The sequence below is a fragment of the Arthrobacter sp. FW306-07-I genome (assembly GCF_021800405.1).
Classification (GTDB): domain Bacteria; phylum Actinomycetota; class Actinomycetes; order Actinomycetales; family Micrococcaceae; genus Arthrobacter.
The window spans coordinates 561,890-618,031 of record NZ_CP084550.1 but is presented as its reverse complement, the minus strand read 5'-3'; the positions used below and the strand labels follow the sequence as shown (position 1 = coordinate 618,031).

The following is a 56,142-nucleotide window of genomic DNA, read 5'->3' as shown; positions in this document are numbered from 1 at the left end:
TTGTCACAGCTGACGACGGCGATCGGTCCCGCCCCGCTGTCCCGGCGCCTGGCGAGGGCCAGCACCAGGCGTCCCAAGGGTGTGCCGGGCACTCCCGCTTCCCCGGACGCCGCCGCCGACAGCGCGCGGAGGTCATCCGCCACACCGGGAGCGTCGCCGTCGAACGTTCCATCTGCCGCAAGCCCGTACGCGGCCTCGGTGATGGTCAGCGTGACCACCGCCGTCTCCTCCGCCGCGACAAGCTCACAAAGCCGGGCGATGTTGGCTCCGTCCACCGCTTCCACGATGCTGCCGATCACTTCGAAACTGTCCCCGTCTGCCGAACGTTCCACCAGCGTGTAAAGGCAGTCCTGGGCCGACAGCGCTTCTGCGGCGGCCGGGCGCCGGCCGGTAAACGCCGCGATCCCCCACTCCGCGGCGTCAGGGGCGTGCTGTGTGTACCAGGCCTGGTGGGAGCGGTGGAATGCCCCCAGGCCGAGGTGCACGATGCGCACCGGAGGTTGGGGCATGGGCTTCAGGCTGCGGTCCAGGACAGGAAGTGAGCCCGGTGCAGGCGGGGCGGCGTTCACAGCTTGAACACCCGCCGTGGTGATGCGTCGATGATGTCCACGATGAGTTCGTGTGCCCGTTCCTCGGTGATTCGATGTTCTGCCACCAGCCGGGCCAGGAAGGATGCCTCGATCCGCCGGGCCGTGTCATGGCGGGCGGGGATGGAGCAGAACGCCCTGGTGTCGTCGATGAAGCCCGAGGACCGGGAGAACCCTGCCGTCTCCGTGACCGCCGAACGGAAGCGGAGCATGGCGTCCGGCGCGTCCAGGAACCACCACGGAGCGCCAAGGTAAACCGAAGGGTAGAACCCGGCCAACGGAGCCAGTTCGCGTGAAAAAACCGTCTCATCGAGGGTGAACAGGACCAAGTGGAAGTCCTTCGCCGTCCCGAAATCCTGCAGCAGCGGGCGCACGGCCTCGGTGTAGTTCACGGCAACCGGTATGTCGTGGCCGGTGTCCGCGCCGAAGGCCTCGAACGTGGGCGTGTGGTGGTTGCGGAACGAACCCGGGTGGATGGTCATGACCAGACCGTCCTCCACCGACATCCGCGCCATCTGGTAGATCATGTGCGCCTCGAAGGCGTCCCGGTCCGCAGCACTCGCCTGGCCCGTCCGGCCGCACTCGAAAAGCCGCTCCGCTTCGCCGTCGTCCAGTTTCAGCGTGGTGGGCGTGAAGACGCCGTGGTCCGCGGACACCGCGCCGCGCTCCACGAAGTGGCGCCGGCGAGCCTCGAGGGCCTTGATGTAGCCGGCGTAGCCCGAGGCGCCGTCCCCGGCAGCTCCGATGAGGCGCTCCACGTTGTCCTGCCAGGCCGGGTGCGCCATGTTCAGGTACTGGTCCGGCCGGAACGTGGGCAGCACGCGGGCGGCGAACGAAGGGTCCGCCTGCAGCGCGGCATGGCTGTCAAGCGAGTCAAGGGGGTCATCGGTGGTGGCGAGCACCTCGATGTTGAATTCCTTGAACAGCTCCCGCGGCCGGAAACCCGGCTCGGAGAGTTTGGCCTGGAGTGCATCGTAAAGCCGGTCGGCGTTGTCCTTGGACGGCTCCTCCGCCAGGCCAAAGACGTGGGCAAACTCCTGCCGGATCCAGTAGCCGGACGCCGTTCCTTCAAAGTTGGGCCACGCCTCGCAGAAGTGGCGCCAGACCTCCCGTGAATCAGCAGGCTGATTGCCGAGCCCCAACTGGTCCATGGGCACCCCGCCGGCGTGGATCAGCCTGGTGACGTAATGGTCCGGGGTGACCAGGAGCGCGGCGGGATCGGGAAAGGGCGTGTTCTGCTCGATGACTGCCGCATCCACATGCCCATGCGGGGAGATGATGGGCAGCCCTTCCACTTTCTTGAAGAGCGACCGCGCGATGTCCCGGACCCCGGGATCGGCCGGCAGCAGCCGGTCCGGGTGGTCCGCTATTGGCTGTGCCATGGTCAACGCCTTCCTGCCGCGACGGAGAGCCCTGCCAGGGCCGCCGTGGAACGCAGGTAATCGAGGTTGTCCGCGGTCCGTTCGGCCAGCGGGAGTTCGGTGGAGAAGTCCTCCACAGTCACCCACCCGTCATAGCCAAAGGCCGCGAGCGCCTTGAAGTACTGGAGGACACTGCCCTGCCCTGACCGGAGCGGAGCCCACTCGTTGCGGTAGACAGCCGCGCCGGACTCGTCGATTTCTCCGCTGTTGACCCACAGCGCGTTCTTGACGTGGACGTGCGCCAGGTAGTCGCCCAGGAGTTCGAAGGCGGGGAGGTAGTCCTCCTGGCCTTCGATAAGCAGGTTGCCCAGGTCATGGATGACGCCCACGTGCTGCGGATCCAGTCCGTCCAGCAGCCGCAGGGCGGAGGATGCCGAAGCGGTGATGGTCCGGTGGTGGAGTTCCACCAGCGCCTTCACTCCATGGTGTGCTGCCCGCTCGGCGATCCATTCAAAGTCACGCCGGGCTGCCGCGAAGAGCTCCGGGTAGGGCGTGCCGCTGGCCGGTTCGTTGCCCCAGGCTGCCGTCCCGAGCGGAAGCGTGGTGACACGAACCTTTTCCGCGCCCAGCTTGGCCGTGGCTGCCAGCATCCGGTCCACGTCAGCGTGGTTGTCACACCGGGCGTACCCTCCGATGCCGGAGAACTCCAGGCCGGCCCCGCTGGTGAGGGTGGCGAGCCGGTCCAGGTGGTCCTCCATGCCGGTGAGCGGGATGGTGGCCCTGTTGCCGGCCCAGAAGCCTGGCGCATCTGCTTCTGCCTGGTCGGTGATGCGCCATTCGACGCCGTCCCAGCCCTGGTCGGCGAGGTGCTTCACTGCCTCTTCGGGAGCCCATTCGGGGGTTGATGCCGTAAATACTGAAAACTTCATGGTGTCAGGCGCTTTCTGCCGCACTGCCGGTGCGGACTTCAAGGTCGTTGTACTTGCCTGCAAGGACGTCGTCGAAGAGGACGGGCTGGCCGAGGGTGGCCGAAACGTAGACGGAGCGCACGGCCGCGAGCGCGTTGACCGCGTCACTGACGGTGACGCCCGGCTGCCGGCCGCCGGCGATGGCGGCAAGAATGTCCCGGTACTGGCGGACGTGCCCGGCGGGGTACGTGGTGGGGTCCGCGGCTTTGTAGTCCTCCACCGGGTACTTGGCCAGTTCCTGTTCGGCCTGGTTGCCGCCGCCCTGGAGGCCCATGTCCGCGGACTCGCCGCCGGCGTCCTTGCTGTGGAAGTACTGCAGCCGGTCGTTGTCCACCACGGCGGATCCTTCGGATCCCATGAGCTGGACGCGGACAGTCAGCCCGGGGTAGGCGGCCGTGGTGGCGTGCAGGACTGCCAGTCCGCCGTTTTCGAAGGTGACGGTGGCTACGGCGGTGTCCTCCACTTCGATCCGTTCATGGGCCAGCAGGGCGGTGTGCGCGTGGATCTCCACGGGGCGCCCCATGAACCAGAGGAGCAGGTCAACGGTGTGCACGCCCTGGTTCATCAACGCACCGCCGCCGTCCATGGCCCACGTGCCGCGCCAGTCGCCGGAGTCGTAGTAGCCCTGGCTGCGCCACCATGCCACCGATGCGATGGCTGAGGTGAGCCGGCCGAAACGTCCCTTGGCGATAGCGTCCGCCACAGCCACGCTTGACTGGTCGAACCGGTGCTGGCTGATGACCGAGGCAACGACTCCCTTTTCCGCGGCTTCCTTTGCGGCGGCCTCGATTTCCTGGGCCCGGGTGAGGTCCACGTCGAGGGGCTTTTCGATCACCACGTGCTTGCCGGCGGCCAGGACCTCCAGTCCCTGCTGGATGTGAAGGCCGCTGGGCGTTGCCAATGCGACAAGGTCAATGTCCTGCGCAGCAAAGGCCTCCGCCTGCGAGGTGTACAGCGCGGGCCGTTCCCCGCCCTGCTTCTCGATGAAATCGGCAAGCGCTTCGGCTGCCGCCGGAATGGCGTCGACGAGGGCGACGATCCGGGCCTCCGGGAAGGACTGGAGGGCTACGGCGTGGGTGCGGCCGATGACGCCGCATCCAGTAATGGCTACGTTCAAGGTGCTCATGCGGTCTGGACTCCTGCGTCTGCGGTGACTTTTGCGAAGGCTCGGGCTGCGATGCCGAAGGCGGTGGGGCCGGAGAACCCGCCCAGCCCATGGGCGCCCGCAAGGTGCGGTTCAAGGGAGGCGAAGCCCTGGTACCCGTCGGCTTTGAGTGCTTCCACGGTCCTGAGCAGGTCACCGTCTCCCTCGCCGGCCGGCGTGACGTGGCCGTTCTCGAACAGTGCATCCTTGACCTGCAGGTATTCCAGGTACGGGCGCAGTTTCGTGTATGCCTCGTCGAAGGGCTTGACCCCCACCTGGACGAAGTTTGCCGCGTCCCAGGCAACCTTCAGGGCGGGCGAGTTGACGGTCTCGATGATGTCCAGGACCCGGTCCGGAACATCCCCGAAGATGTCCTTCTCGTTCTCGTGCAGGAGGATCACACCCGCTTCCTCCGCCACATCGGCGAGGGCCCGCATGCGCTCCATGACAGCGTCGCGGATGCTTTCCACCTGCACGGACTCGCCGTAGTAGAAGGAGAAGATGCGGATGTACCTGGCGTCCAGGACCTTGGCCGCATTCACGGCACGGCGCAGCCGCTCCACTTCGTGCTCCACCGGGAGGCTGACGTCCACCTTGCCAATCGGGGAAGCGATGGCCGAAACCTTCATGCCCTTCTCCGACAGCAGGGACGCGAGGGCCTGGAGCTGATCGTCGCTGAGGTCCACGATGTTGGTGCCCCACGCGCTGCGGACCTCGATGTGGTTGGCGCCGAGGGCCTGCAGCACTGCGATCTGGACTGCGGGGTCGTCGTCGATCTCGTCGCCGAAGCCTGACAGCTGCCAGGTGACCTGGGTGGTCGAAACCATGGTTATTTAACTCCTCCGGCGGTCAGCCCGCCTACTAGGTAACGCTGGAAAATCAGGTAGAGAATGACCACCGGTGCGGCGCACACCAGGGCTGCCGCCATCATCTGGCCGTAGAAGGGAATGGCGCCGCCTTCCTGGGAAGCACCAAAGATTTGAAGTGCGACGGCGGCCGTCTGGCTTTCGGGGCGCGTCATCACCGAGGCGAACAGCACGTCGTTCCAGCCGAGCAGGAACGCGAAGATGCCGGAGACAACGATGCCGGGCCAGCTGAGCGGCAGGATGATGCGGAAAAGGACTCCGACGTTGGACGCGCCGTCGATCCTTGCTGCTTCTTCGAGTTCCTTGGGGAGCCCGCGGAGATAGGTGACCATCACCCAGGTGGAGAACGGCATGGCGAACGTCAGGTAGGTGACGAAGAGGCCCCACTGGGTTCCGATGACCTGGATCCCCAGATAGGTGGCGGCCGAGGAAAACAGGACGAAGACCGGCAGCACCATCAGGGTGCCGGGCACGGACTGCAGGGCCAGCAGGCCACGGAGGATGGTCAGCCGACCGCGGAAGGTGTAGCGGACCAGTACGAAAGCGGTGGAGATGGACATCGCGGCGGAAACCACAGCGGTTGCGCCCGCCACCAACACACTGTTGGTAAGGCCGGTGGCCAGGCCCACGCTGGTCCAGATCTTTGAGTAGTTCTCGAATGTGACTGTCGATGGCCAGAACTCGCCGTTGGCCACGCCGATGTCCGAGTTCACCGAGGCCAGGAAGATGTACAGCACCGGGATCAGGACCAGGGCGCCCAGGAACACCAGGACGAAAATCAGCAGCGGGGTCGGGAGCAGCCGCAGCACCTCGTGCTGCCGGTGCGAGCCCGGACGGTCGATGTCAGAGGCTGGGGCACTCCGCCGGGTGGCTGTCGTGGTGCTCATTTCTTTGCTCCAGGTGTTTCGGCGTCGTCAAGCTTGACGGCACGGAGGTAGACGAACAGCGGAATGGCGATGAGCACCAGGGAGATGAAGGCCATGGCGGCGCTCAGGCCAAAGCGGAAGCTCTGGAAGCTGGTGACGTAGGTCAGGATGGGCAGGACTTCGACGTCGGCCGGGGCCGGAACGCCGAACAGCACGAACGGAAGGGTGAAGTTGTTGATGTGGTGCAGCATCCCGATCAGGAAGGCCAGCGACAGCGGGCCTTTCAGGTAGGGGAAGATCACGTACCGCAGCTTGTTCCACCACAGTGCCCCGTCCAGGGCCGAAGCTTCATGTACTTCGTGGTCCACGGACTGGAGGCCGGACAGCGCCAACAGGTAGATGAACGGCCAGGAGGCCCAAATCTGGACCAGGACCAGTGTCCAAAAGGTCTGCGGCCCGTTGAGCCACAGCCCGACGTGAATGCCCACGGTGGCCAGGGCCTCGTCCACGATTCCGCCGGGCTGGAGCATGGTCCGCCAGACGGTGGCCACCACGAAGGATGGGAGGACGTACGGGATGAGGAAGATCGAGCGGATCACTGCCCGGCCCTTGAACGCGTTCTGCGTGGCAACCGCGGCGGCAATGCCCAGCGGCAGCGTCACCACCATGGCCAGCAGCGAGTAGCTGACACTGAGCCAGACGGCGTGCAGCAGCGGCGAAGCTGTAATCGCTTCAACGAAGTTTTCCACTCCGATGATCGGCGCGCTGATCCATTTCCGCAGGGTGTACTGGTCCAGGTTGAGGACCGACATGTAGATGCCCAGCAGGAGCGGTACCACGATGATGATGATCATCAGGGTGCCGCCGGGGATAAGCATCCAGAGGGGGCGGTTTCGTTCGCTCAGGCCTTTGCGGCGCAGTCCGCCCTCGTGGCCGTGCTGCTGCCCGGAATCGGGGACGTTTTGGGGCGCCCGGCCCGCGGCGGTATCTGCCGCGGGCCGGACTTCATGTGAGGCGTCGGTTGACATCAGAACTTATCCTTTGGAGGCCCGGTCCAGGGATGCCTGGCCCTTGTTCTGGGCGTCCTTGATCCTTTGTTCGAGGGCGGCCTCGTCCACCTTGCCGGCGGCCAGGTCAGGAACGGACTGGACGGTGACGTTGAGCAGTCCCAGCTGGATGTCGCCCCAGGCACCGGTGAACGGCGTTGCCTTGGATTTGGCAGCGGCATCGGCCAGCGGCTTCAGTTTGGGATCCGTCAGGCTGGCAAGCGCCTCGGCGTTCGCGGGCAGGTCACCGAAGGTCTTCTGGTAGTTCAGCTGCTCTTCCTTGGACGTGATCAGCTTGATGTACGCGAAGGCCAGGTCCTTCTGCTTGGAGTAGTCAGCCACCACCAGGTTGTCGCCGGACAGGATGCTGGCGGCATCGCCGTCGGACTTGGACTGGGTCTCACCCGGTGCGATGGTGGGCATCAGGGTGTACTCGTACTTGCCCGCAACTGCGGACTTGTCGAGGGTGGGGATGGAGCTGGACGTGGTCATCATCAGGTAGCCGGCCTTGCCGCTGGCGAAGGCCGCCACAGCGTTGCTGTTGCTCCAGCCCACGGACGCGGGGTCAACAACCTTGTCCTGGGTCAACCAGCCGAAGTAGGTCTGGTAGGCCTTCTTGACCGTGGGGTCATCCATTCTCAGCTTGTTGCCGTCCACCAGCGGGTTGCCGGCCTGCACGGACATGGCCCAGATGAACTTCCAGGGATCGTAGTTGTCCTTGTAGCCGGTGGCGATGCCGTAGGTGTCGCCGTTGGTCATCTTCTTGGCCTGGGCTGCCAGCTCATCCCAGCTGGTGGCGGGCTTGTCGATGCCTGCCGCTGCCAGCAGGTCCTTGTTGTAGGCCATGACGAAGGGCCGGCTGACGAACGGGATGCCGGCCAGGTGGTCCTTGTCCGGGCCCGAGATGCCCAGGGCGGCCTGGTTGAAGCGATCCTTGCCGCCAACTTTCTTCCAGTCGTCATCGGAGAGGGTGACAAACGCCTTGGTGGCGTAGGCCGTGGGGGTGAATGTTGTGCCAAGTCCGTAGATATCCGGGCCCTGGCCCGATACCACCGACGTCTGGATGCGGGTGAGCTCATCGTTGGCCGAAGCGAAGGTTTCAAACTTTACGTCCGCGCCGGTCTCAGCCTTGAACTTGGCCGCTATATCGCTCTGCCACTGCTTCTGCTGCTCGGGGTACTGGCTCAGGACGCCCACCAGGACGTTGAGCGTCTTGCCCGTACCGTCCACCTTCCCATCGGCGTTGGTGGAGCCGCCCCCTCCGGAACCGGAGCCTGATCCGCAACCGGTCAGGGCCAGTGCTGCAGCCGTGACAATCGCCGCGAGCCCAGTAGTCGATTTAAACCTCATTGTTTTTCTCCTCTAGGACACCCGCATGGCCACATCCGTCCTGTGGCGGAAATCACTGCAGGCGACTCGAAAGCCAGTCTAGGAAGACGGCAAGCCAGTGGCAAGCGGTTGCCAAAAGTTGCCATAAATGCTCAGATAGGTGCATCAGGCATCCAGCGGCGAGTAGCCTTGGAGGCCCCACTTGGCCGGCGATTCCGGTCCGCGAGGAAAGGCCACAGCGATGGCAGACCCGACAATGAAGGCGTCACGCCAAGCCAGTCCTGACGTGGGCGCACAGCGGGACCGGCCGCCCACCATCCGCGACGTTGCCGAGCTCGCAGGGGTCGCCACCTCCACCGTGTCACGTGCCCTCGCCCGGCCGGACCGCGTGAATCCCCGCACCCGGGTGCGGATCGAGGAAGCGGCAGCGGACCTCAACTACGTCCCCAGTTCCCAAGCGCGTGGGCTCAGTTCGGGCCGGACCAATGCAGTGGCAGTGCTGGTTCCCGACATCACCAACCCGTTCTACTTCGACATCATCCGGGGCACGCAGCACCAACTCAAGGCCGCCGGCGTCACCCAGCTCCTGGTGGACACCGAGGAGTCAAGCGAGATGGAGCTGGACGCGCTGCATAAGATGCGGAAATCCGCGGACGGGTTCATCCTTGCTGCTTCCCGCCTGTCGGACGCCCAGTTGGCCGAGGTCTCACAGTCGCAGCCCCTGGTGACCTTCAACCGTGCTTCCACCAGCGCTCCGACCGTGATGATCGATACGCCCTCCGCCATCATCCAGGCACTGGAGCACTTGGCCTCGCTGGGCCATCACAAGGTTTGCTACGTCGCAGGCCCACCAACCTCATGGTCCAACCAGATGCGGTGGAAGGTCTTCGAGGAGGATGCGACCAAGCGTGGAATGGAAGTGCACCGCATTGGCCCCTACACCCCGAAGACTACTTCGGGGGCTGCTGCTGCCGATGCAGCGGTCAGGACCGGTGCAACGGCCTGCATCGTCTTCAACGACCTGCTGGCCATCGGCATGTTGCAGCGCCTGCAGGCCCGTGGCATCCGCGTCCCTCAAGACATGAGCATTATCGGATCGGACGATATCTTCGGCGCCGACTTCTGCAACCCACCACTGACCACCATCTCCAGCCCCATCGAACAGGCGGGCAGGGTGGCGGTGTCCATGCTCCTGGCACAGCTCAACCCGTTGTCAGGAAACGCCACCCGCCAACTGGCTGTCATGCCCACCCATCTCACTATCCGGGAGTCCACTGGCCCCGCGCCGGCGTAGCCCCCGCATGGCGGCGTACATCCGTGGGTACCCCGGTGGTGTCTCCGCAGGACGTTCGAGGGGAAACCCATTACCCGGGCGTAGCCTACCGGCTCCTTTTGGCGCCAGCGCATACTTGAAGCACCACTCAGGCCAATGGACAAGGAATCGTCCCAACCGCACCCTCACCGGCAGTCCCGGGGATCCTGCCGGCCTCCTGGCGAAGGGTGGAGACCATTTCCATCGCTTCGCCCTTGAACAGAAACAGATTCGGTCTCGAAAGGGCTGAAGATCAACAATGAACCGCACCAAAATGGGGCTGCTGTCCGTCGCCTCCGCTGCCGCGCTTGCCGTGGGCCTTGCTCCCGGCACAGCGCTGGCACACGGCGGATCCGGGCACGGGAACCCGGACCACAGCGACGACTGGCGGAGCAATGACGATCAGCGCCGGCTCGTCAGGACCCTGCGCCACGTCACCGACGACTACCGCTGGCTGGAAAATGCCGAAGCAGACGGCTACCGCAAAATCACTGAATGCATCGACAAAAGCGGGGTGGGGGCGATGGGCTTCCACTACGCCAAGCAGGAACTGATCGATGACAAGACCCAGGCCCGGAAACCCGAGGTGCTGGTGTACATGCCCGATGAGGACGGACGGTATGAACTGGTGGCAGCCGAGTTCCTCTCGACCGCGGCGGAACGTCCTGAGCTCGCCGGACTCGATTTCGAGGACGGACCGTTCCCCGGCTCGTACGCACTCCACGCATGGATTTGGCGGGACAACCCCGACGGCATGTTCGCTTCCTACAACCCGGACCTCACCTGCCCAAAGTAGGTCCGTCGCGCCCGGAATAGGGAAAAGGCGGGCGTACGACGCCGGGAGCCACCCGCCGTCGTACGCCCGCCTCAAGCCGCCAGGCAGCTTAGCCGGCGTCAGCTACAGCGCCGACCACCCGCCGTCGGAGGCAAGGATTGCACCGTTGACGTTGGTGCCGTCGTCGCTGAGCAGGAACGTGATCGACGCCGCGAGCTGCGCGGCAGTGGCCGGTGCTGGGATGTTGGCCTGCATCAGCGGGCCAAGGCGCTCGGCCGCCAACTGCGAACCCCAGTTGGCCACGATGTTGGTGATGGTGGCGCCAGGTGCCACAGCATTGAAGCGGAGCCCCTTGGGCCCGTACATCACTGCCGAATTCCTGGTCAACCCATTCACAGCGTGCTTGGACGCAGTGTAGGCCGCGCCGGCTGCTGAGCCCCGCAAGCCGGCTTCGGAGGACACGTTGACCACAGAACCCGTCCCGGCATCGAGCATCAGCGGCAGCACCGCCCGGGTCAGCCGCATCAGGGCGGTGACGTTGATGCGGAACACACGCTCCCAGGTCTCGTCATCCACGTCGTGGATCGGCGCGAAGTTGTCCATGATGCCGGCAACGTTCGCCAGCGCATCCACCCGGCCACCCGCGGCGCGAACCACCGCTGCCACCGTTTCCTCCGTGGAGATGTCCCCCGCCACCGGGACCAGGTCCAGTCCGGCGTTCTGCTCCACGAGCTCGTCCAGCCGCTCCTTGCTGATATCGGCGGCTATCACCCGCCCGCCCTCTTTTGCCACCCGCAGCGCGGTTGCCTTCCCGATGCCCGAGCCTGCACCGGTGACGATGACGGTCTTGCCTGCGAAGCGGCCCTGCGTGACCACTTCCTGCCATGAAGCCTCGTTGCCCATGAGTTTCCTTCCAAAGTGCAAGCGGAATGCCCACGCCCAGGGCGGTGAAGGGCGGCATCCCCGGGATGCCGCCCTTCATTTCTGCTGAAAGGCTAGAGCTTGTCAGTCCTGTCTTCGCCACCCTTGTGGCCGGCTCCGCGCAGGTTTTCCTGGACCTTCCCGAACAGGTCCTTGATGGTGGACTCCGCGTTGGAAATGACGTCCACGGGAACGAAGACCTCATGGGTCACCGGCAGGTCGTATTCATCCTTCAGGTGCGTGCCGTTTCCCACGCCCGTCAGGGACAGGTAGACCATGGCCTCAGTCCGGGCAATGCCTGCGAGCTTGCCGAACACGACGGTGAACTCATTCGGCTGGAAACTGATGGTCTGCCCGATGTGGCTGCGGCCCAGTTCACCCGCGGGAACGGCCTTCTCCGACTGGCTTCCGGTGTAGTCCATGAACTTCTCCTTCGATCGCCAACACGTACGCAGGCAGTCTAACCCTGGCCCCTTCACCCCGTCACAGGCTCTGCTGGAGCCGTGCACAAAGTCCAGCCTGCGCTGGTGGCCATTCCTCCATTGAGCCCGGCAGTGGCGCCGCTGTTTGATGACATCACCGGGCGGCAACGGCCGCGCCGGCCGGACCCCCTCAAAGGAAAAACCGTGACTTCAATGACGAGCCGCGTTAAGAGCCCGATAAAGAGCCCTGTCCGCTGGGACACCGTCGAGAACGGCGATGCAGTGGAAGTCAGGCACAATGGACGCACCGTGTTCAGGGGTCTGGTGGACGCCAGGACCGACGACGGCGATGTGGTGTGGGTGACAGCTCCTGCGGGCGGCCGGCGCCTGTTCCACATTGCAGACGGCTTCGACCTGGCGGGAGTGCCGGCATGACGGACTGCCCGGAGGACTGCCACTACTGCACCGGCCCCGAGACCGACTGACCGGCACCCAGGGACGTGTTTGATGCCCGGATCATCACGATCCGGGCATCAAATTGCCGCTACTGCAGGTGGCATCGTTGACGCGGGCAACTGGTACCGCGAAGGTGGTGCCATGAGGTCTCAGAAAATTTCCCAGGGGTTGGTTATAACGACGGCGGCTGCAGCGGCAGCACTGTTGCTCACCGCGTGCGGTCCAAGCCAGCCGCAGTCCCAGACGACGACGTCGCCCTCGCCCTCGCCCTCGGGCAGCGGGCAGGCCAGCCAGTCAGCCACACCGTCGGCCACCACGCAGTCTTCGGCGCCGCCCACGTCCACGCCGTCCTCCCCGGCTCCCGCCACCACTGCCGCAGGCGCACCCGGCCTGTGCAAGGCAGCCGGCCTCACCGCCGCCACCGACGCTTCCGGCGGCGGCGCCGCGGGCAGCGTCTACATGAAGCTGAACCTCACCAACAAGGGCTCCGAACCCTGCATCCTCAGGGGCTTTCCCGGCGTTTCCCTGGTGGCGGACGCCGCCGGGGAACCGATCGGCGCCCCGGCGACGCGGGACGACTCCGCCGGTGTGGTGGACGTCCTGCTGGCTCCCGGCCAGACCGGCACAGCGGTGCTGCGCTACACGCAGGCCCTTAACTACCAGGGCTGCTCGCCCGTGGATGCCGCCGGCTACCGGATCTACCCGCCGGAGGACACCGACTCGCTGTTCATCCCGCAGCCCACAACGGCCTGCAGCAACGCAGACATTGCCCTGCTCTCCATCGGAGCATTCCAGCCCGCCTGACCCGCAAACCATTCCGTCAATGACTGAAGGCGGCCCGGCTATCAAGCCGGGCCGCCTTCAGTAGTCCTGGGCCGCCGTCGGAGGTTTCCACCCCGACGGCGGTCCTGTTCAGTTATCGGCAGTGCAGTGTGGTTACCGGGCTGCCGTGCTGGTGCGGCCTGTGCGCGCCGTCCCGCGGGACAGCGCCACGCCCAGGCCGATCATGGCGACTCCGAGGACGAAGTGAAGCCAGTTGTCAGCACTGTTGACCGGCACGAAATTGGCTCCGCTGTCCTGGCCGATGAGCAGGCCGTAGAGCCACAGCACCAGATAGATGGCGCCTCCGACCACCAGGTAGTTCTTCGACGCTGCCGCAGTGCGGGCCATGGCGATGCCCGCGATGCCGAAGAGCAGGTGGACGATGTTGTGCAGGATCGAAACCTGGAAGATGCCCAGCAGCAGGGCGCCGGACCCGTGTCCAGCGAACCCCAGGGACTCGTAGTTGGAAGTGATGCCCGGGATGAACCCGAGGACCCCCACCAGGAGGAACACCACGCCTACGGCAAGGGTGGCTTTTTGGATGTTGGTCCGGCCTACGGTGCGACCGCCGGAATTCATGGTTGTCATGATGTCTCCTGCTTGTGTCGTTGGTGCATTACTGGCTGCCGGGCGATGCACGACCATTGGTGCTCGACCGTAGACTTAACCCCCGACATCGTAAGTATACTTAGCAAATCCGCCGCGGATAGTAAGGGTCAGTAACAGACCCATCACAAATTGGCCTGTGAAGGCCTTGGACCGGAGGCAGGTTGGACCCGCATGACGTCGATTTGGCTGGACCGCAGGGAACCTTTCACATCTGACCCGTTCGAACCCGACACGAGGTACGACACAGTGGTGGCCGGCGCCGGCCTCACCGGTTTGGTCGCGGCGCTGCTGCTGGCCCGCTCCGGGCAGAGTGTGCTGGTGCTTGAGGCCCGCCACCCCGGCGCCGTGACCACCGGCAACACCACAGCAAAAGTGACCCTGCTGCAGGGAACGTTCCTGTCCCGGCTCGCCCGCCAATACTCCCAAAAACAAGTGCAGGCGTACGTTGACGGAAACCGGGAAGGGCAGGCATGGCTGCTGCGCTACCTCGAGGAACAGGGCGTGCCCTTCCAGCGCCGTGACGCCTACACCTACGCCGCCTCCGCCCAGGGCACCGAAAAGCTGCGGGAAGAGATCAGCGCCGCTACCACCGCCGGGCTGGACGTGGACTACGTCCGCGACGCCGGCCTGCCCTTTCCGGTACACGGTGCCGTGCGCATGCGGAACCAAGCCCAGATCAACCCGATGGACGTCCTTGACGCACTGGTGGCGGACATCCGTAGCCGGGGCGGACGGGTCGTCAGCGGCGTTCGCCTCCGGGACGTCACCGGTGACTCCCCATCCGCCGTCCGGACTGACCGGGGCAGCGTCAGGGCGGACAAAGTGGTCCTGGCAACCGGCATCCCCGTCCTGGACCGCGGCCTGTATTTCGCCAAGCTGAAGCCAAGCCGCTCCTACGCGGCCGCACTCCAGCTGCAGGAGGACCAGGCACCTCCGCCCGGAATGTACATCTCCGTTGAGCAGCCCACCCACTCCCTCCGCGACTACGAAGTGGACGGCAGGAACCTGCTGCTGGTGGGCGGCCACGGCCACCAGGTAGGCCGCACAGAGTCCGAAAAGGCACACCTCACCGGCCTGCTGGACTGGGCCGGGCAGCATTACCCCGGCGCCGTGACCACCCACACATGGTCGGCGCAGGACTACATGCCCACCAACCTCATGCCGTTCTTCGGCAAACTCCCCCGCGGCAAGGGCCAGATCTACTTCGGCACCGGGTACAACAAGTGGGGAATGACCAATGCCGTAGCCGCCGCACTGGGCATCTCCGCGGACATCCTCGGTGGCCAGGTGCCTTGGGCGGACACCATCCACCACCGCATCACGTCGCCTGCAGGTGCGCTCTCCGCCGTCACGCTCAACGCCGGCGTGGCTGCCAGGATGGCCACGGATTGGGGAAAGGTGACCGCGGAGGGCCGGAAAATCGACGGCCTGAAACGGGGTAGGGACCAGGCTCCGGCGCCTGTGGCAACTGGTCCGTCCGCTGCCGCCACCCCGCCGGAAGGGCAGGGCAAGGTCTACCGTGACGGCAACCGCCCGGTAGCAGTTTCCACCGTGGACGGAAGCACCTGCCGTCTGTCCGCAGTCTGCACCCACTTGGGCGGCATCCTGCACTGGAATGACAACGAACGAACGTGGGACTGCCCGCTGCACGGCTCCCGCTTCACCAACGAGGGCAAGCTCCTCGAGGGCCCCGCCACCAAGGATCTGCAGCAGGCCGGAACCCAGGCGCAACCCTGATCCATCGGGAGTTGAGTGTCAGTGGCTTGGGGCATGATGGAGGCATGAACCAGGAACAGCGTCCTGCCGGCAGCCGTGCTTCCGGCGCAGCTGCACCCATGGGCCAGTTCAGCCGGCCCACCCGGGAGTGGTTCCTGGGCGCCTTTTCCGAGCCAACTCCCGCACAGGCCGGGGCCTGGAACGCTATTTCCTCCGGCTCGCACGCGCTGGTGGTTGCCCCCACCGGCTCCGGTAAGACGCTCGCCGCCTTCCTCTGGGCACTCGACCGGCTCCTGGCGTCTGCGTCCCAGGCCCCTGAATCGCCGGCAGCTGAGGCGCCCGCCAAAGGCAAACGGGCCCGTCCGCCCAAACGCAAGACCCGCGTCCTCTACATTTCGCCCCTTAAGGCTTTGGGCGTGGACGTTGAACGGAACCTGCGGTCACCGCTGATCGGGATCACCCAGACAGCCAAGCGGCTGGGACTTCCCGCGCCGCTGATCACGGTGGGGGTCCGGTCCGGGGATACGCCTGCCGCGGACCGCCGCGCACTTTTGAGCAGTCCGCCGGACATCCTCATCACCACTCCCGAGTCCCTGTTCCTCATGCTCACCTCCAAGGCCCGGGAGACCCTTGCCGAGGTGGACACCATCATCATTGACGAGGTCCACGCCGTGGCCGGCACCAAGCGCGGTGCACACCTCGCTGTCTCGCTGGAGCGGCTTGACGCGCTGCTGCCCAAACCCGCACAGCGCATCGGACTCTCCGCCACGGTGGAACCCAAGGAACTCGTGGCCCAGTTCCTTGCCGGTTCGGCCCCCGTGGAAATCGTGGCCCCGCCCGCCAGGAAGAACTGGGACCTGACGGTCTCCGTACCCGTGGAGGACATGTCGGACCTGCAGGGTGCCGCGGGAGCGTTTGATTCCGGGCCGGCCTCCGGGCTCCAGCCGCAGGCATCCATCTGGCCGCATGTGGAGGAGAAGATCGTCGACCTGGTGCTGGCAAACCAGTCCACCATTGTCTTCGCCAACTCCCGGCGCCTGGCAGAGCGCCTGACGGCCCGGCTCAACGAAATCTACGCCGAACGCCAGCTGATTGCGGTGGGCGGCGGCTGGGACGATCCCACTCCGGAAGGGCACGCTGGTGCCTCCGGCACCCAGGAGGCAACGGCGTCGGGCGTTCCCGCGTCAACCGCCACGCCGGCCCACATGATGGCCCAGGCCGGAAGCTCCGCGGGGGCGGACCCCGTCCTGGCGCGCGCCCACCACGGTTCCGTCTCCAAGGACCAGCGCGCACTCATCGAGGACGACCTGAAGTCCGGGCGGTTGCGCTGTGTGGTGGCGACATCATCCCTGGAACTTGGGATCGACATGGGTGCAGTGGACCTGGTGGTGCAGGTGGAGTCGCCGCCTTCGGTGGCCAGCGGGCTGCAGCGGGTGGGCCGGGCCGGACACCAGGTGGGTGAGATCTCCCAGGGCGTCCTTTTCCCCAAGCACCGGGCAGACCTTGTCCACACCGCCATCACCGTGGAGCGAATGCTGGACGGCAAGATCGAACGGCTCAGCATCCCGGCCAACCCACTGGACATCCTGGCCCAGCAGACCGTGGCCGCCACCGCCCTGGGCAGCATCGATGTGGAGGAATGGTTCAGCACCGTCCGGCGCTCGGCCCCTTTTGCCTCGCTTCCCCGCTCAGCGTTCGAGGCCACGCTGGATCTTCTGGCGGGCCGCTACCCGTCCGATGAGTTCGCTGAACTGCGGCCTAGGATCATCTGGGACCGCAACGCCGGCACCATCGAGGGCCGGCCCGGCGCCCAGCGCCTGGCAGTCACGTCAGGCGGCACCATCCCGGACCGCGGCTTGTTCGGTGTCTACATCATCGGCACCGAGCAGGAAGGCGTGGCTTCCCCTGCGGAGGACGGAAAACCGGCCCGCGCTCCGAAAGGCGGCCGGCGCGTGGGCGAACTGGACGAAGAAATGGTCTACGAGTCCCGCGTGGGCGACGTCTTCGCACTGGGTGCCACCAGCTGGAAGATCGAGGACATCACGCACGACCGTGTCCTGGTCTCCCCCGCCTTCGGGCAGCCCGGCAAGCTTCCGTTCTGGAAGGGTGACTCCCTGGGGCGGCCAGTGGACCTGGGCCGTGCGCTGGGCGCCTTTGTCCGCGAGCTCTCGGCCTCCGACGCCGGCCCCGCCGCCGAACGCTGCAAGGCCAGCGGGCTGGACGACTTCGCGGCGAACAACCTCATCCAGTACCTCACCGAGCAAAAACAGGCCACGGAGGTGGTCCCCAGCGACACCACCCTGGTGGTGGAGCGGTTCCACGACGAACTCGGCGACTGGCGCGTGATCCTGCACAGCCCCTTTGGCATGCCGGTGCACGCGCCGTGGGCACTGGCTGTGGGGCAGCGGCTCCACCAGCGCTACGGGCTGGACGGCTCGGCGATGGCGGCCGACGACGGGATCGTGCTGCGGGTGCCCATGATGGAAGACGAGCCGCCCGGCGCCGAGCTGTTCCTCTTTGATCCCGAGGAACTGGAACAGATCGTCACAGCGGAGGTGGGTGGCAGCGCCCTGTTCGCGTCGCGGTTCCGGGAATGTGCGGCCCGCGCGCTCCTGCTGCCCAGGCAGACCCCAGGCAAACGCCAGCCCCTGTGGCAGCAGCGCCAGCGGTCGGCCCAGCTGCTGGACGTGGCCCGGAAGTACCCCACGTTCCCCATCGTCCTGGAAACGGTGCGCGAATGCCTGCAGGACGTCTACGATTTGCCCGCTTTGAAGGACATCGCCGCGTCCGTGGAACGGCGGGAACTGCGGATCCTGCAGACCACCACGCAGCAGCCCTCACCGTTCGCCAAGTCCCTGCTTTTCGGCTACGTGGCGCAGTTCCTCTACGAGGGCGATTCTCCGCTCGCGGAACGGCGCGCCGCCGCCCTGGCCCTGGACTCCACCCTCCTGAACGAGCTGCTGGGCCGGGTGGAGCTGCGCGAACTCCTGGATGCCAAGGTCATCGAAGCCACCGAGCGTGAGTTGCAGCGCCTGGCGCCGGACCGCAGGGCGCGCGGAATGGAAGGCGTCGCGGACCTGCTGCGGCTGCTGGGTCCGCTGGCCCCTGAAGAAACCGCGGCGCGGTTGCAGGGCGGCGTCCCGGCGGTTGAATCTGTTGATGAACCTGCCGAAACCGGGGCCGTCGAGGCCGGGCAGTTCGAAACCGGGCACGTCGAAACCGCAGCCCCTGAAACCCCGGCCGCCACCGTGGCAGAAGCGGCAGCGCACCTCGCCGCCCTCCAGCGCTCCAACCGCGCCATCAAGGTCAACATCGGCGGGGTTGAGCGTTTCGCCGCTGTAGAAGATGCAGCGCGTCTGCGGGATGCCATCGGCGTTCCGTTGCCCATGGGTGTGCCGTTGGCGTTCATCGAACCGGTTGCCGATCCCCTGGGCGATCTTGTCTCCCGGTACGCACGCACGCATGGTCCCTTCACTGCTGCCGAAGCAGCCGCCCGGCTGGGCCTGGGCGTGGCCGTGGTGGGAACCGCGCTGAAACGGCTGGCAGCGGACGGCCGCGTGGTGGAGGGTGAATTCCGGCCACATGTCACCTCGACGGCAGCCGCACTTGCAGAGTCAGCGTTGGATGAAACTGCACCTCCTGAATCAGCGCCGGTTGATGAACCAGCGCAGCCAACTGACGAGATAGCTCCGCCCGCTGAGGCGCCCGCGCCGGATGTCCCGCACTCCATTGCCAGTGAATGGTGCGACGCCGAGGTGCTGCGCAAGCTCCGCCGTCGTTCCCTGGCTGCCCTGCGGGCGGAAGTGGAGCCTGTGGATGCCGCTGCCTACGGACGCTTCCTGCCCGCGTGGCAGCATGTCAGGACGCCAGGCGGTGGCCGCGGCCAGCCCTCGCTGCGCGGACTGGACGGCATCATCACGGCCATTGACCAGCTCTCGGGGGTGCCCGTCCCGGCGTCGGCGTGGGAGCCCCTGGTGTTGGCCACCCGCGTGTCCAACTACCAGCCCGCCATGCTGGACGAACTCATGGCCGCCGGTGAAGTGCTCTGGTCCGGCGCAGGCGCCCTGCCCGGCAACGACGGCTGGATCAGCCTGCACCTGGCGGACTCAGCTGAGCTGACGCTCAACCCCGCACCCGAGTTCGAGCCGGGGGACGCGGGCCGGCGGCTCCTGGACCATCTGCGCAACAACGGCGGCGGATACTTCTTCCGGCAACTGACGGAGGTGGCCAGCGGCATGGACGCCGTCCTGAGCGACCAAGAGGTGGTGGCAGCACTCTGGGATCTGGCGTGGGCAGGGAGGATCACCGGCGACACCTTCGCCCCCGTCCGCGCCCTGATCGCCGGTGGCCACACCGCGCACCGGCAGGTAGCCCGTGCCCCGCGTGCCAGGGCGCCTCGGCTGAGCCGCCTGGGCCGTTCCCATGGCACCGGCCTCATGGGCTCCCCCGGACTGGCCGGCGGGCGGTACGGACCGCAGGGTACCGCCTCTCTTTCCACCGCGGCAGGCCGCTGGTCAGCGCTTCCGGAGCCTGAACTCGATCCCACTATCCATGCCCGCGCCACCGCCGAACTCCTGCTGGACCGTTACGGCGTGGTGACCAGGGGTTCGGTCATGGCGGAACAGATCATGGGCGGCTTCGGACTCATGTACAAGGTGCTGGCGCGGCTCGAGGAAGCAGGCCGGTGCCGCCGCGGCTACTTCATCGAGCACCTGGGCGCCGCCCAGTTCGCGGTTCCCGCCACCGTGGACCGGCTCCGCTCCTACTCCGAGGACAACCAACTGGCCAAGACCGAACCCGTGGCCCTGGCCCTCGCCGCCACCGATCCCGCCAACCCCTACGGTGCCGGCCTGCCCTGGCCCGCGCTGCAGGAGGACGCCGGCACGGGGCACCGGCCGGGCCGGAAAGCGGGGGCGCTGGTGGTGCTGGTGGACGGCGCGCTGGTCCTCTACGTGGAGCGCGGCGGAAAGACCCTGCTGGCCTTCACCGAGGACGACGCCGTGCTGGCGGCAGCGGCTACCGCGCTGGTGGGGGTGGTGACCCGCGGAGCGGTGGACAAGCTGTTCATGGAGAAGGTAAACGGTCACGACCTCCTGGACACCCCGGTCGCTGCTGCCCTGAGCTCGGCAGGCGCCTACTCCACCCCGAAGGGACTGAGGATCCGTGCCTGAGGGCGATTCCGTCTGGCGGGCCGCCCACCAACTGCATGAGGCCCTGGCGGGACAGACTTTAATTGCGTCGGATTTCCGCGTGCCCCGGTTCGCCACGCTGAACCTGGCCGGCTGGACCCTGAAGGAGGTTGTCCCCCGCGGCAAGCACCTGCTGATGCGGGTGGTCAGCCCGGAAGACAAAAGACTGACCATCCATTCGCACCTGAAGATGGAAGGCGCGTGGCAGGTCTATCCGCCCGGCGGCAGGTGGCGGAAACCAGGCTTTACCGCCAGGTGCGTGCTGCGGACGGCAGTGGCAGACGCCGTCGGCTTTTCGCTTGGCATCGTGGAGGTGGTGGCAACCGCTAACGAGGACGCCATCGTCGGCTTCCTCGGCCCGGACCTCCTGGGCCCGGACTGGGACCTGGACGAGGCAGAACGCCGCATCCGCTCCCGCCCTGAAGTCCCCATCGGAGTAGCGCTCCTGGACCAGCGGAACCTCGCGGGCATCGGCAACATCTACCGCTGCGAAGCGTGCTTCCTTTCAGGGGTGCATCCTGCTACGCCTGTCTCCGAGGTGCCGGACGTCCGGACCATGATGACCGACGCCAAGCAGCTCCTGGAGGTCAACCTGGGCCCGGGACGCCGGGTCACCATCCTCAACACCCGTGGCATGCCGGTGGGCAGGATGGCCGGCAGGCCCGGCTACTGGGTGTATGGCCGGGAACGCCAGCCGTGCCTGAAGTGCGGTACACCCATCCGGCGAGGACTTCTGGGCAAGCCCAATGGCGAAGAGGAACGAGACATCTACTTCTGCCCGAAATGCCAGCCTGCGCCTGGCTGACGTTCTGCGTTCAAGGCAGTCAACAGTTCGCCGCGCTGCTTTCCCTGCTGGTCTTCCGCGGTGCGGGATTCACGGTGAAGCGCGGCAGCAGCACGTGCACCAGGGGGCCAATGGCCAGCGCGTACACCACCGTTCCCACGCCCACCGAACCGCCCAGCAGCCAGCCGGCCGCCAGCACGGTCACCTCGATGAGCGTGCGGGACATCCTTACGGTCCATCCGGTCCGGCGGGCCAGGCCAGTCATGAGACCGTCACGGGCACCCGGCCCAAAGCCGGCGCCGATGTAACAGGCCGAGGCGATGGCGTTTACCAGTACGGCCCCCGCGAGGAGCACAATCTGGACGGCCAGGTGGGACACCGGTGGGAGCAGTGCCAGGCCGATGTCCGCGAAGACGCCGACCAGGATGGCATTGCACAAAGTCCCGAACCCAGGCATCTGCCGCAACGGGATCCACAGCAACAACACCAGGAAACTCACGATGATGACCACCAGGCCAATACTGAGCCCGGTGCGGTTGGCCAGCCCCTGGTGGAAGACGTCCCACGGATCCAGGCCCAGGCCGGCGCGGATGAACATGGCCAGGGAGATGCCGTACAAGGCGAGGCCGGTGAAGAGCTGGATCAGTCTGCGGGTCATCATGCAACCATGTTCGCAACCAACTGGCATTTGTTTACATATCCAGTCTGAAATACTGGCTACATGGCCGCCGCCCTTACCGCCCTCGCCTTATCCCGCCTCCTTGGCCCTTGGAACAGCGGAACGGGACCGGCCTACCGTGAACTGGCCGACGTGGTGCGGCTGCTCATCCTGGATGGTCGGATACCGCTCGATACTGCCCTGCCCAGTGAGCGTTCGCTGTGCGATGCCCTGGCAGTCAGCCGCACCACGGTGACCGCGGCCTACGCCTCCCTCCGCGAGCAGGGGTTCCTCAGCAGCGGGCAAGGGAGCCGGGGCAAAACCCGCATTCCCGAACTCACTCCGTTCGGCCCGGCACTCTTCGGTCCCCAGCCACCGTCCGCCGTCCCCCCGGCGCCAGGGCTCACCGCACCCGGGCTCACTGCGCCCGGGCTGGCTGCGCCTGGGGGACTTATCGACCTGGCATATTCCGCGCTGCCCGCGAGCGGCGAGGTGGTGCACCGGGCCTTTGCCGCGGCCCTGACCGAGCTTCCCGCCCTGCTCCCCGGCTTCGGCTACGACGCCCTGGGACTGCTGCCGCTGCGCCAAGCGGTGGCGGACCGGTATTCAGCAGCCGGAGTGCCGACCCACCCAGGCCAGATCATGGTGACGTCCGGCGCCCAGCACGCCCTGACCATCATCATCCGCACCCTCGCCGACCGGCAGGACCGCATCCTGGTGGAGCACCCGAGCTACCCCCATGCGCTGGATGCCGTCCGCTCGGCCCGGTGCCGTCCCGTACCGGTGGCGTTCGCGGAGTCCGGCTGGGACCTGCCGGCACTGGAATCCGCCATGGCGCAGCAACAGCCAAAACTTGCATACGTGGTCCCGGACTTCCACAACCCCACGGGCATGATCATGCCTGATGCCCAGCGCCGCCGACTGGCCCGCGCCGCCGCGGCGGCCGGAACCGTGCTGGTGGCGGATGAGACGCTCCGGGACCTCAACCTCGACGGCGTTGCCACAACTCCCCTTGCCGGGTTCAGCAGCTCCGTTGTGTCCATCGGATCGCTGAGCAAGTCCCACTGGGGCGGCCTGCGCACCGGCTGGATCCGGGCATCGGAACCGATGATCCAGCGCTTCGCCGCAGCCCGCACCACCCTGGACCTTGGCGGCCCCGTCATGGAGCAACTGGCCGCTGCCCACCTGGTCCGGGCGCTGGAAGAACCACTGCCCGCACTGCTGCAGACGCTGCGCCGCAACCGCTCCGCACTGCTCGGCCTCCTCGCGGAGCACCTCCCGACGTGGCAGGTGACGCCGCCTCCCGGCGGCCTGTCCGTGTGGTGCAGGCTTCCCGGACCCATCAGCACGGCGCTTACCGTGCTGGCGCCGGACTTTGGCATCAGGCTGGCGGCAGGCCCCCGGTTCGGGATCGGCGGCGCATTCGAACGCAACCTGCGGCTGCCCTTCACGCTCCCGCCGGCGAAGCTGGAGACCGCGGTGCTGGCCCTGCGGGCCGCCCAGGACAAACTCGACGCCGCACCCCAGCTTCGGCGCTCACTGACCCAGGCGCCCGCCGTCGCCATCGCCTGATCCGGGAACAACTTCCCCACGGAGGTCGCCGGAACGGTGCGGGAACCCCGGGAACGGTACGGCGTCCCCGCACCGTTCCGGCGGTTTGGGGAGGCACCGGTCACGGGAGCCTTCAAAGGAAGGACAATATTCGGCACCGGTAGAATGGACCGGTGATGCAATCCCCCCTCCCCGTGCGCGACGGCGTCAACGCCACCCGCCTGCGCCTTCCGGACGAGGGCCCGTGGGACACCGCGATGGACTACATGATGCACCGTTGGGGCCACATTGATCCGCAGGGCATCGAGGACAGGTTCGACGCCGGCGAGATCGTTGGCGAGGGCGGCGTACCGCTGACCCGGCACACCAAGCTGGAGGACCACACCTTCATCTGGTACTACCGGACGCTGCCCCCGGAAACCCGCCTGCCGGTGGAGCTCAGCATCCTGCACCAGGACGAGCACCTGCTGGTGGTGGACAAGCCACATTTCCTGCCCACCACGCCGGGCGGCACCTACATCCAGGAGTCCGCCCTGGTCCGGCTGCGCAACCAGCTGGACCTGCCGGACCTGATCCCCATGCATCGGCTGGACCGCATGACCGCCGGCGTCCTGCTCTTCTCCACCAATCCGCTAACGCGCGGCAAGTACCAGGTGCTGTTCGAGAAACGGCAGGTGCAGAAAGAGTACGAGTGCGTTTCCGCCGCCGAGCCCGCGCCGGGATACCCCGCCGTCGAATTTCCCGTGGTGGTCCGGAACCGGATGACCAAGTCCCGCAGCTACCTGCTGGCGGAAGTCGTCGACGGCGAGCCGAACGCTGAAACCAGGATTGAGCGGCTGGAAACGTTCGACGGCGGCACGGCTGTGGGTGCGGCCGGAACCTCGGGTGCCCACCGCCTGGCACGGTATCGGCTGGAACCGCACACCGGCAAGACCCACCAACTGCGCGTCCACATGGCTTCCCTGGGACTGGGGATCGTCAACGACGCCTTCTACCCGGACCTGCTGGACAAGGCCCCGGACGATTACGCCAAGCCGCTCCAACTCCTGGCCCGCGGCATCCGTTTCGTGGACCCTATCTCGGGGGAGCCCGTGGAGTACCGCAGCGGCCTGGAGCTCAGCGAAGCGGTCCGGGCACATCCCTAAACTTCTGGCCCGTCCTTAAACCCCGAGCACTTCCCTAAACACGGCCTCGACCCCGGCGGTGTGCAGTACGAACTCCACCAGCTCCAGACCGCTGTCCGGGTGCGAGGACCGGAACCCTGCCACAGCGTCCTGCGCTGCCTGCGCCACAGCCGCCGCGCTCCACCCGTAGGCTCCGGCTCCCACCGCGGGAAAGGCCATCTCCTGCGCACCCAAAGTGTCGGCCAGCCGCAGGCTTTCGCTGAAGCAGGACACCAGGAGCGCACGGTTGGTCTGGCCCGCATGCCGGTTGGGCCCCACTGTGTGCACCACCCAGCGGGCGGGCAGCTGGAACGCGGGGGTCGCCACGGCGGCGCCGGTTTGGAGGCCGTGCGGCAACGCGCTTTCCCGCAGTTCTCTGCACGCTGCCAGCAGCTCCGGCCCGGCGGCCCGGTGCAGCGCTCCGTCCACTCCCCCGCCGCCGAGCAGTGACGCGTTGGCGGCGTTCACCACCACGTCCACCCGCCGCTGCGTAATGTCGCCCTGCAGAACAGAGATCCGCATGCCGCCAGTTTCCCAAGTGCGGTACGTTGTGGCAATGGACTTCGGCAGCATCGACAGCTGGGGAGCGACCTTCTATTTATGGGTCGTCCCGATGGTGATCGGCGACGCCATTTTTCCGCCCATCCCGTCCGAAATGGTGGTGATTACCGGCGGCGCGCTGTCCGCGGACGGTCGGGCCAACGTGTTCCTGGTGCTGGTGCTCGCAGCCGTGGCGTCCTGGCTGGGTGACATGGTGGTGTTCCATCTCTTCCGGCGTCGCCTCAGCCATGTGCTGGACCGCTGGAAGTGGGGCCGGCGCGTCCATGCCGGCATTCATTCGGCGCTGGCCAAGGCGGGGCGGTCCTCCACCTACGGAACCATCATCGGCGCCCGGTTCATCCCCGGCGGCCGGCTTGCCACTTCGGCGGCGTCTGGCGTGGCCAACGTTTCGGTCCGGGGCTTCGGCCTGTGCGCCGGTCTGGGAGCGGTCCTGTGGGCGTGCTGGCTGGTGGGCCTGGGGTACTTCACCGGTTCAACCACCAAGCTGCCGTTCTGGGCCAGCTCCCTCATAGGCGTGGCGCTGGGCCTGGTGATCGGCGCCGTCGTGGGCATCATCGTCACCCGCCGGCGCGGCAACCGCTCGCCGGTGGAGGACGAGCCCATCCCCGACGCAGGCTAGACGGGCAGCCACTTGCCGCGGCTGCGCCGCAGCACGCTCAGTGCACCCGTCAGCGCAACGCGTTCGACGGCGTCGCGCATCATGGCTGCCGATTCCACCGCCTGGCGGTTCTCGCCGCTGTATTCACTCGCCTCCACGAGGAAGCGCAGGTTCAGCTGCGGCACGCCTCCGGCGAGCTGGAGCTGGTGCGCCTCCACATGGTGTCGGGTACCCAGCGCCTCCACCGCCGCGTCCATGACGGACTCCGGCGGATTGCCCGGCCGAAGCCCGGTGATCTTGAGGCGGGTCTGGAAGGAAGGCATGCCCTCCACCCTATCCAAACGCCGGGTTGGAGGGTTACCCGGTGTTGCGGAGGCCGGCTGCCACGCCGTTGACGGTGATGAGCATGGCCCGCTGGAGGCGTTCGTCGGGTTCGGCCCCGCTGATTTCGGATTCTGTCCGGATGCGGCGCAGCAGTTCCACCTGCAGGTAGCTGATGGGGTCCAGGTACTGGTCGCGGATTTCCAGGGAGCGCTTCAGGGTTGGCTGCGCGTCCAGGAGGATGTCCTCGCCGGTGAGCTTTCGCACCTCGGCCACGGTGAGCTCGTACTCCTCGCGGATGGTCCGGAAGAGGTGGTGGAGTTCCTCCGGGACCAGGGTGGACACGTAGTAGCCGGCGATGTCCATGTCCGTCTTCGCAAGTGTCATCTCCACGTTGGACAGCACGGAGCGGAAGAAGTGCCAGTGGTCCATCATTTCCACCAGCTGGGCGGAGTGGCCGGCCTCGCGGGCGGCCTTGAGACCGGATCCCACACCGAACCAGCCCGGCACGATCTGCCGGGACTGGGTCCAGCCGAACACCCACGGGATGGCGCGCAGGCCGCCCAGGCCGGAACCCGAATCCGGGCGCTTGGACGGGCGGGAACCGATGTTCAGGGAACCCAGCTGCTCTACAGGCGTGGAGGCCATGAAGTAGGCGGGCAGGTCGGGATGGTCGATCAGCTTCCGGTACCGGTCAAAGGCGGCGTCCGAGATCACCTCCATGACGTGCCCGTAGCGTTCCCGCTGGTCCTCTGAGGTGCGCGGGTCACGGTGCAGGGCGGACCCCTGGAGCACAGCGGCCAGCGACAGCTCCAGGTTTTCGCGGGCGAGCTCCGGCAGGGAGTACTTGTCGGAGATGACTTCACCCTGCTCGGTGAACTTGATCTCGCCTTCCAGGACACCGTTGGGCTGGGCCAGGATGGCATCGTAGGTGGGTCCGCCGCCGCGGCCTACGGAACCGCCGCGGCCGTGGAACAGGCGTACGCGGACACCGTGCTTGGCGGCGATATCACGCAGCTTCCGCTGGGTCTTGTGGATTTCCCACTGGCTGGTCATCACACCGGATTCCTTGTTGGAGTCCGAGTAGCCCAGCATCACTTCCTGGACGTCCCCGCGCAGCCGCACCAGTTCGCGGTATGAGGGATCGGAGAGCAACTGGTCAATGATCTCGGCGGAGGCCCGCAGTTCCTCCACGGTCTCCAGCAGCGGCGCGAAGCCGAGCTTGGCGTAGGGCTTGTCACCGAAAAGGTTGATGAGTCCGGCCTCGCGGGCCAGTACGGCGGCGGCCAGGACGTCGTCGGCACCGCGGGTCATGGAGATGATGTAGGTCTCGATGACGTCCGGGCCGTACAGGCGCAGGGCGCGGCGGATCTCCCGGAAGACGTCGTACGTGCCGTCGGCGGCACCGTCGAGCTTGATGGGGTGGCCGGACAGCGGACGGCGGGAGGCCAGCTCGGAGCCAAGCACCTCAAAGCGTTCCTCGCGGCTCAGCTCGGCGTAGCGCAGCCCAGGGCCGCCGATCCGGTCCATCAACTGCCCCACGGCGTCGTGGTGGTGGTCTGCATGCTCGCGGATGTCCAGCGTGGCCAGGTGCAGGCCGAAGGAGGCGATGGCGCGGCGCACCCGGGCCAGGGAACCGTCGGCAGCCAGCGCTGCGGAGTGGTTGCGGAGCGACAGCTCCAGCAGGTGCAGGTCTGCCAGCAGTTCGTCCGTGCCGCTGTAGTCACGGCCGTGTTCGTGGTTGGAGTTCGCAGCCACGCGTTTGCCGGTGTTGATGAGCTTGGCCTTGATGCAGGTGAGCTTGAGCCGGTAGGGCTCCTGGGCGTTCAGCTCCAGGACGCGCTTGTCCAGGCCGGGGAGCTTCTGCAGGTCCTCGTCGATGGACTTCAGCAGCGATTCGTCCGCGCCTGCCAGTGCAGTGGAGTTGGAGAGGATGGAGATCAGTTCGTCGATCATCCCAATGCTGATCCGGATGGCACTCTGGTTCTGGATCTGCAGGATTTCCCGGGTCACGGCCGCGGTGACGTTCGGGTTGCCGTCGCGGTCACCGCCGATCCAGGAGCCGAACCGGATGGGGGCGTCCTTGGAGGCAAGGGTGACGCCGTGCTCGCCCAACAGCTCTGAGAGTTCGGACAGCATTTCGGGCATGGCATCGGTGAGGATGCCGCCCAGGTAGTAAATGGCGTTCCGGGCCTCATCGACCGGGGTGGGGCGGACCTGGCGCAGCTCATCCGTCTGCCACATCTGGTCGATGATCTCCGCCAGCTGCCGGTCCTGCCGGCGCCGGGCCGTGGACCCTTCCGCGGTGGACTGGGACAGGACGTCGGAGAGCTTGCGGATCTTGTCCAGGACCGAGCGGCGGGAGGCTTCGGTGGGGTGTGCCGTGAAGATGGGGCGCACATCCAGGCCGTTGACCACTTCCTGCAGGACGTCGGGTCCGGCCTGCGCGGCGATGTCCGCCACGGTCTTGGCCAGCCAGCCGTCCTTTTCGGCGCGGGTCCGCAGGCCGCGGACGCGGTGGACCTGTTCTGCGGCGTTGGCCAGGTGGAAGTAGAACGCGAAGGCACGGACCAGGTCGGTTGCCTGCTCGATGGGCAGGGAGCCGAGGAGTTCACGGACCTGGGCAACGACGTCGTGCGCGCTCCAGGGACCGGTGGCGTGCGCACCGCCCCGCGCCGCTTCCTTGGATTCCTTGGTCAGGAGCCGGACCTGCTCCACGAGGTCCAGGAGCTCCGGCCCGTGCTGGCGGACCAGGGACTCGCCCAGCAGCGTGGAGACGCGCCGGACGTCCGCGCGCAGTTCGGAGGCAAGATCGGTTTCGGGGGGTGTTGCAGTGTGAGCCATTGAAACAATCTTTCGAGGGGTTCGGACTTGGCTCGTACACTGCGCTGGATACTGTGAGCCACGTTACTAGCTAAAGATGCTACCCCCGCTCCTGCGCGGCAGTGGAATCCGTCTCAAAAGATGTCGTGATACCCACGTGGCGTTTGACGGCTTCGAGTTCCCTGCGTAGTTTTTCCACCTCGTCCTGCCATGCGACAGCCTCGGCCTTCCGGCGGCGTGCAAGCCGGGCCTGCACTGCTGCGGCTGCCAGCGCCAGCGGGACGGAAACGGCCAGCGCCCAGCCTGCGGCCGCGAAGAAGCCCAGTGCAACAGGCAGTGCGGCCTGGAAGTCGATGAAGTCGTTGACGCTGCCGGCCATTCCGGCCATCGCTCTCTCAAGGGGCTCCAGGAACTGGCCCACCACAGGGGTCCCGGACAGCGACGGCGGAGCGAGCTTGGCCTGCGCATCCCCGCCCCAGCGGCCGTCCGCCAGGTGGTTCAGGACGTAGATGCCGGCACCGATGTTGACTGCCATAAAGACGACGACGGCGGCGAGCGCCGCGAGGTCCACTCTTCTTCGCCGCCACACCAGCACGCCCGCGCCGGCAGCCGCGGCGGCTATCCAGGTGAGCGCCGCCAGCCACTCCCGATTCACTCCGCCAAGGATGTCCACCTCCCCATTCAAACCCGGCGGATGACTTTGAAGTTGAAATCAGGGGTCCCCAGCGCGCCGAACAACCGCAGCCAGAGCGGCAGCACCATCTCGGCGCCGCGGGCCGTGGTGATGTCGCCCAGGTCGATGATGTCCCGGTGGCCCAGCGATTCCAGCAGGCCGGTGACAACCTTTTTGGCTTCGGCGTCGTCGCCGGAGACGAACACTGAATGGTCTCCATCCGCCAGCCGGCGCGGATCCACCATCAGTCCGGCATTCATGGTGTTGAGCGTCTTCACCACCCTGGCCAGGGGAAACGCCTGTTGGATCCGCTCAGCCAGGCTTTCCGTGTTGACCGGGTTCAGCACCGGCGGCATCCCCTGCGAGAAGTCGAGCGGGTTGGACACGTCCACCAGGACTTTTCCCGCCAGCCGTGCGGCGCCTGCCGCGCCCAGGGCCGCAAGGGATGCGGCGCCGTTCGTGGCATTGACCACCAGCTCACTGTCACCCGCAGCGTCCGCGAAGGTGCCCAGCAGGATATCGCCGTGCCCTGCCTGCCATTCCTTGAATGGCGGCCCGCCCATGGGATCCGGGCTGGTCCGGCCGGCGGTTTCGACAGGATCCCGCGTGCCCAAAACCACCTGGTGCCCCAACGCGCTGAACGCGGCTGCCAGCGTGCGCCCTACTGTGCCCGTGCCAAGAACTGCGATCTTCATGGCAGAACGCTACTCTCCGCACCACATGGAACAAGAGGACTTGGTACGGAATGAACACGCCATTCATGCGGTTGTAGCGGGAGCACACGCAACGGAAGGAACCATGGCCACCACCCCAGCCGCCCCAACTTCAACTGCCGCAGCACCAACTGCCACCGCCCCAGCCGCGAAAGTGGAGCGCTGGCATCGTTTCCGCACCAACCGGGACAAGGCCATGGCCTCGCCCCATGGCTGGCTCACCCTCACCTCCTTCCAGTGGCTCGGGGACTCCCCCGCCGCCGTCGACCTCGCCCCGGGGTTGTGGTCCACTGACGCAAAGGGCACGACGGCGTTCCTCACCGCGGTCCCTTCAGACGGGCTCACGCTGGTGGAGACGGGCGAACGGGTGGACGGCACCGTGTCCGCCGTCCTCGCGGACGAGGAGTCGCTGATGTGGGTGCAGTTCGGCGGCCCGGACGGGGACCAGGTGGTGGTGGAACTGGCCATGCGCGGCGGGCGGTACGCCATCCGCACCCGGGACAACACCTCACCGGTCTTCACGGAATTCGACGCCGTCCCCACTTACCCCTACAACCCGGAATGGGAAGTGACGGGCCGGTTTGAGCCCTACCCTGCGCCGGTGGACGTACCGATCGGCACCGCGAACCCATTGGTGGACGGCGTGCACCGCAGCGTGGGCGAGGTAGTCTTCAGCCTGCCCGGCAGCAGCCACGAGTTCCGGCTGCAGGCGGAGGAAGAGAAACTCGGCGCCCTGACCGTCACGTTCCACGACGAAACCAACGGGGACACCACAGGTGACTGGCGGAAGCTTTCCCTCTCCAGGCCGCGGCCCGACGGTTCCGTGGTCCTCGATTTCAACCGGGTCATCAACTACCCCAGCGCCTTCACCCCCTTCGGCACCTGCCCCATGCCCGTGAAGAACAACAGCCTGGACGTGCGGGTGGAGGCCGGCGAGAAGCAGCCCTATCCCGCCTAGCGCCGGGGGAAGCTCAGGAAATGGCCGAAATGCCCGTGATGGCCCGGCCCACGATCAGGGTGTTGACCTCGAATGACCCCTCGTAGGTGTAGATGGCCTCTGCGTCGGCGAAGATCTTGGCCATCCGGTAGTCGGTGACGATGCCGTTTCCGCCCAAAATCGACCGGCCCAGCGCCACGGTTTCGCGCATCCGGGCACTGAGGTAGGACTTGGCCAGGGCCACCTGCGGCATGTCGGCGGCGTCCTGGTCCTGCAGCCTGGCGATCCCGGCCATCATGGACATGCTGGCCACCGCGTTGCCCAGCATGGTCACCAGCTGCTGCTGGATCAGCTGGAAATGGGCCAGCGGCCGGCCGAACTGGTGGCGTTCCACCGCGTACTGCCGGGCAACGTCGAACGCTGCCAGCTGCTGGCCCACCGCTTGCCAGGCCACCATGATCCGGGAGCTGCGGAGCAGTTCCTTGGTGTCCACGAAGCTGTTGATGCGGGCAAAGCGGTCCGCTTCCGGCACCAGGACGTCGCGGAACTCAATGTTCGCGTTCTGCACCGTGCGCAGGGCGATCTTGTTCTCGATCCTGCTCCGGCTGACCCCCGGCAAAGTGGCGTCGACAATGAAGCCCCGGACCGCGCCGTCCGCCTCGTCCCGGGCCCATACCAGCATGTAGTCGCAGAACGTCCCGTTGCCGATCCAGCGCTTGGCACCGTTGAGCACCCAGGCGTCGCCGTCGTCGTCCGCTTCTCCTGTCATCGACGAAACCCGCCTGGCACGCGTCTCCATGCCGCCGGCCACGTCGGACCCGTGCAGGGGTTCGGTGAGCGCGAAGGCACCGGTGGTGCGCAACTCCGACGCGTCAGCGAGCAACCGCTCCTTCTGGTCCTCGGTGCCGAAGGTGTGGAGGGATTCCACAAAGAGGTCGTGATGGACCAGGAAGAAGGTGGCCAGGGATGTGTCCACCCGGGTTATCTCCGCGATGACCAGTCCGGCGAAGAGGTGGCTGTAGCCGCGGTGCACGGGCGTGCTCAGTTCCAGGGCGGCCAGCTTGGGCAGGATGTGCGCCGGAAACTCGGCCTTGTTCCACCAGTCCCCGGCGTAAGGGGCAACCTCGGCCGCCAGGAAGTCCCGCAGCTCGGCCAGCTTGTTCCGTTCGGCCTGGCCCAGCATCGATTCCACCGCGAAGAAGTCCGCGGCCGGCAACAGCGAAAGGTCCGGGGCGCTCATTTCGGTCCCATCCTGATGGCACCGTCCAAGCGGATGGTTTCGCCGTTCAACATGGCATTGTCCACGATGTGCGCCACCAGGTTGGCGTATTCCTCCGGCTTGCCCAGCCGGGAAGGGTGCGGGACCTGGGCGCCGAGTGAATCCTGCGCTTCCTGCGGCAGCCCGGCCATCATGGGTGTCTCGAAGATGCCCGGAGCAATGGTGACCACCCTGACCAGCGATCGCGCCAGCTCCCGGGCGATGGGCAAGGTCATCGCCGCCACCGCACCCTTGGACGCGGAGTAGGCGGGCTGGCCGATCTGCCCGTCGAAAGCCGCCACGGAGGCCGTGTTGATGATGACACCGCGTTCGGGGCCGCCCAGCGGGGTGGCGGCGGGCTCGGTGGCCACCATGGCTTCGGCGGCCAGCCGCAGGACGTTGAACGTGCCCACCAGGTTCACCTGGATGACGCGGCTGAATGTGTCCAGGGGCACCACGCCGTCGCGTCCCAGCACCTTGCCGGGGGTGGCGATCCCGGCGCAGTTCACCACGATCCGGAGCGGGCCCAGCCCCGCGGCGGTCCCGACGGCGGCCCGCACGTCAGCCTCGCTGGTCACGTCCGCCGGGGCGAAGACGGCGGATTGGCCGGCTTCGGCGCGGCCGTTGAGTTCGTCCGCCATTGCCTGCCCGTTCGAGGACGGCAGGTCGACGAGCACCACCGAGGCGCCGCCGTCGAACAATCTCCGTGCGGTGGCCGCTCCCAGCCCGGACGCACCGCCTGTCACCAGTGCGACGCTGCCTTTGATGTCCATACATCCTCCTTGATGCGTGTCCCCATGCCGCGGCGCGGCCTCGAGCAACAGTTAATGAATGTTAACTGAAATCGCCCGGGGCCGCACCCTTCGCACAGGCCCCGCTGCCTTGGCCTCCCCGTCGGCACGGTTAGGGTGGACGGCATGACGTCCAGCAGCACCTCCATGACCGCCTGGCCAGACAGGGCAAACCATGCGGCCCGCTCCGTCACCGCCCTGTTCGGCCACAAGCTGCTGTTCCTCCCCGGCACCCACCTGGGTGCGGTGCTGTGGCAGGGCAGGCACCCGGACCGGCAGGCCCAGCAGGAACAACAGGATCAAGCCGCCCATTTGGGCAGCCGGTGGTCCGCGTTGCTCCGGCGGGCCCGGCCTGCCGCCGCTATGGCGCTCCCGTGGCACTACTGGTGGCAGGCGCATTACGTGGACTGCCTGGTGGACACCGGCAGGAGGGAACTGGGTAGCGGAGCGACCCCCGCGGCCCGGTTCGACGGCCCGGACCGGCCCAGCGCAGGCCACCTGGCCTCGCGGCTGGTGACGGGCATCAGGCTCCGCAACGCCCTGACCTTTGTGAACAGCTATTACGACGACATGGCCTGGCTTGCCCTGGCCACCCTGCGGCTGGACCGGCTGGCCGAGGAGACACGGCGCCCCGGCCGCCGCCGCAACGCCAAAGTCCGCGCGTCGCTGGCGCTGCAGTTCGACGCGGCCTGCACCGACGACCTGGGCGGCGGCACGTTCTGGAGCAAGAAGCGGGACTTCAAGAACACCCCCGCCACGGCGCCGGTGGCACTGTTCTATGCCCGCACGGGCCAGCCGATCAAGGCACAGGCGCTGCTGGACTGGCTGGATGCAACCCTGTTCGACGCCGGGCAGGGCCTCTACCTGGACGGCGTCCGCCTCAACCCGGCCGGCGACGTGGTGGTGGAACGGGCGGTGTACACCTACAACCAGGGCCCGGTGCTGGGCGCGCTCCTGGAGCTGGGCGGCGAAGCGAACCTGGCCAGGGCGGCCGTCCTGGTGGACGCGGTGGAGCGGCTGCTGACGGTTCCTGCCGGCCCGGACGGCAGTTCAGCCCAGCGCTCGGTGCTCCGCTGCGAGGGAACCGGCGACGGCGGCCTCTTCACCGGGATCCTCTGCCGTTACCTGGCCCTTGCCGCAGCGGATACCCGGCTTCCCCAGGCCACCCGTGCCACGGCCGCCCGGTTGGTGACGGACACTGCTGAGGCGTTCTGGTCCGGCCGCCGCCCTGTTGGCCCCAGCGAGGCCAATGCGCGGCTGCAGGGCAGGAGCATTTTCTCGGTGCATGCGGCCCAACCGGCGGCCGCGACGTATCCGCCGGGGGCCGCCGTCGAGCTCGCCACCCAACTGCAGGCATGGATGGCGCTGGAGGCTGCCGCGGCCGTAACCGCCGCAGGCCTCCCCTAGTCCAGCCCGGCGGGCCGCCTCTTCTGCGGATAGGGCGTCTCACCGCGGGCCAGCATCTCAACGAAACCGGTGATCCTGCGCTCCCGCGTTGCGGCCTGCTTCGCCGAGTTGGTCCGGTACACCAGGGAGAACAGGTTGGTTTTGGTGAGCACATCGAACATCGCCTGGGCGGCCGGGTTTGCAGCGATGGCGGCGGCCAGGTCCTCGGGAACCTGCACATCGGCCTGCCCGCCGTAGGCCGCTTCCCAGCGGCCGTCCGCCTTGGCCGCCTCCACTGCCGCCCGGCCGGCGTCGGTCATCTTGCCGGCCTCTTCCAGCCGGGCGACGTGCCCCACGTTCCGTGCGGACCAGATGCTGCGGGGGCGGCGCGGGGTCATCCGCTGGAACACGCTTTCGTCATCGCGGCGCCGGCCCTGACCGTCAATCCAGCCGAAGCACAGTGCCTCGTCCAGTGCGGCCGCGTAGTCCAGGCCCGTCACCGTCCCGCCCTTCTTGTGCAGGACCAGCCACACGCCCGGGCTGGTGCTGTGGTTTTCCTCCAGCCAGGCGCGCCAGGCAGCGGCATCCGGCACCAGCAATTCCTCAAGGTCATCGGCCATGGCCTAATTCTGCCTGTGGAATGGCAGGTCACAAGCCCCGTGTGCACCGGATCTTCAGGTGGCATTATGGCCCTACAGACCGTCCCCCAGCCCGAAGGACAACGCCATGCTTCGAGTCCGCCCCGTCCACTTCACCTCACGCACTGACTCCTGGAAGCAGTTCCTCACCGCTCTGGGGATGGTGCAGACAGAGGACGACGGCGGCTGGCAGGTTTTCGATTCCGCGTCGGGCCGGCTGGCGCTCCACGGGGCGGAGGCCGGGTCCGGGCAGGACGGCCACACCGAATTCGCGGTGGAGGTGGGCGACGTCGCCGAATTCGCGCGCCGCACCAACCTGTCCGCGCAGGAAGAGGATGGAGTGCAGGGGGAAGGAACGCGGCCTGCTGAGCTGGTCACGGCGGCCCACGGCGAAACGTGCCGGATCAGCGCCCCCGACGGCTTCAGTTTCATGGCCGACAAAGCAGCCCACGCCGCCCAGTGCGCTGACGCCGACCCCGCCCTGGCCGTCGTCGCGGTCTGGTACACGGCGGACCCGGAGGGAGCCGTCCGCACGCTGCTGCATGTGGGCGCCCGCCCCCGTCCCGTCCCCGACAACGACGAAACTGCGGACTTCACGGCCAAGAACGGCGGCGTCCTCCTGGTGCGTCCGGCAGCAGGGGCACCCCGCTCGGGTTTGGGCTTTGAATACGACGGCGGCCTGGAACCGTTGCGGGACCGACTCACCGCGGCCGGTTTCACCGCCAGCCTCACCGAAGAGGCGTTTGGGAGCACCCTCCACGTGGCTAATCCCGACGCGGGCAGCCCCAACGCGCCCGCCACGGTGTGGATCTCCCAGCGACGCCCCATGGGGTAGAACTTAAGCATGAACGTGCGCACACCTGACCCGAATCCCGGCTGGCTCTCTGAAGAAGACCTCTTTGAGGCGCGGGGGCGGCTGCCCATGGTGTACGTGGAAGCCGTACCGGTCAGGCTGGATCCGCTGGGGTACGTCAACGAGGTGGGCACGCTGCTGCAGGCGGATTCGGACGGGACCATGGTGCGTTCCCTGGTGTCCGGCCGGGTCATCTACCGCGAAACCATCCGCGCCGCCCTGTTGCGCCACATGGAAAAGGACCTGGGTCCGCTGGCGTTCCCGCAGCTGCCGTTGAGCCCCGTGCCGTTCACTGTGGCCGAATACTTCCCCGCGCCCTCCCAGACAGGGTTCACGGACGAGCGGCAACACGCCGTGTCGCTGGCCTACGTCATCCCGGTGACGGGCGAGTGCGAGCCCCGCCAGGACGCCCTGGAACTGACCTGGATGACCCCCGAGGAAGTCCTCAGCCCGGGCGTCCAGATGGAATTTTCCGGCGGCCGCGGCGGCCTCATCCGGCAGGCCCTGGCGTTCGCAGGCGTGGGCTTCTAGGCACCCCGCCGGGACGTGGGGGTCCCCGGTTTTAGGCGCCCGCCTTTGTAGACTGTAGGGCGGACCGCAAGAGAACTTAAGGACTCCCATGACCGAATCACCAGCCGCCAGGCACCACAGTGAACAGCAGGCTGGATCTCTGACCACCGGCAGCCACATCCTCCTCCCCGACGGCCGGCGCACTGCCGAAATCGACCAGGTGGAGCTTGAGCACGACGACTTCGGCTCCCCGGCACTGGTGCTGGCAAGCCTTTCCGGCGGCGGAACGCTGCGGGTGGCCATCGGCACCGTGGTCACGGTGGTGGACGGAGCGCACGACGACGTCACACAGCTTCCGCTGTCGGCAAACCTTCCGGAGCCCACCCCGCCGGCGGAAGCCGCCGCGCCCAAGGACGGACGGCAGGAGCAGCCCGGCCCCGGAACCGGGCCGATCGCCGTTTCCCCCGCCGTCGTCGTGCCTCCCCTCCCGCCGCTGCCGCCCGCAGTGACCGGGCCCAGCGAGGAGGAACTCGCGCTCATCCCGGCCCCTTCCGGCACCCCCGAGTCCGTGGTGGAAGCCGCCGCCGAGGCGCACCCGGACGCAGAGGGCGTCCTGCTCCTGACCGACCGGCTGTCCAAGGGCGTGAACTTCAAGTCCGGAAGCTGCCTGAAGGACCTCAGCGACCTGGCGCACGAACTGTTCATCACCCTCAAGGACGCCGACGGCGCACTGTCCGTGGCTGACCTTTTGACCGTGCTGCCCTATGACGGGAACCCCGGCCGGTGGACCTCTGTGGAGGCGTCCCTGGCGCTGGCCAGCTACATCTGCCGGCAGGACGGCCAGGACAAACGCGCCGAGGTTTACGAGAAGCTGATCCGCACGCCGGAGAACCAGGAAACGGACCCGTTCAAGGCGCGCATGGCCGCCAAGGTGCGGCAGCGCTCGCTCAACGAACCCAACCTGTACGACAAGGAAATCTTCCGCTCCATCGATAACTCCAACCATGACGCCGAGCGCGAATGGCGGCTGCTGCGGCTGGAGTCCCTGCTCTTCCTGCGGGCGCACGGCGGCTCGGAAACCATCGGGATGTCGGAGCTGGAACGGCGCATCAGCAACGAGCTGGAGGCCGTCCGCTCCTGAGCTTCCGGGCATCTGCCTGACGGGGAAATTGCCCCTACCCGGGGCAGTTTCCGGGGCGTACATTCGGGGCTATGACCAACAATCTCAGCGTAGTGATCAACGCCGACGCGCCGCAGGTCTGGACCATGCTGCGTGAACCGTCCAAGGTGGCCCAGTGGCATGGCTGGCAGTCCGAGGACCTCGAGTCCGAGATTAAGGAGATCTACTTCTCCAGCGATGTGCAGGAAGCACCGGACCACACCAGCCTTACCGTGCACGGCGGGGACACGTTTGAGCTCCACCCGGAGGCCGGTGGCACCCGGGTCAGTGTCACCCGCTCCGCCGTGGACCATGACTCCGAGTGGGCTGCCTGGGACGAGGACATCACGCAGGGCTGGCTGACGTTCCTGCAGCAGCTCCGCTTCGCCCTGGAACGGCACCCGCACGGCAAGCGGCATACCCTGTTCCTGCACTTGACCGAGGGAAACGGCTCAGCCATCGAGAAGCTGGGGCTCGCCGACCTCCCGGCGGCGGGTGAGCCGTACCAGGTGACGCTGGGCACGGGCGAGGAGATCAGCGGCAAGGTCTGGTACCGCACCAGCCACCAGGTGGGCCTCACGGTGCACAGCTACGCGGAGCACGGCGAGGGGCTGCTGGTGGTCGCCGACCACCCGGCCATCAAGGACGTCCGCGCGGAGGGCGAGGGCTCGCTGATTGTCGCTTCCACCTACGACCTTGGGGCAGGGGCTTTCGACGCCATCCGGCAGTCCTGGGATTCCTGGCGGGCTTCGAACTACCCGGCCTCGGAACCGGCCAGCTGAGCTAACCGGTCCCGGGGTTTACTGGGGCCGGGTTTACTGGCGCCGTGCGCTTTGCTGGCACACTGGTACGGTGCCAGCCAACCCTGCCTTCGCCCTGCCGGATACCCGTTCACAGTTTTCCTTCACGGTGGGCACGCGCCTGGCGGAGTCCTGCCCGCCCTCCCAGGCGCAGGAGGCCGAAAACGGCGGGGAGTTCCTGGGCCGCACCGGCACCATCACCACCCCGCACGGTGAGATCCAGACGCCGGCGTTCATCGCCGTCGGGACCAAGGCAACGGTGAAGTCCGTCCTCCCGGAATCCATGGCGGACCTTGGCGCGCAGGCACTGCTGGCCAACGCCTACCACCTCTACCTGCAGCCGGGACCTGACATCCTTGACGAAGCCGGCGGCCTCGGCGCATTCATGAACTGGCCCGGCCCCACATTCACGGACTCCGGCGGATTCCAGGTGATGAGCCTGGGCTCCGGGTTCAAGAAGGTCATCGACATGAAGTCCGTGGACGCCTCCGGCCCGGATGACGCCGTAGCCCCCGGCAAGGAACGCCTGGCACACATCGACGATGACGGGGTCTGGTTCAAGTCCCACCTGAACGGGGACCGGCACCGGTTCTCCCCCGAGATTTCCATGCAGGTCCAGCACCAGATCGGTGCGGACATCATGTTCGCGTTCGACGAGCTCACCACGCTGCAGAACTCTCGGCGCTACCAGGAGGAGTCGCTGGAGCGGACCCGGCTCTGGGCGGAGCGGTGCCTTGAGGAGCACTTCCGCCTGACGGAGGAACGGACCGGCAAGCCGTACCAGGCGTTGTTCGGCGTGATCCAGGGCGCCCAGTACGAGGACCTGCGCCGAAAGGCGTGCCGTGATCTGGGCGCCATGCCGTTCGACGGGTTCGGGATCGGCGGTGCGCTGGAGAAGGAAAACCTCGGCACCATCGTGCGCTGGTGCAATGAGGAACTGCCGGAGGACAAGCCGCGGCACCTGCTGGGCATCTCCGAGCCGGACGACATCTTCACCGCCATCGAAAACGGCGCCGACACCTTCGACTGCGTCTCCCCCACCCGCGTGGCACGTAACTCCGCCTTCTACACCCCGGAGGGCCGATTCAACCTCTCCGGAGCCAAGTACAAACGCGATTTCGGCCCGCTCCAGGAGGGCTGTGACTGCTACGCCTGCGCCAACTACTCCCGCGCCTACATCCACCACCTGTTCAAGGCCAAGGAAATGGTGTCCGCCACCCTCATCTCCATCCACAACGAGCGGTTCGTGGTGAAAATGGTGGACGATGCCCGGCTGGCCATCGAGTCCGGCACGTTCTTCGACTTCAAGGCCGAGACCCTGGGCCGGTACTACTCCTGAGAGCCGCTTCCGGGTGCCTCCGGTAGGGTGGCCCCATGCCTATCGAATCCATCGAAATCCCTGCCGCTGACGGTGCCGCCGAGGCCTTGGTAGCCCGCCCGACCAACGGAACCGGCCCTTTCCCGGGCGTCATCTTCTACATGGATGCCTTCGGCCTGCGTCCCCGAATCCAGGAGATGGCCCAGCGCATCGCCGACTGGGGCTACGTGGTGCTGGCACCGAACGTTTTCTACCGGGAAGGAACGGCTGGGGAGCTGGCCCCCGCCGGGGACATGACCAGCCAGGAAGGCCGGGAGGCAGCCGGCAAGGCCGCCTTCCCCAGGGTGGGCCGGCTGACCTCGGACAAGGCGCTGCCGGACATCGACGCCTGGGTTTCCGCGCTCCGGGAGCTCGACGGCGTTGCACCCGGCCCCATCGGAACCACCGGCTACTGCATGGGGGCCCGGCTCGCCGTCCGCACCGCCACCTCCCACCCCGACCAGGTGGCAGCTTGCGGCGGCTTCCACGCGGGCGGCCTCGTCACCGACGAGCCGGACAGCCCGCACCTGGGGCTCAAGGACGCAAGGGCCCGGTTCGTCTTCGGCCATGCGGACCACGACCGGAGCATGGCCCCGGAGGCCGTCGCGCAGCTGGGTGAAACGCTCAAGAACGCGGGTCTTGAGGCGTCCAATGAAATCTACGAGGGCGCTCCGCATGGCTACACCATGGCGGACACCTCCGCGTTCCACCCCGAGGCCACCGAGCGGCACTTCACGGAACTGCGGGCACTGCTGGACGGTGCGCTGAAGGGCTAAGCCGGCGCCCGCCGTCAAACTCGCCGGAAAGCTGCCGGATCGCCGGAAGGTTGCGGCGAGTTCGACGGGTTCCGGCGAGCCCGCGCCGCAGGACGTTTTACACATAACGACGGCGGCGCCTTCCGGCGGTGCCGCAGCGGCAGGATCCTGTGGGGATGACACCACAGCCAGTCCGCCTCCTTGCACTTCCGAGCACCGGCAACCTGTGGCGAACGGGGCAACTGCACGAGGAGGGCCTCAACGGACGGGCCATCAAGACCCTGGTGCTCAACCGGAAGCTTGTCCGCCTTCGCCACGGCTGCTACATCCGCGCCGAGCTCTGGGATAAGCAGTCGCGGCCTGTTCGCAGCAGGCAGTTGATTCACGCCCATGCCCATGGGACGCTGACCACCTCACGGGGCGGCTATGTGTACAGCCACACATCGGCGGCCCGGCTGCACGGTTTGTATCTATGGGATGTCGATAACCTGATCCACCTTCTACTGCCAGGAAACCCCTCAAGCGAGCGGCTCGGTAAGGATGTCTGCGGCCATACCCGGCCCTGGACCGAGGCGGAGGTGGTGATTCGCGGCGGCCTCCGGGTGACCTCGCTTGAGCGGACGGCAGTGGATTGCGCCATGATGCTGACCTACCGCCAGGCGCTCGTGCTGATGGACCACGCCCTCCGGCTCGGTGCAGACAAAGCGCTGATGGAAAGCATGGCTGACGGCCTGCAGGGACGCCGCGGGATCCGTACCCTCCGGCTCGCACTCACCCAAGCAGAACCACGGTCGGAGTCAGCCGGTGAGACGCTCACCCGCGAACTCCTGACACGGCTGAAGCTTCCGCTGCCGGAGCCCCAAGTCCCCGTAGCCACGGGGGCAGGCCAGTACCGCCTGGATTTCGCCTGGAAGGAAAAGAAGGTGGCCCTCGAATTCGACGGGAAAACCAAGTACTTCGATTACAAGCCGACGCCCGAGGTGCTGTTCCAGGAACGGCAGCGGGAGAATGCACTCACCGAGAACGGCTGGACCTTCCTGCGCGTGAAATGGGCCGACCTCTTCCGCGAACAGGAGTTCAAAGCCCGTGTCCTAGCCGCACTCCAACGGTAGCCCGGCCGCCCCAGGGCCAAAATCGCCGGAACGGGACCAGGTCGCCGGTTCCTTCCGGCGATCCCGCACCGTTCCGGCGTCCCGGAACCAGACAGCCGGAACGCACGACGCCGGGCGGCAGCTACGCGGCGTTCGTCACCGCTGCCGCGGGCGGGGTTGCGAGGCCGTAACTGGGTTCGCGCCTCTTGACCCAGTTGATGGCCAGCGAGGTAACGGGGACGAAAAGGAACTCAACCAAAGTCTTGTACACGAACCCCACAAGCACGTAATTCACGAAGCTGCCGAAGTCAGTGATGCCGATGACGGACGCGGCGATGCTGCAGAAGATCAGCGTGTCCACGAATTCCCCAGCGCCGGAGGAGCCCATGAGCCTGGCCCACAGGGACTTCTCACCGGTGCTTGCCTTCATGCGCACCAGGATCCAGGAGTTAATGGTCTGCCCGGCCAGGAAGGCGAGCAGCGAGGCGAGGACGATCTGCGGCACAGGGCCCAGGGCGCCTTCCAAGGCGGACTGCTTCGCGGCTCCGTACTCGTCGTCGAAGCCGGGCAGCGCAATGACCACCCAGTAGCAGAGCGAGGCGAAGACGGACATCGCAAAGGTCGTGAGAATGGCCTTGCGGGCCACCTTGAAGCCGTAGACCTCACTGATGACGTCGCCCAGGATGTATGCGAGGGGGAAGAGGAAAAAGCCACCGTCGGTGACGATGGGGCCGAAGGCGACGCCCTTGGATGCTCCTATGTTGGAGAGGATCAACACCACGGCCATGGTCGCCAGCATGATCCCGAAGTAGGGCGAACCGATGGCGGCGAAGCTGGCACCTTGGTGGGCCGGCCGCGGGAGGGCGGCATCGGGCATGGCACTGTGGCCGGAAGAAGAAGACATGACGGTGTCCGTTCGGGAGTGGTTGGCCGGCGACCAGCTGTGGACCGCCGGTTGTATTAGCACTCGGGCAATTCTCGCATCGCCTTGAACGGGATCGCTCCTTGGCGCAGGCAGACCAATTCCCGTGGACGTTTGAACATGTTCAACTACTTGTGGCACACTGTTTTTGAACACGTTCAGGAATTTGGAGGCGCCGGTGGCAGCCAAGGGCGAACACACCAGGCAGCGGGTGGCGGACACCGCACTGCGCATGTTCCGCGAGATCGGCTTCGAGAAGACCACCATGCGGGCCATCGCTGCAGAGGCGGGCGTTTCCGTTGGCAATGCCTACTACTACTTCTCGTCCAAGGATGATCTGGTCCACGAGTTGTACCTCCAAGTGCAGGCCGAACACGCCGCGCGGGCAGCCGAATTGCTGGACGCCGCCGCCGGGTTCGCGGACCGCCTGAAAACCACTCTGCACGCGGGCCTGGACGTCATGGCGCCCTACCATGCTTTCGGCGCGGACTTCGTGGCCACCGCCATCCGGCCCACATCGCCGGTGAACCCCTTCTCGGCGGACTCAACGCCCGCGCGGGAGGCAGCGCTGGATATCTTCAGGCGCACGGTGGACGGGTCCAGCCCCGCCGTACCGAAGAAGCTGCGGGCCGAGCTGCCTGAACTGCTGTGGCTTTGCTACATGGGGATCACCCTCTTTTGGGTCTACGACTCCTCGGAAGGCCAGCGGCGGACCCGGAAGCTGGTGGACGGCGCAGCGCCGCTCATTGCCCGCGGCCTCTCACTGGCCCGCATTCCGGGTGTCAGCAAGGTGCTTGACGACGTCCTCGACTTGAGCGGCAGCATCCGCGACTAGGACAGAAGCGAACATTGGGGGAAGAGATGAACAGTGCAAAGACAGTCGTAGTGGCCGGCGCCTCCGGCTTCATTGGCACCTATCTTTGCAGGCGTTTCCGCGAGAACGGCTGGACGGTGCGGACCATAGGACGCAACGGAGCAGGTGGTTCCACAGCCGCATGGGATGACGACGCCGGCATGGCCCGGGTGCTCAACGGCGCCGACTTGGTGGTGAACCTCGCCGGACGCTCTGTCTCGTGCCGCTACAACCAGCGGAACAAGAAAATCATTCTGGACTCGCGGGTGGCCACCACCCGGGCACTGGGGCGGGCCATCGCGCAATGCCAGGTCCCGCCGCCCACCTGGCTGAATGCCAGCACCGGCACCATCTACCGGGATGCACGCGACCGTCCCCAGTCCGAGGCCGGCGGCGACCTTGGTTCCGGCTTCTCCGTGGACGTCGCAAGGGCCTGGGAAGCGGCCCTCACCGCAGCGGACACTCCGGGAACCCGGAAGATCCCGCTGAGGATCGCCATCGTGCTGGGCCGGGGCGGCGGTGCACTGAGGCCATTCGCCAACCTCGCGCGACTGGGCCTGGGCGGGCATATGGGCGACGGCCGGCAGAAGTTCAGCTGGGTCCACGTGGAGGACCTGTACCGCAGCATCCTCTTCCTGCACGCACGGACCGACATCACCGGGCCCGTCAATATAGCCTCACCGGACGTCGTCACTAACCAGGAAATGATGCGCCTGGTGCGCCGGGCCTATGGCGCGCGTTTCGGGCTGCCCACCCCTGCCTGGCTCCTCCGGGCGGGCGCCGTCCTGATTTACACGGAGACCGAACTGGTCCTGAAAAGCCGCTGGGTCCAGCCGCAGAAACTTCTTGACGCCGGATTTGCCTACAGCCAGCCGGAGCTGGGCAGGGCGCTCCTGCAGATCGCCAAGGGGACAGCCTGACGGTCAAATAATGAACCGCTTGGACCGCTGAACACTCGCTCATCACAGCCGCTCTACGCCCCTACATGGATAGCGTCCGACGCCGGGTGGCAGGATGGGGGCATGACTTCCGTATCCCCTGACGCAACGCTGTCCGCGGACGCCCCCGCCGTCGTCCTCACCATCGCAGGCTCCGAGGCCACCGGCGGCGCCGGCGCCCAGGCTGACCTGAAGACCTTCCAGGAGCTGGGTGTCTTCGGCATCGCCAACCTCACCTGCATCGTGTCCTTCGACCCGAAGGACAGCTGGAACCACCGCTTCGTGCCGGTGGACCAGCAGGTGATTGCCGACCAGCTGGAGGCGACGACGGCGGCCTACGGTCCGGCGTCGGGCGCCCCTTCGGCTTTGGACACGGTGAAGATCGGCATGCTGGGCAGCCCGGCCACCATCAGCACGGTGGCCAATGCGCTGCAGGAGAACAGCTTCGCCAATGTTGTCCTGGACCCGGTGCTGATCTGCAAGGGCCAGGAACCCGGCCACGCGCTGGACACGGACCAGGCCCTGAAAGCGCAGATCCTGCCGCTTGCCACCTTCGTCACGCCCAACCACTTCGAGGCGGAATCGCTCTCCGGCCTGGAGATCACCGACGTTGAATCCCTCAAGGCCGCTGCCGTCCGCATCCACGAGCTCAGCGGAGCGGCCGTGCTGGCCAAGGGCGGGGTGCGGCTGGAAGGCCCGGACGCCGTGGACGTGTTCTACGACGGCGAAACCCTCGAAGTCCTCAGCGCGCCGAAGGTGGGCGAGGTGGCCGTGTCCGGCGCCGGTTGCTCGCTGGCCGCCGCCGTCACGGCCGAGCTTGCCAAGGGCGCCAGCCCGCTGGAGGCAGCCCGGACCGCCAAGGACTTTGTGACCACCGGCATCCGCAACCGGGTTGCCTCCGGCGCCCCCTTCGATGCCCTGTGGCAGGGCGGCGCCCGCTAGCTCCACAAAACGCGCCATCAGCTTTCGCACGAACACCCGGAACGCCCCTGCAATCAGTGCAGGGGCGTTCCGGCTCTAAGGGCGCTGCGTGATGGCGTGTGGAAAGGAGGTTACCGACGCGGAATGTTCCGGAGGTTGCTGCGGGCCATGCTGACGGCCTCTCCCGCGCCACGGTTGAGGACCACCTTCGACATGGCGGTGGCGAACCCGATCACCTGCGATCCGGAGATCTTCGGCGGAATGGACAGCGCGTTGGGGTCGGTAATGAGCTCCACCAGCGACGGGCCGGGGTGCGCAAACGCCTCCCGGTAGGCCGCCTCGATCTGGCCCGGATCGGTAACCCGCACGGCGTGGAAACCCAGCGCCTGTGCCACGGCCGCATAGTTGGCGTCCGGCACATCCACGCCAAAGTCGGGCAGCCCGTCCACCAGCATCTCCAGTTTCACCATGCCCAGGGTGGAGTTGTTGAACACCACCACATTGACCGGCAGCTTGTACGCGGCGGCAGTGATGAGCTCGCCCAGCAGCATGGACAAGCCTCCGTCGCCGGACACCGAAATGACCTGGCGCCCCGGGTACGCCAGCTGCGCGCCGATCGCGTGCGGAAGGGCGTTGGCCATGGAGCCGTGCAGGAAGGAACCTATCAGCCGTCGGGTGCCCAGCGGGTTGATGTAGCGTGCAGTCCAGACGTTGCACATGCCGGTGTCCGCGGTGAAGATGGCATCCTCGGCGGCCACCTGGTCCAGCAACGACGCCGCGTACTCGGGATGGATGGGCTGCTTCTTCTCCACCTTGCGCGTGTAGGCGCCCACGGCCTTGTTCATCAGCCGGTCATGCTTCTTGAGCATCTGGTCCAGGAACCGGCGGCTCTTCTTGGCCTTCACCAGCGGGATCAGCGCGCGAAGCGTGGGGAGCACGTCGCCGTGCACGGCAATATCGACGTCGGTCCGCCGGCCCAGCCGCTGCGCCGCCCGGTCCACCTGTGCGGTGCGGGTGTCCGGCAGGAACTGGTCGTACGGGAAGTCCGTGCCCAGGAGGATCAGCAGGTCTGCGTCCTCGATGCCCTCTGCCGCCGCCCCGTAGCCAAGGAGGCCCGTCATGCCGATGTCGAACGGATTGTCGTACTGGACAAAATCCTTGCCGCGCAGCGAGTGCCCCACCGGTGCTTTGGCCAGCTCGGCGAGCGCCATCAGCTCACTGTGCGCGCCCTCCACGCCCGCCCCGGCGAAGATGGCCACCTTGCCGGCGTCATTGATGGCGTCCGCGAGCGCCTGCACGCTGGCCGGGTCCGGGACCAGGGTTGCCGGCCGGAAGGTGGCCGGCGCGGGAGTTGGGCCTACTGCTTCCAGGCCCGCGATGTCACCGGGAAGGGTCACGACGGCGACTCCGCCCAGACCCAGCGCGTGCTGGATGGCGCTGTGCATCACGCGCGGCGCCTGCTCGGCAGTGCTGACCAGTTCGGAGTAGACCGAGCACTCGTTAAAAAGCCGGTCCGGGTGGGTCTCCTGGAAGAAGCTGCTGCCGATCTGCTTGCTGGGGATGTGCGAGGCGATGGCCAGCACGGGGGCACCGGAACGGTTGGCGTCGTAGAGGCCATTGATCAGGTGCAGGTTTCCGGGGCCGCAGGAACCCGCACACACGGCCAGCCTGCCGGTGAGCTGTGCTTCGGCGGCAGCGGCGAGGGCGGCGGCCTCCTCATGCCGGACGTGGATCCAGTCGATGCCGCCCTTCGCGGAGCCTCCCGTCTGGCGGACGGCGTCCACGATCGGGTTGAGGCTGTCACCCACGATCCCGTAAATCCGCTGCACACCGGCAGCCTGGAGTTGTTCGATGAGTTGGGTGGCAAGTTCCTTGGCCATAGGTGCAGACTCCCGCGATTGTGGTGGTGTTCTGACATGGCCCAATATAGTCCGCCCACCTCAGCGGGCACTTCGGAACAGGTATTCAGCAGCAGCAGCAAGCCGAAACAAAAAGGAGGCGTACGACGGCGGCCGGGCAGCCGCCGTCGTACGCCTCCTTGGGAGACGGGCACCCTTGGGTGCCTTCCGGACTAAACGCCGAGGGCGTCCTTGTCCTTGCCGCCTTGGGGTGCCTGTTCCCAGGCGTGGCCCTGCTCGTCGTCCAGGTGCGTTGTCTTCTTGTTCTTCAGCGCGAAGATGTAAACCACCAGCGAGATGGCGATGGCCACCGTGACGTAGGTGAAGAACAGGTCCTCCCGCTCCGCCTTCTGGAAGGCCGCGCCGATCAGCGGCACGGTGCCGCCGAACAGCGAGTTGGCGATCGCGTAGCCCAGGCCCACGCCCAGGGCGCGGATGGAGGCCGGGAAGAGCTCCGCCTTCACCAGGGCGTTGATGGAGGTGTAGCCGCCCACGATCACCAGGCCGCCCATCATGAGCAGGAACGCGGTGAACGGATCCTTGGTGCCGGCCAGGGTGGACAGCAGCGGCCACGTGAACAGCACGCCGGTGATGCCGAACCAAAGCAGCAGGGGCTTGCGGCCCACCTTGTCCGAGATGATGCCGTAGACGGGCTGCAGCAGCATGAAGATGAAGAGGGCCCAGAAGTTGATCACGGAGGTGTCGGTCTTGGCGATGCCGGACGTATCGTTCATGAACTTCAGAATGAAGTTGGTGTAGGTGTAGAACGCCACGGTGCCGCCCAGGGTGATGCCGATGCAGACCAGCAGCGGCTTCCAGTAGCCGGTGAAAAGCAGCTTCATGGTGCCCGGCTGCGCCTGGCCCGGCTTCGCGGGGGCCTTGGCGGCGTTGATCTGTTCGGCGGAAACCGTCTCTTCCATGGAGCGGCGCAGCCACAGCACGACGAGGGCCGCGACGCCGCCGATGGCGAACGGAATGCGCCAGCCCCACTCGTTCAGGTCGCCCTTGGGCATGACGTTCTGCAGGATTACCAGGACCAGCAGGGCCAGCATCTGGCCGCCCACCAGCGTGACGTACTGGAAGCTGGAGAAGAACCCGCGGCGCTTGGTGGTGGCAGCCTCGGACATGTAGGTGGCGCTGGTGCCGTACTCACCGCCCACGGAGAAGCCCTGGATCACACGGATGATCACCAGCAGGATCATGGCCCACAGGCCGATGACGTCCTGGGTGGGCAGCACGGCGATGGCGAAGGAGCCGGCGGACATCAGGGTGACACTGAGCGTCAGTGCAGCCTTCCGGCCGTGGCGGTCCGCGTACCGCCCGAAGAACCAGGCGCCGATGGGCCGCATGAGGAACGACGTCGAGAAGACGGCCATCGCTTCGAGGCCCGCCTGGAGTTCATCCTTGGAATTGAAGAAGTGCGCTTGGAAGTAGGCTGCGAAGACCGTGTAGACGTAGAGGTCGTACCATTCCACAAGGTTGCCGGCGGACCCCTTCAGGATGTTGCCCACGGCCCGCCGGGTCTGGGCGGCCTCCGATACGGGCGCGGTTTGTTGGGTGCTCATCGGTGAGTTCCTCCTTGTGGTGACGTGCGTCCTCCAACGCCGGAGGGCCTCATCAACGGTATGGGTGATCCACCGCACAGCCAACGTGGCAGGGCATTTCCTAACACTTCCTTAGGTTTTGCCTGGCCCGCCTTCCCGCCCTGCCTGCCGGCCGCCGTCGGGCATAACCGTTCCTTAGGCGGTAATCTCCAAAGGCGGGGGATGAACCGGACACTGCACAAACAGCAAGGAAAATGGCTATGGACGTGCTGATCGTCGAGGACGACGACGCCATGGCCGGCGCCCTTACCGCCGCCGTCGAAAGCGCCGGGCACCACCCGCAGCGGCTCGCCCGGGGCGCGGACGCACTGCTGTCGCACCGGAACTTCCAGGTGATTCTCCTGGACCTGGGCCTGCCGGACATGGACGGACTGGAGGTCCTGCGCAAGCTCCGGCAGGTCACCGATGTGCCCATCCTGATCCTGACTGCCCGCGACGACGAACGCAGCGTGGTGCTCGGGCTCCGTTCCGGCGCGGACGACTATCTGGTCAAGCCGGTCAAGCTGGTGGAACTGCTGGCCCGGATCGAGGCGGTGACCCGGCGGGCGGGGCGCGCGGGCGGCACCCCGCAGGAAGACATCATCGTGCTGGACGACCTCGCCATCGACTTCAACCGGCACGCGGCTTCCAAGGGCGGGCTGCCCCTGCCCCTCACCGCCACGGAATTCGAACTCCTGGCCCTGCTGGCACGGCACGCCGGTTCGGTGGTCACCCGCGAACAAATCCTGGACGCACTGTGGGGCGATGCCTTCCTGGCATCATCCCGTTCCCTGGACGTCCACCTCACAGGGCTGCGGGCCAAACTGCAGAAGCCCGGCTTCATCATCAACGTTCGCGGCGTGGGCTACCGGGTGGAGGCGGCCGGCGCATGAGGCTGCGGGTCCTGGGTGTGCTCAGCGTGCTCTGCCTGGTGGTGGTCTTCCTCATTTCGGGCACCATCCTCACGTCGGCATCCCGTGAGTTGACCCAGGAGCTGCAGATCAACCGGGCGGCCTCGCTGAACCGGCTGGCGCAGGTGGCCTTCGATGCGGCGGGCGACGGAGACACTGTGCGGCTGCAGCGGGAAATGGACACGTACTCCGGGCTTTACGGCGAGGGCATTGTGGTCCGGGTGCAGGCGGCGACCCTGGCCTCCGGGGGCCTGTCCGCCGACCGGGCGGACGTGCAGAACGCCTTGTCCCTTGCCCGGCTGAACGTGAGCGGCACGTCCCTGGAACCGCTTGAACCCTTCGCCTCCGGCTCCCGCGTCATCTTCCGGCCCTTCGGCAGTGCCAGCCAAGTCCTGGGCGCCGTGGTCCTGGACGTCCATGCGGACACGGCACAGCAGAAGCTTCGTGAGCGCTGGCTTGGGGTGGGCGTCGCCGCAGTGGCGCTGGCCACCATTCTCCTGGTGGGGGCTGCCCGCGTCACCGGCTGGGTCCTGCGGCCAGTCCTCCGCCTGGATTCGGCAGTGCATGAGCTGGAGCGGACCGGGCGCATGGAACGCCTCCCGGAGGACGGGCCACCGGAGCTGCGGGAATTGAGCCGTTCCTTCACCGCGATGGCCAGGACCGTGAGCGCCAGCATGGCGGCGCAGCGCCAGCTGATCGCGGATACCTCGCACCAGCTCCGGAATCCGGTGGGGGCGCTCCGGCTGCGGCTGGACCTGCTGCAGCTCGAGCTCAAGACGGCCCGCGAACACGATGCTGCCGAGCGTGCCGTGGCGGAGCTGGACCGGGTGGAGGAGATCCTGGACGGGGTCCTGAAGCTTGCGGCCGCGGAGCACCGGGCGTCCGAAGGGTACCTCCGGGCTGCCGGTAGTACGCCGCAGCAGCCGCCTGCCCAGCCGGTGGATCCATATCCCGTGCTTCAGGGGGAGATCGAGCGGGCAGCGCCGCTGGCGGAACAGGCAGGCTCCACGTTGGCCCTTTCCGACCCGCCGCAGCCGCCGGTGCTGGTTGCCTGCCATCCGGCGGAGCTGGCCCAGATGGCAGGCGAGCTTCTCAACAACGCCATCAAGTACGCGCCCGGCGCGACGGTCACGGGGGCCGTCCGGCGGGAACAGGACGTGGTGGTTGTGGAAATTTCCGACGACGGGCCGGGGCTTTCCGCCGCAGAGCGCGCCTCTGCTGCCACCCGGTTCTGGCGGTCCCCGCGGCACTCTTCCGTTCCCGGGACCGGGCTGGGCATGACGATCGTGGGCGAGCTTGCCGCAGCCAACGGCGGACGGCTGGTCCTGGCCGAAGGCACTCCGCAGGGGTTGTCAGCGCGGATCGAATTTCCCGTGCTACCGGCTGGGCGGGTGGACCCTTCGTCCGAAGGAAGTGGTACGCGTGCCTGACCCTGGTGCTTCTGGTTCCCCGGGCACGGCTGGCTCCCCCGGCTTCCCTGGCCCCTTCCCGCCCCGACGGTCCGTGCTGAAGTCAGCCCTCGCCGTCGGACTCGGAGCGTTGCTGCCGCCCTCCCTCGTTGCCTGTACCGGCGGGGACCGGCCCGAGACCCTGGTGGTGGCCGGCGGCGAACCGGGCGGGTTCTACCTGGAGTTCTCAACGTTGCTGGCCGCCGCGCTGGAGCGCCACGGCGTTGCCGCGCACGCGCGGGCGGTGGCCACGGGCGGAAGCCTGGACAATATCGCCGAACTGCAGGCCGGGCGGGCCGCCTTTGCCGTAGCCCTGGCCGACGCCGCCGTCCAGCCGGGCGCTGGAGCGGAGATCGCCGCCATTGGGAAGGTGTACGAAAACTACGTCCACTGCGTGGTGCGGAAGGACAGCGGCATCCGGGACATCTCCGGGTTGGCAGGACGCCGGGTTGCGGTTGGCCAGCCGGGATCGGGCACGTCCCTGACCACTCCCCGGCTGCTCCAGGCAGCAGGCCTGGGCACCTCGGCGGATGCCGCTGCGCCCGCTGCCGGGACTGCCGCCGTCGAGAACCTTGGCCTCAATGACGGGATCGCCGCCCTTAAAGCTGGAACGGTTGATGCCCTGTTCTGGTCCGGCGGGGTTCCCACGGCTGCCATCGCGACGGCCCAGCAGGAGGTGGCACTTGGACTGCTGGACTTGTCGGGTCTGCTGCCGGAACTGCGCCGACGATATGGCGGCATGTACGACCGCGTCCTGATCCCGGAAGGCAGCTATCCCGGTGTTCCGGCAGTGTGGACGGTGGGAGCACCCAACTTGCTCCTGTGCCGCCGGGACCTGGACAACGCCACCGTGGAGCGGACGGTGCAGCTGCTGGTGCACAACGCCGGGGAGCTGATTCCGCAGTCAACCCTGGGCGTTCAGTTCCTTAGCGCGGAGAGCCTCATCAACACCGCCGGCGTCCCCCTGCACGCCGCCGCCGCGGACGCGTACCGGACGCTGCACGGCTAGCTGGGACGCCCGCTCACCTTTGGCAGGAAACCCTCAAACGCCCGCTCACCTTTCGCAGGAAATCCTCCAACGCCCGCTCACTTATGACGGCTTAAACCCCAACGCCCGCTCACCTTTCGCAGCACAAGCCACGACGCGCCATCACTTTCCTCAAGAAAGTGATGGCGCGTCGTGAAGAAGGCCGCAAGATCTGATGGCGCGTCGTGAAGAAACCGGCAAGATCTCATGGGGCGTTTCTGCTAACTCCCCGAGTGGGCCTGCAGGAAGCTGTACACCTCAGTCTCGTCCACGCCGGGAAAGGCTCCGGGAGGCATCGCAGCCAGCAGATGCGAGTGGGCACGTGCCGACGGCCAGGCGTTGCCTGCCCACTGGTTGGTCAGTTCGGCCGGCGGCCGCTTGCAGCAGGTGGGGTCGGGGCAGTTGGAGGTGGCGCGGGCGCTGGTTTCGCGGCCACGGAACCACTTCACGTGCTGGTACGGCACCCCGATGCTGAGCGAGAATTCACCGCTGGGGGAACGCTCAGTGCGCGCGGTGCACCAGTAGGTCCCGGACGGCGTATCGGTGTACTGGCTGTAGGCACTGAACTTGTCCGGCACATCGAAGACTGCCCGTGACGTCCAGGCCTTGCACGACGGCTGCCCCTCGATGGCGCCGGTGTGGTCCTGGGGGAAGTTCACACCGTCATTCTCGTAGGCCTTGTAGATGATGCCGCTTTGGTGTGTCTTCTGGAAGTGCGTGGTGATGCCCAGGTGCTTCGTGGCCAGGTTGGTGAAGCGGTGCGCCGCGGTCTCGTAGGAAACGGCGAAGGCATCCCGGATGTCTTCCACCGCGATTTCCTTGGCCGCCTTGGCTTTCTGCAGAAATTCGACGGTGGCCTGCTCGGGCAGCAATAGTGCGGCGGCGAAATAGTTGGTGGCCACCCGCTGCGCAAGGAAGTCGCCGTAGTTCTTGGGCGTCTCGTGGCCCAGGACGTAGTGCCCCAGCGCCTGCAGCAACACCGAGCGGGGGTCATGGTCCTGCCGCTGGCTCTGCGTCAGGTAAATTTTGCGGTTCTTCAAATCCGTCACTGAACGGGTGGAATGCGGCAGATCCCCCACGTGGTGCAGGGTGAAACCGAGGTGCGCGGCGATATCCGCAATGACGTGCTGGCTCAGCGGACCGGTGGTGTAGCCCACCTCCTTGAGGACCTTTTGTGCCTCGGCCTCGTACTCAGGAAAGTAGTTGCCCCGTTCCCGCATCATCGCCCGCAGCTCACCATTGGCGCGGCGTGCCTCCTCGGGGGTGGCCACCTGCTCATTCATCTTGCGTTCCAGCTCATGCAGCAGCCCCACCTGGGCCTCCAGGACATCCAGCGGCAGCCGCGAGCTGATGCGGATCTTGGGCAGGTCCAGGGACTCGTACAGCGGCCCCCGCTGGTACCGTTCCAGCTCGATCTCAAGGGCGGCCCGGCGGCTGGGTGGCTCAGCGCCGAGCAGCTGGTCGATGGTGACGTTCAGCGCTGCAGCAAGGTGCTGGAGCAGCGTCAGCTTGGGCTCGCGCTTGCCGTTTTCAATCAGGCTTAGCTGGCTGGGCGCGGTGCCGACGGCGGCGCTCAGGTCATCGAGCGTGAGCCCGGCTTGTTTGCGCAGATGGCGGACCCGGCGGCCCAGGGCGATAACGTCCAGTTCCGCTGCGGCGGTGGACGGAGGCTGGGAAACGTCTCTGTTCCAACTTGAAGGCGACATTTCTGAAGAATACGTGAAGAAGTGCATTTCTTTCCACCACTTTCATCTAGAAAGGGGGTTGAAAGTGCTGAAAAGTAGTTGTCACGGAAAGAAACACCGCGCCGGATAAGCCGGTGGGAGCCTCAACGACGCGGCTCCCACCTACTCCATCCGGAGCTCAATCAAGGAGATCAACGATGACTGCAGCATTTGAGCCCACCCAGCAGACGCCCGAAGAGCAGGCCGCCGCCCTGGAGCTCGAGTGGGCCGCCAACCCCCGCTGGGAAGGTGTGACCCGGGACTACTCAGCTTCCGACGTCGTCCGCCTCCGCGGCCGCGTCTCCGAAGAGCACACCCTGGCCCGGCGGGGTTCGGAGAAGCTGTGGAAGCAGCTCACCGAAGAGCAGAAGACCGGCGGCTACACCAACGCCCTGGGCGCCCTCACCGGCAACCAGGCCGTGCAGCAGGTCAAGGCCGGCCTCCGCGCCATCTACCTCTCCGGCTGGCAGGTTGCAGCGGACGCCAACAACTCGGGCCACACCTACCCGGACCAGTCCCTCTACCCGGCCAACTCGGTCCCCACCGTGGTCCGTCGCATCAACAACGCCCTGCTCCGTGCCGACCAGATCGAGTTCTCCGAGGGCATCCAGACCGTTGAGGACTGGCTGGTCCCGATCGTTGCAGACGCCGAGGCCGGCTTCGGCGGCCCACTGAACGCGTACGAGCTCATGAAGTCCATGATCCAGGCCGGCGCCTCAGGTGTTCACTGGGAAGACCAGCTGGCATCCGAAAAGAAGTGCGGCCACTTGGGCGGCAAGGTGCTCATCCCCACCCAGCAACACGTGCGCACCCTGAACGCCGCCCGCCTGGCAGCTGACGTCGCCGGCACCCCCACCGTCGTCATCGCCCGCACCGACGCCGAGGCAGCCACCCTCATCACCTCCGACGTCGACGAGCGGGACCAGGAATTCATCACCGGCGAGCGCACCGCGGAGGGCTTCTACAAGGTCCGCAACGGCATCGAACCCTGCATCGCCCGCGCCAAGGCCTACGCCCCGTACTCCGACCTCATCTGGATGGAAACGGGCACCCCGGACCTGGAACTGGCCCGCAAGTTCGCCGAATCGGTCAAGGCCGAGTTCCCGGACCAAATGCTTTCCTACAACTGCTCGCCGTCCTTCAACTGGCGCAAGCACCTGGACGACGACACCATCGCCAAGTTCCAGCGCGAGCTCGGCGCCATGGGCTTCACGTTCCAGTTCATCACCCTGGCCGGCTTCCACGCCCTGAACTACTCGATGTTCGACCTCGCCCACGGCTACGCCCGGGAAGGCATGAGCGCCTACGTCGAACTCCAGGAAAAGGAATTCGCCTCCGAGTCCCGCGGCTACACCGCAACCAAGCACCAGCGCGAAGTCGGCACCGGCTACTTCGACAGCATCTCCACGGCGCTCAACCCGAACGCCTCCACCCTCGCATTGGTCGGATCGACCGAAGAGGGCCAGTTCCACTAATTTTCGCCCAAGGTGAGCCATTCGCCTCGCTCACCGAAGAGGCACGACGGCGGCACGCGCCTGAGCGTGACGTCGCCTGGCCGGGATGGGGAATCCGGAAGCGTGCGTAAAGGGGCCCTGTCCCCGGCGTCGACCGAGCTTTGCGAGGTCTTACGCCGGAGATGGGGATAGCACGCGGAGGATTTCCGATCCCGGCCCACCCAGGTAAGTCCCGCCGTCGAACTTCCCTTTTGTCTTTAAGGAGACTGAGATGAACAGCTTCACCGATAGCTTCACGATCAATGGCATTACCCTGACCGCGCAGCCGATTTGCCGGCAGGACGAAGTACTTACCCCGGACGCTCTGACGTTCATCGCGAAGCTGCACCGGGCCACTGCCAGCCGCCGGCAGGAGCTGCTGCAGGCACGGCGCACGCGGCGGGCTGACATCGCTGCCGGCGCCGATCCGCGGTTCCTCCGGGAGACCGAGCACATCCGGAATGACCCGTCCTGGCGGGTCGCTCCCCCGGCACCTGGCCTCGAGGACCGCCGGGTGGAAATCACGGGCCCTGTGGACAAGAAGATGACCATCAACGCCCTGAACTCCGGAGCCAAGGTGTGGCTCGCGGACATGGAGGACTCCTCCACCCCGACATGGCGCAACGTCATCAAGGGCCAGCTGAATCTCACCGAT

51 protein-coding genes (2 of these 51 only partly in view) are annotated in these 56,142 nt (G+C 66.8%); 27 read left to right on the top strand and 24 right to left on the bottom strand.

Going from position 1 to position 56,142, the window contains the following annotated elements:
• The 8 genes in view from LFT46_RS03010 to LFT46_RS02975 are tightly spaced (at most 56 nt apart) and all read right to left on the bottom strand, a layout consistent with a single transcriptional unit that may run on beyond the window.
• A protein-coding gene (locus LFT46_RS03010) for a mannitol dehydrogenase family protein (protein ID WP_236821211.1) crosses the window boundary here: on the bottom strand, positions 1-509 show its beginning. 859 nt of this gene lie to the left of the window's left edge; 509 of the gene's 1,368 nt are visible here — the first part of the coding sequence; its start codon is at positions 507-509; the stop codon falls past the left edge of the window.
• Positions 510-565: 56 nt separating this feature from the next.
• The gene (uxaC, locus tag LFT46_RS03005; RefSeq protein WP_236821210.1) at positions 566-1,969 is read right to left on the bottom strand and encodes a glucuronate isomerase; all 1,404 of its coding nucleotides are present in this window, start codon (positions 1,967-1,969) and stop codon (positions 566-568) included.
• Between the two features lie 2 nt (positions 1,970-1,971).
• Entirely contained in the window at positions 1,972-2,877 is a 906-nt protein-coding gene (locus LFT46_RS03000; RefSeq protein WP_236821209.1) for a sugar phosphate isomerase/epimerase family protein, read from the bottom strand.
• 4 nt (positions 2,878-2,881) lie between these two features.
• Positions 2,882-4,042, bottom strand: coding sequence for a Gfo/Idh/MocA family protein (locus LFT46_RS02995; RefSeq protein ID WP_236821208.1), 1,161 nt, complete (start codon positions 4,040-4,042; stop codon positions 2,882-2,884).
• Positions 4,039-4,887: a sugar phosphate isomerase/epimerase family protein gene (locus tag LFT46_RS02990; RefSeq protein WP_236801017.1), complete on the bottom strand. Its 849-nt coding sequence runs from the start codon at positions 4,885-4,887 to the stop codon at positions 4,039-4,041. Before LFT46_RS02990 ends, LFT46_RS02995 begins: the two co-directional genes overlap by 4 nt.
• A 2-nt stretch (positions 4,888-4,889) precedes the next feature.
• Complete coding sequence (locus LFT46_RS02985; RefSeq protein ID WP_236801016.1) at positions 4,890-5,813, bottom strand: carbohydrate ABC transporter permease; 924 nt, start codon at positions 5,811-5,813, stop codon at positions 4,890-4,892.
• The gene (locus tag LFT46_RS02980; protein ID WP_236801015.1) at positions 5,810-6,820 is read right to left on the bottom strand and encodes a carbohydrate ABC transporter permease; all 1,011 of its coding nucleotides are present in this window, start codon (positions 6,818-6,820) and stop codon (positions 5,810-5,812) included. Before LFT46_RS02980 ends, LFT46_RS02985 begins: the two co-directional genes overlap by 4 nt.
• 6 nt (positions 6,821-6,826) lie before the next feature.
• Positions 6,827-8,188, bottom strand: a complete 1,362-nt coding sequence (locus tag LFT46_RS02975; protein ID WP_236801013.1) for an ABC transporter substrate-binding protein — start codon at positions 8,186-8,188, stop codon at positions 6,827-6,829.
• Between the two features lie 220 nt (positions 8,189-8,408).
• Between LFT46_RS02975 and LFT46_RS02970 the strand changes: the two genes are divergently transcribed.
• Both LFT46_RS02970 and LFT46_RS02965 read left to right on the top strand, forming a co-directional pair.
• Complete coding sequence (locus tag LFT46_RS02970; protein ID WP_442863667.1) at positions 8,409-9,461, top strand: LacI family DNA-binding transcriptional regulator; 1,053 nt, start codon at positions 8,409-8,411, stop codon at positions 9,459-9,461.
• A 277-nt stretch (positions 9,462-9,738) separates the two neighbouring features.
• Positions 9,739-10,275 (top strand): hypothetical protein, encoded by a 537-nt coding sequence (locus LFT46_RS02965; RefSeq protein ID WP_236801011.1) that lies wholly within the window; start codon positions 9,739-9,741, stop codon positions 10,273-10,275.
• Between the two features lie 102 nt (positions 10,276-10,377).
• On the opposite strand, the gene LFT46_RS02960 is transcribed toward LFT46_RS02965, so the two are convergent.
• Together LFT46_RS02960 and LFT46_RS02955 are read right to left on the bottom strand one after the other, a co-directional pair.
• Positions 10,378-11,157 carry an SDR family NAD(P)-dependent oxidoreductase gene (locus tag LFT46_RS02960; RefSeq protein WP_236801010.1) on the bottom strand — a complete coding sequence of 260 codons (780 nt, stop codon included), beginning with the start codon at positions 11,155-11,157 and terminating at the stop codon, positions 10,378-10,380.
• A 92-nt stretch (positions 11,158-11,249) separates the two neighbouring features.
• A complete protein-coding gene (locus tag LFT46_RS02955) occupies positions 11,250-11,597 on the bottom strand; it encodes a hypothetical protein (RefSeq protein WP_236821207.1) in 348 nt (115 codons plus the stop codon).
• A gap of 213 nt (positions 11,598-11,810) precedes the next feature.
• Between LFT46_RS02955 and LFT46_RS02950 the strand changes: the two genes are divergently transcribed.
• Positions 11,811-12,032: a hypothetical protein gene (locus LFT46_RS02950; protein ID WP_236821974.1), complete on the top strand. Its 222-nt coding sequence runs from the start codon at positions 11,811-11,813 to the stop codon at positions 12,030-12,032.
• 162 nt (positions 12,033-12,194) lie between these two features.
• The gene (locus tag LFT46_RS02945; protein ID WP_236801008.1) at positions 12,195-12,857 is read left to right on the top strand and encodes a DUF4232 domain-containing protein; all 663 of its coding nucleotides are present in this window, start codon (positions 12,195-12,197) and stop codon (positions 12,855-12,857) included.
• 132 nt (positions 12,858-12,989) lie between these two features.
• On the opposite strand, the gene LFT46_RS02940 is transcribed toward LFT46_RS02945, so the two are convergent.
• A complete protein-coding gene (locus LFT46_RS02940) occupies positions 12,990-13,463 on the bottom strand; it encodes a DUF4383 domain-containing protein (RefSeq protein ID WP_442863666.1) in 474 nt (157 codons plus the stop codon).
• A 192-nt stretch (positions 13,464-13,655) separates the two neighbouring features.
• On the opposite strand from LFT46_RS02940, the gene LFT46_RS02935 reads away from it, so the two are divergent.
• From LFT46_RS02935 to LFT46_RS02925, 3 genes are read left to right on the top strand one after another with little or no spacing between them, the layout of a single operon-like run.
• Positions 13,656-15,221, top strand: a complete 1,566-nt coding sequence (locus LFT46_RS02935) for an FAD-dependent oxidoreductase (protein WP_236821206.1) — start codon at positions 13,656-13,658, stop codon at positions 15,219-15,221.
• A gap of 44 nt (positions 15,222-15,265) precedes the next feature.
• Positions 15,266-20,371, top strand: a complete 5,106-nt coding sequence (locus LFT46_RS02930) for a DNA glycosylase AlkZ-like family protein (protein ID WP_236821205.1) — start codon at positions 15,266-15,268, stop codon at positions 20,369-20,371.
• A complete protein-coding gene (locus LFT46_RS02925; protein WP_236821204.1) occupies positions 20,364-21,194 on the top strand; it encodes an Fpg/Nei family DNA glycosylase in 831 nt (276 codons plus the stop codon). Before LFT46_RS02930 ends, LFT46_RS02925 begins: the two co-directional genes overlap by 8 nt.
• Positions 21,195-21,213: 19 nt before the next feature.
• On the opposite strand, the gene yczE is transcribed toward LFT46_RS02925, so the two are convergent.
• Entirely contained in the window at positions 21,214-21,834 is a 621-nt protein-coding gene (gene yczE / locus LFT46_RS02920; protein ID WP_236821203.1) for a membrane protein YczE, read from the bottom strand.
• 60 nt (positions 21,835-21,894) lie between these two features.
• Here yczE and yczR point away from each other — a divergent pair, with 60 nt between their 5' ends.
• Together yczR and LFT46_RS02910 are read left to right on the top strand one after the other, a co-directional pair.
• Positions 21,895-23,403: a MocR-like transcription factor YczR gene (gene yczR, locus LFT46_RS02915; protein WP_236821202.1), complete on the top strand. Its 1,509-nt coding sequence runs from the start codon at positions 21,895-21,897 to the stop codon at positions 23,401-23,403.
• A gap of 155 nt (positions 23,404-23,558) precedes the next feature.
• A complete protein-coding gene (locus LFT46_RS02910) occupies positions 23,559-24,527 on the top strand; it encodes an RluA family pseudouridine synthase (RefSeq protein WP_236821972.1) in 969 nt (322 codons plus the stop codon).
• Between the two features lie 15 nt (positions 24,528-24,542).
• Here the strand turns inward: LFT46_RS02910 and LFT46_RS02905 are convergent, their stop codons facing one another.
• On the bottom strand, positions 24,543-25,067 hold the full coding sequence (locus tag LFT46_RS02905; protein ID WP_236821201.1) for an O-acetyl-ADP-ribose deacetylase: 525 nt from the start codon (positions 25,065-25,067) through the stop codon (positions 24,543-24,545).
• A gap of 34 nt (positions 25,068-25,101) precedes the next feature.
• Here LFT46_RS02905 and LFT46_RS02900 point away from each other — a divergent pair, with 34 nt between their 5' ends.
• Positions 25,102-25,725 carry a DedA family protein gene (locus LFT46_RS02900; RefSeq protein ID WP_236801000.1) on the top strand — a complete coding sequence of 208 codons (624 nt, stop codon included), beginning with the start codon at positions 25,102-25,104 and terminating at the stop codon, positions 25,723-25,725.
• Here the strand turns inward: LFT46_RS02900 and LFT46_RS02895 are convergent.
• The 4 genes from LFT46_RS02895 to LFT46_RS02880 form a co-directional block, all read right to left on the bottom strand.
• Positions 25,722-26,027 (bottom strand): hypothetical protein, encoded by a 306-nt coding sequence (locus LFT46_RS02895; protein ID WP_236800999.1) that lies wholly within the window; start codon positions 26,025-26,027, stop codon positions 25,722-25,724. The two genes, LFT46_RS02900 and LFT46_RS02895, sit on opposite strands and share 4 nt — an antisense overlap.
• Before the next feature lie 34 nt (positions 26,028-26,061).
• Positions 26,062-28,869: a phosphoenolpyruvate carboxylase gene (ppc, locus tag LFT46_RS02890; RefSeq protein WP_236800998.1), complete on the bottom strand. Its 2,808-nt coding sequence runs from the start codon at positions 28,867-28,869 to the stop codon at positions 26,062-26,064.
• A 79-nt stretch (positions 28,870-28,948) separates the two neighbouring features.
• Positions 28,949-29,521: a hypothetical protein gene (locus LFT46_RS02885; RefSeq protein ID WP_236821200.1), complete on the bottom strand. Its 573-nt coding sequence runs from the start codon at positions 29,519-29,521 to the stop codon at positions 28,949-28,951.
• Between the two features lie 8 nt (positions 29,522-29,529).
• Positions 29,530-30,216 (bottom strand): NADPH-dependent F420 reductase, encoded by a 687-nt coding sequence (locus tag LFT46_RS02880; RefSeq protein WP_236821199.1) that lies wholly within the window; start codon positions 30,214-30,216, stop codon positions 29,530-29,532.
• A 103-nt stretch (positions 30,217-30,319) separates the two neighbouring features.
• On the opposite strand from LFT46_RS02880, the gene LFT46_RS02875 reads away from it, so the two are divergent.
• On the top strand, positions 30,320-31,192 hold the full coding sequence (locus tag LFT46_RS02875) for a DUF1684 domain-containing protein (protein ID WP_236800995.1): 873 nt from the start codon (positions 30,320-30,322) through the stop codon (positions 31,190-31,192).
• Between the two features lie 13 nt (positions 31,193-31,205).
• On the opposite strand, the gene LFT46_RS02870 is transcribed toward LFT46_RS02875, so the two are convergent.
• Together LFT46_RS02870 and LFT46_RS02865 are read right to left on the bottom strand one after the other, a co-directional pair.
• On the bottom strand, positions 31,206-32,411 hold the full coding sequence (locus LFT46_RS02870) for an acyl-CoA dehydrogenase family protein (protein ID WP_236800994.1): 1,206 nt from the start codon (positions 32,409-32,411) through the stop codon (positions 31,206-31,208).
• Entirely contained in the window at positions 32,408-33,202 is a 795-nt protein-coding gene (locus LFT46_RS02865; RefSeq protein WP_236821198.1) for a 3-hydroxyacyl-CoA dehydrogenase, read from the bottom strand. The genes LFT46_RS02870 and LFT46_RS02865 overlap by 4 nt, the downstream gene beginning before the upstream one ends.
• A gap of 144 nt (positions 33,203-33,346) precedes the next feature.
• On the opposite strand from LFT46_RS02865, the gene LFT46_RS02860 reads away from it, so the two are divergent.
• Complete coding sequence (locus LFT46_RS02860) at positions 33,347-34,627, top strand: glycoside hydrolase family 76 protein (RefSeq protein ID WP_236800992.1); 1,281 nt, start codon at positions 33,347-33,349, stop codon at positions 34,625-34,627.
• On the opposite strand, the gene LFT46_RS02855 is transcribed toward LFT46_RS02860, so the two are convergent.
• On the bottom strand, positions 34,624-35,226 hold the full coding sequence (locus tag LFT46_RS02855; protein WP_236821197.1) for a YdeI/OmpD-associated family protein: 603 nt from the start codon (positions 35,224-35,226) through the stop codon (positions 34,624-34,626). The two genes, LFT46_RS02860 and LFT46_RS02855, sit on opposite strands and share 4 nt — an antisense overlap.
• 106 nt (positions 35,227-35,332) lie before the next feature.
• On the opposite strand from LFT46_RS02855, the gene LFT46_RS02850 reads away from it, so the two are divergent.
• From LFT46_RS02850 to LFT46_RS02820, 7 genes are all read left to right on the top strand, one after another.
• A complete protein-coding gene (locus tag LFT46_RS02850; RefSeq protein WP_236821196.1) occupies positions 35,333-36,079 on the top strand; it encodes a VOC family protein in 747 nt (248 codons plus the stop codon).
• A gap of 9 nt (positions 36,080-36,088) precedes the next feature.
• A complete protein-coding gene (locus LFT46_RS02845; protein ID WP_236800987.1) occupies positions 36,089-36,628 on the top strand; it encodes an NUDIX hydrolase family protein in 540 nt (179 codons plus the stop codon).
• Positions 36,629-36,716: 88 nt separating this feature from the next.
• The gene (locus LFT46_RS02840) at positions 36,717-37,748 is read left to right on the top strand and encodes a DUF6707 family protein (protein WP_236821195.1); all 1,032 of its coding nucleotides are present in this window, start codon (positions 36,717-36,719) and stop codon (positions 37,746-37,748) included.
• 71 nt (positions 37,749-37,819) lie between these two features.
• Complete coding sequence (locus LFT46_RS02835; RefSeq protein WP_236821194.1) at positions 37,820-38,548, top strand: SRPBCC family protein; 729 nt, start codon at positions 37,820-37,822, stop codon at positions 38,546-38,548.
• 70 nt (positions 38,549-38,618) lie between these two features.
• Positions 38,619-39,905, top strand: coding sequence for a tRNA guanosine(34) transglycosylase Tgt (gene tgt / locus LFT46_RS02830; RefSeq protein WP_236821193.1), 1,287 nt, complete (start codon positions 38,619-38,621; stop codon positions 39,903-39,905).
• 35 nt (positions 39,906-39,940) lie between these two features.
• Entirely contained in the window at positions 39,941-40,699 is a 759-nt protein-coding gene (locus tag LFT46_RS02825) for a dienelactone hydrolase family protein (protein ID WP_236821192.1), read from the top strand.
• Between the two features lie 155 nt (positions 40,700-40,854).
• A complete protein-coding gene (locus tag LFT46_RS02820) occupies positions 40,855-41,790 on the top strand; it encodes a hypothetical protein (protein ID WP_236800981.1) in 936 nt (311 codons plus the stop codon).
• Between the two features lie 121 nt (positions 41,791-41,911).
• On the opposite strand, the gene LFT46_RS02815 is transcribed toward LFT46_RS02820, so the two are convergent.
• Positions 41,912-42,673: a queuosine precursor transporter gene (locus tag LFT46_RS02815; RefSeq protein WP_236821191.1), complete on the bottom strand. Its 762-nt coding sequence runs from the start codon at positions 42,671-42,673 to the stop codon at positions 41,912-41,914.
• 196 nt (positions 42,674-42,869) lie between these two features.
• On the opposite strand from LFT46_RS02815, the gene LFT46_RS02810 reads away from it, so the two are divergent.
• The 3 genes from LFT46_RS02810 (at position 42,870) to LFT46_RS02800 (ending at position 45,424) form a co-directional block, all read left to right on the top strand.
• Complete coding sequence (locus LFT46_RS02810; protein ID WP_236800979.1) at positions 42,870-43,526, top strand: TetR/AcrR family transcriptional regulator; 657 nt, start codon at positions 42,870-42,872, stop codon at positions 43,524-43,526.
• A 26-nt stretch (positions 43,527-43,552) separates the two neighbouring features.
• A complete protein-coding gene (locus tag LFT46_RS02805) occupies positions 43,553-44,464 on the top strand; it encodes a TIGR01777 family oxidoreductase (RefSeq protein ID WP_236800977.1) in 912 nt (303 codons plus the stop codon).
• 102 nt (positions 44,465-44,566) lie between these two features.
• Complete coding sequence (locus tag LFT46_RS02800; protein ID WP_236821190.1) at positions 44,567-45,424, top strand: hydroxymethylpyrimidine/phosphomethylpyrimidine kinase; 858 nt, start codon at positions 44,567-44,569, stop codon at positions 45,422-45,424.
• 110 nt (positions 45,425-45,534) lie between these two features.
• Here LFT46_RS02800 and LFT46_RS02795 read toward each other — a convergent pair whose 3' ends face one another.
• Positions 45,535-47,283, bottom strand: coding sequence for a pyruvate dehydrogenase (locus tag LFT46_RS02795; protein WP_236821189.1), 1,749 nt, complete (start codon positions 47,281-47,283; stop codon positions 45,535-45,537).
• Between the two features lie 191 nt (positions 47,284-47,474).
• On the bottom strand, positions 47,475-48,866 hold the full coding sequence (locus tag LFT46_RS02790; RefSeq protein WP_236800974.1) for an MFS transporter: 1,392 nt from the start codon (positions 48,864-48,866) through the stop codon (positions 47,475-47,477).
• A gap of 239 nt (positions 48,867-49,105) precedes the next feature.
• Here LFT46_RS02790 and LFT46_RS02785 point away from each other — a divergent pair, with 239 nt between their 5' ends.
• From LFT46_RS02785 to LFT46_RS02775, 3 genes are all read left to right on the top strand, one after another.
• On the top strand, positions 49,106-49,777 hold the full coding sequence (locus LFT46_RS02785) for a response regulator transcription factor (RefSeq protein WP_236800973.1): 672 nt from the start codon (positions 49,106-49,108) through the stop codon (positions 49,775-49,777).
• On the top strand, positions 49,774-51,225 hold the full coding sequence (locus LFT46_RS02780; protein WP_236800972.1) for a sensor histidine kinase: 1,452 nt from the start codon (positions 49,774-49,776) through the stop codon (positions 51,223-51,225). Before LFT46_RS02785 ends, LFT46_RS02780 begins: the two co-directional genes overlap by 4 nt.
• Positions 51,226-51,298: 73 nt before the next feature.
• Positions 51,299-52,252 carry a TAXI family TRAP transporter solute-binding subunit gene (locus tag LFT46_RS02775; protein ID WP_236821971.1) on the top strand — a complete coding sequence of 318 codons (954 nt, stop codon included), beginning with the start codon at positions 51,299-51,301 and terminating at the stop codon, positions 52,250-52,252.
• A 239-nt stretch (positions 52,253-52,491) separates the two neighbouring features.
• Here LFT46_RS02775 and LFT46_RS02770 read toward each other — a convergent pair whose 3' ends face one another.
• Entirely contained in the window at positions 52,492-54,003 is a 1,512-nt protein-coding gene (locus LFT46_RS02770) for a helix-turn-helix transcriptional regulator (RefSeq protein ID WP_236800970.1), read from the bottom strand.
• Positions 54,004-54,152: 149 nt separating this feature from the next.
• Here LFT46_RS02770 and aceA point away from each other — a divergent pair, with 149 nt between their 5' ends.
• The gene (aceA, locus tag LFT46_RS02765) at positions 54,153-55,469 is read left to right on the top strand and encodes an isocitrate lyase (RefSeq protein ID WP_236800968.1); all 1,317 of its coding nucleotides are present in this window, start codon (positions 54,153-54,155) and stop codon (positions 55,467-55,469) included.
• Between the two features lie 250 nt (positions 55,470-55,719).
• Positions 55,720-56,142, top strand: partial view of a malate synthase A gene (aceB, locus tag LFT46_RS02760; protein ID WP_236821188.1) — the 5' portion only. The gene runs 1,230 nt beyond the window's last position; only the first 423 of its 1,653 coding nucleotides appear in the window; it begins with the start codon at positions 55,720-55,722; its stop codon lies beyond the right edge, outside the window.

What these genes read in the sequence shown, in the direction of transcription:
- LFT46_RS02955 (WP_236821207.1), bottom strand. Translation starts at nt 11,597, where the DNA reads ATGGACTACACCGGAAGCCAGTCGGAGAAGGCCGTTCCCGCGGGTGAA.
- LFT46_RS02800 (WP_236821190.1), top strand. Translation starts at nt 44,567, where the DNA reads ATGACTTCCGTATCCCCTGACGCAACGCTGTCCGCGGACGCCCCCGCC.
- LFT46_RS02905 (WP_236821201.1), bottom strand. Translation starts at nt 25,067, where the DNA reads ATGCGGATCTCTGTTCTGCAGGGCGACATTACGCAGCGGCGGGTGGAC.
- yczR (WP_236821202.1), top strand. Translation starts at nt 21,895, where the DNA reads ATGGCCGCCGCCCTTACCGCCCTCGCCTTATCCCGCCTCCTTGGCCCT.
- LFT46_RS02820 (WP_236800981.1), top strand. Translation starts at nt 40,855, where the DNA reads ATGACACCACAGCCAGTCCGCCTCCTTGCACTTCCGAGCACCGGCAAC.
- LFT46_RS02895 (WP_236800999.1), bottom strand. Translation starts at nt 26,027, where the DNA reads ATGCCTTCCTTCCAGACCCGCCTCAAGATCACCGGGCTTCGGCCGGGC.
- LFT46_RS02795 (WP_236821189.1), bottom strand. Translation starts at nt 47,283, where the DNA reads ATGGCCAAGGAACTTGCCACCCAACTCATCGAACAACTCCAGGCTGCC.
- LFT46_RS02785 (WP_236800973.1), top strand. Translation starts at nt 49,106, where the DNA reads ATGGACGTGCTGATCGTCGAGGACGACGACGCCATGGCCGGCGCCCTT.
- LFT46_RS02995 (WP_236821208.1), bottom strand. Translation starts at nt 4,042, where the DNA reads ATGAGCACCTTGAACGTAGCCATTACTGGATGCGGCGTCATCGGCCGC.
- LFT46_RS02965 (WP_236801011.1), top strand. Translation starts at nt 9,739, where the DNA reads ATGAACCGCACCAAAATGGGGCTGCTGTCCGTCGCCTCCGCTGCCGCG.
- LFT46_RS02950 (WP_236821974.1), top strand. Translation starts at nt 11,811, where the DNA reads ATGACGAGCCGCGTTAAGAGCCCGATAAAGAGCCCTGTCCGCTGGGAC.
- yczE (WP_236821203.1), bottom strand. Translation starts at nt 21,834, where the DNA reads ATGATGACCCGCAGACTGATCCAGCTCTTCACCGGCCTCGCCTTGTAC.
- LFT46_RS02990 (WP_236801017.1), bottom strand. Translation starts at nt 4,887, where the DNA reads ATGGTTTCGACCACCCAGGTCACCTGGCAGCTGTCAGGCTTCGGCGAC.
- LFT46_RS02880 (WP_236821199.1), bottom strand. Translation starts at nt 30,216, where the DNA reads ATGAAGATCGCAGTTCTTGGCACGGGCACAGTAGGGCGCACGCTGGCA.
- LFT46_RS02790 (WP_236800974.1), bottom strand. Translation starts at nt 48,866, where the DNA reads ATGAGCACCCAACAAACCGCGCCCGTATCGGAGGCCGCCCAGACCCGG.
- aceA (WP_236800968.1), top strand. Translation starts at nt 54,153, where the DNA reads ATGACTGCAGCATTTGAGCCCACCCAGCAGACGCCCGAAGAGCAGGCC.
- LFT46_RS02940 (WP_442863666.1), bottom strand. Translation starts at nt 13,463, where the DNA reads ATGACAACCATGAATTCCGGCGGTCGCACCGTAGGCCGGACCAACATC.
- LFT46_RS02835 (WP_236821194.1), top strand. Translation starts at nt 37,820, where the DNA reads ATGACCAACAATCTCAGCGTAGTGATCAACGCCGACGCGCCGCAGGTC.
- ppc (WP_236800998.1), bottom strand. Translation starts at nt 28,869, where the DNA reads ATGGCTCACACTGCAACACCCCCCGAAACCGATCTTGCCTCCGAACTG.
- LFT46_RS02860 (WP_236800992.1), top strand. Translation starts at nt 33,347, where the DNA reads ATGACGTCCAGCAGCACCTCCATGACCGCCTGGCCAGACAGGGCAAAC.
- LFT46_RS02975 (WP_236801013.1), bottom strand. Translation starts at nt 8,188, where the DNA reads ATGAGGTTTAAATCGACTACTGGGCTCGCGGCGATTGTCACGGCTGCA.
- LFT46_RS02980 (WP_236801015.1), bottom strand. Translation starts at nt 6,820, where the DNA reads ATGTCAACCGACGCCTCACATGAAGTCCGGCCCGCGGCAGATACCGCC.
- LFT46_RS02780 (WP_236800972.1), top strand. Translation starts at nt 49,774, where the DNA reads ATGAGGCTGCGGGTCCTGGGTGTGCTCAGCGTGCTCTGCCTGGTGGTG.
- LFT46_RS02945 (WP_236801008.1), top strand. Translation starts at nt 12,195, where the DNA reads ATGAGGTCTCAGAAAATTTCCCAGGGGTTGGTTATAACGACGGCGGCT.
- LFT46_RS02985 (WP_236801016.1), bottom strand. Translation starts at nt 5,813, where the DNA reads ATGAGCACCACGACAGCCACCCGGCGGAGTGCCCCAGCCTCTGACATC.
- LFT46_RS03000 (WP_236821209.1), bottom strand. Translation starts at nt 2,877, where the DNA reads ATGAAGTTTTCAGTATTTACGGCATCAACCCCCGAATGGGCTCCCGAA.
- LFT46_RS02815 (WP_236821191.1), bottom strand. Translation starts at nt 42,673, where the DNA reads ATGTCTTCTTCTTCCGGCCACAGTGCCATGCCCGATGCCGCCCTCCCG.
- LFT46_RS02845 (WP_236800987.1), top strand. Translation starts at nt 36,089, where the DNA reads ATGAACGTGCGCACACCTGACCCGAATCCCGGCTGGCTCTCTGAAGAA.
- LFT46_RS02855 (WP_236821197.1), bottom strand. Translation starts at nt 35,226, where the DNA reads ATGGCCGATGACCTTGAGGAATTGCTGGTGCCGGATGCCGCTGCCTGG.
- LFT46_RS02970 (WP_442863667.1), top strand. Translation starts at nt 8,409, where the DNA reads ATGGCAGACCCGACAATGAAGGCGTCACGCCAAGCCAGTCCTGACGTG.
- LFT46_RS02935 (WP_236821206.1), top strand. Translation starts at nt 13,656, where the DNA reads ATGACGTCGATTTGGCTGGACCGCAGGGAACCTTTCACATCTGACCCG.
- LFT46_RS02770 (WP_236800970.1), bottom strand. Translation starts at nt 54,003, where the DNA reads ATGCACTTCTTCACGTATTCTTCAGAAATGTCGCCTTCAAGTTGGAAC.
- LFT46_RS02850 (WP_236821196.1), top strand. Translation starts at nt 35,333, where the DNA reads ATGCTTCGAGTCCGCCCCGTCCACTTCACCTCACGCACTGACTCCTGG.
- LFT46_RS02875 (WP_236800995.1), top strand. Translation starts at nt 30,320, where the DNA reads ATGGCCACCACCCCAGCCGCCCCAACTTCAACTGCCGCAGCACCAACT.
- LFT46_RS02840 (WP_236821195.1), top strand. Translation starts at nt 36,717, where the DNA reads ATGACCGAATCACCAGCCGCCAGGCACCACAGTGAACAGCAGGCTGGA.
- uxaC (WP_236821210.1), bottom strand. Translation starts at nt 1,969, where the DNA reads ATGGCACAGCCAATAGCGGACCACCCGGACCGGCTGCTGCCGGCCGAT.
- LFT46_RS02805 (WP_236800977.1), top strand. Translation starts at nt 43,553, where the DNA reads ATGAACAGTGCAAAGACAGTCGTAGTGGCCGGCGCCTCCGGCTTCATT.
- LFT46_RS02930 (WP_236821205.1), top strand. Translation starts at nt 15,266, where the DNA reads ATGAACCAGGAACAGCGTCCTGCCGGCAGCCGTGCTTCCGGCGCAGCT.
- LFT46_RS02960 (WP_236801010.1), bottom strand. Translation starts at nt 11,157, where the DNA reads ATGGGCAACGAGGCTTCATGGCAGGAAGTGGTCACGCAGGGCCGCTTC.
- LFT46_RS02870 (WP_236800994.1), bottom strand. Translation starts at nt 32,411, where the DNA reads ATGAGCGCCCCGGACCTTTCGCTGTTGCCGGCCGCGGACTTCTTCGCG.
- LFT46_RS02910 (WP_236821972.1), top strand. Translation starts at nt 23,559, where the DNA reads ATGCAATCCCCCCTCCCCGTGCGCGACGGCGTCAACGCCACCCGCCTG.
- LFT46_RS02900 (WP_236801000.1), top strand. Translation starts at nt 25,102, where the DNA reads ATGGACTTCGGCAGCATCGACAGCTGGGGAGCGACCTTCTATTTATGG.
- LFT46_RS02865 (WP_236821198.1), bottom strand. Translation starts at nt 33,202, where the DNA reads ATGGACATCAAAGGCAGCGTCGCACTGGTGACAGGCGGTGCGTCCGGG.
- LFT46_RS02825 (WP_236821192.1), top strand. Translation starts at nt 39,941, where the DNA reads ATGCCTATCGAATCCATCGAAATCCCTGCCGCTGACGGTGCCGCCGAG.